Annotated in this window: 55 protein-coding genes and 2 pseudogenes (2 of these 57 only partly in view); 33 read left to right on the top strand and 24 right to left on the bottom strand. The window is 68.1% G+C overall.

Going from position 1 to position 55,472, the window contains the following annotated elements:
• The 4 genes from glpX to OC159_RS00565 all read left to right on the top strand — a co-directional run.
• Window positions 1–567, top strand: the 3' portion of a protein-coding gene (glpX, locus tag OC159_RS00580) for a class II fructose-bisphosphatase (protein WP_265499207.1). 399 nt of this gene lie to the left of the window's left edge; only the last 567 of its 966 coding nucleotides appear in the window; the start codon falls outside the window, past its left edge; it ends in the stop codon at window positions 565–567.
• A 74-nt stretch (window positions 568–641) separates the two neighbouring features.
• The gene (recJ, locus tag OC159_RS00575; RefSeq protein WP_265499206.1) at window positions 642–2,378 is read left to right on the top strand and encodes a single-stranded-DNA-specific exonuclease RecJ; all 1,737 of its coding nucleotides are present in this window, start codon (window positions 642–644) and stop codon (window positions 2,376–2,378) included.
• A gap of 77 nt (window positions 2,379–2,455) precedes the next feature.
• Window positions 2,456–3,148, top strand: a complete 693-nt coding sequence (locus OC159_RS00570) for a metal-dependent hydrolase (RefSeq protein ID WP_265499205.1) — start codon at window positions 2,456–2,458, stop codon at window positions 3,146–3,148.
• Complete coding sequence (locus OC159_RS00565; RefSeq protein WP_265499204.1) at window positions 3,145–4,944, top strand: aminopeptidase P family protein; 1,800 nt, start codon at window positions 3,145–3,147, stop codon at window positions 4,942–4,944. Before OC159_RS00570 ends, OC159_RS00565 begins: the two co-directional genes overlap by 4 nt.
• A gap of 75 nt (window positions 4,945–5,019) precedes the next feature.
• Here the strand turns inward: OC159_RS00565 and OC159_RS00560 are convergent, their stop codons facing one another.
• From OC159_RS00560 to gltX, 3 genes are all read right to left on the bottom strand, one after another.
• Window positions 5,020–5,685 (bottom strand): SDR family NAD(P)-dependent oxidoreductase, encoded by a 666-nt coding sequence (locus tag OC159_RS00560; RefSeq protein WP_265499203.1) that lies wholly within the window; start codon window positions 5,683–5,685, stop codon window positions 5,020–5,022.
• Window positions 5,686–5,897: 212 nt separating this feature from the next.
• Window positions 5,898–7,187, bottom strand: a complete 1,290-nt coding sequence (locus OC159_RS00555) for a citrate synthase (RefSeq protein WP_265499202.1) — start codon at window positions 7,185–7,187, stop codon at window positions 5,898–5,900.
• Window positions 7,188–7,260: 73 nt separating this feature from the next.
• Window positions 7,261–8,655 carry a glutamate--tRNA ligase gene (gltX, locus tag OC159_RS00550; RefSeq protein WP_265499201.1) on the bottom strand — a complete coding sequence of 465 codons (1,395 nt, stop codon included), beginning with the start codon at window positions 8,653–8,655 and terminating at the stop codon, window positions 7,261–7,263.
• 115 nt (window positions 8,656–8,770) lie between these two features.
• On the opposite strand from gltX, the gene OC159_RS00545 reads away from it, so the two are divergent.
• The gene (locus OC159_RS00545) at window positions 8,771–10,909 is read left to right on the top strand and encodes a ComEC/Rec2 family competence protein (RefSeq protein WP_265499200.1); all 2,139 of its coding nucleotides are present in this window, start codon (window positions 8,771–8,773) and stop codon (window positions 10,907–10,909) included.
• A gap of 504 nt (window positions 10,910–11,413) precedes the next feature.
• Here OC159_RS00545 and OC159_RS00540 read toward each other — a convergent pair.
• Entirely contained in the window at window positions 11,414–12,775 is a 1,362-nt protein-coding gene (locus tag OC159_RS00540; protein WP_265499199.1) for an aminotransferase, read from the bottom strand.
• Window positions 12,776–13,046: 271 nt separating this feature from the next.
• On the opposite strand from OC159_RS00540, the gene OC159_RS00535 reads away from it, so the two are divergent.
• Window positions 13,047–14,201, top strand: a complete 1,155-nt coding sequence (locus OC159_RS00535; protein ID WP_265499198.1) for a Hint domain-containing protein — start codon at window positions 13,047–13,049, stop codon at window positions 14,199–14,201.
• Window positions 14,202–14,260: 59 nt separating this feature from the next.
• A complete protein-coding gene (gene miaB, locus OC159_RS00530; protein ID WP_265499197.1) occupies window positions 14,261–15,592 on the top strand; it encodes a tRNA (N6-isopentenyl adenosine(37)-C2)-methylthiotransferase MiaB in 1,332 nt (443 codons plus the stop codon).
• Between the two features lie 193 nt (window positions 15,593–15,785).
• On the opposite strand, the gene ccoP is transcribed toward miaB, so the two are convergent.
• From ccoP to ccoN, 4 genes are read right to left on the bottom strand one after another with little or no spacing between them, the layout of a single operon-like run.
• Window positions 15,786–16,802 (bottom strand): cytochrome-c oxidase, cbb3-type subunit III, encoded by a 1,017-nt coding sequence (gene ccoP / locus OC159_RS00525; protein WP_265499196.1) that lies wholly within the window; start codon window positions 16,800–16,802, stop codon window positions 15,786–15,788.
• Window positions 16,802–16,990: a cbb3-type cytochrome c oxidase subunit 3 gene (locus OC159_RS00520; protein WP_265499195.1), complete on the bottom strand. Its 189-nt coding sequence runs from the start codon at window positions 16,988–16,990 to the stop codon at window positions 16,802–16,804. Before OC159_RS00520 ends, ccoP begins: the two co-directional genes overlap by 1 nt.
• 7 nt (window positions 16,991–16,997) lie before the next feature.
• Window positions 16,998–17,720 (bottom strand): cytochrome-c oxidase, cbb3-type subunit II, encoded by a 723-nt coding sequence (gene ccoO, locus OC159_RS00515; RefSeq protein ID WP_265499194.1) that lies wholly within the window; start codon window positions 17,718–17,720, stop codon window positions 16,998–17,000.
• Window positions 17,721–17,730: 10 nt separating this feature from the next.
• A complete protein-coding gene (gene ccoN / locus OC159_RS00510) occupies window positions 17,731–19,335 on the bottom strand; it encodes a cytochrome-c oxidase, cbb3-type subunit I (protein ID WP_265499193.1) in 1,605 nt (534 codons plus the stop codon).
• A 201-nt stretch (window positions 19,336–19,536) separates the two neighbouring features.
• Here ccoN and OC159_RS00505 point away from each other — a divergent pair, with 201 nt between their 5' ends.
• Window positions 19,537–20,376 carry a universal stress protein gene (locus tag OC159_RS00505; RefSeq protein ID WP_265499192.1) on the top strand — a complete coding sequence of 280 codons (840 nt, stop codon included), beginning with the start codon at window positions 19,537–19,539 and terminating at the stop codon, window positions 20,374–20,376.
• 65 nt (window positions 20,377–20,441) lie between these two features.
• Here the strand turns inward: OC159_RS00505 and queE are convergent, their stop codons facing one another.
• The 4 genes from queE to fnrL all read right to left on the bottom strand — a co-directional run bounded on the left by queE (window position 20,442) and on the right by fnrL (window position 23,050).
• Window positions 20,442–21,146, bottom strand: a complete 705-nt coding sequence (gene queE / locus OC159_RS00500; protein ID WP_265499191.1) for a 7-carboxy-7-deazaguanine synthase QueE — start codon at window positions 21,144–21,146, stop codon at window positions 20,442–20,444.
• Entirely contained in the window at window positions 21,143–21,496 is a 354-nt protein-coding gene (locus tag OC159_RS00495; protein ID WP_265499190.1) for a 6-pyruvoyl trahydropterin synthase family protein, read from the bottom strand. The genes queE and OC159_RS00495 overlap by 4 nt, the downstream gene beginning before the upstream one ends.
• The gene (gene queC / locus OC159_RS00490) at window positions 21,496–22,203 is read right to left on the bottom strand and encodes a 7-cyano-7-deazaguanine synthase QueC (RefSeq protein ID WP_265499189.1); all 708 of its coding nucleotides are present in this window, start codon (window positions 22,201–22,203) and stop codon (window positions 21,496–21,498) included. The genes OC159_RS00495 and queC overlap by 1 nt, the downstream gene beginning before the upstream one ends.
• 82 nt (window positions 22,204–22,285) lie before the next feature.
• Entirely contained in the window at window positions 22,286–23,050 is a 765-nt protein-coding gene (fnrL, locus tag OC159_RS00485) for a transcriptional regulator FnrL (RefSeq protein WP_407674031.1), read from the bottom strand.
• A 35-nt stretch (window positions 23,051–23,085) separates the two neighbouring features.
• Between fnrL and hemN the strand changes: the two genes are divergently transcribed.
• Window positions 23,086–24,438 carry an oxygen-independent coproporphyrinogen III oxidase gene (hemN, locus tag OC159_RS00480; protein WP_265499188.1) on the top strand — a complete coding sequence of 451 codons (1,353 nt, stop codon included), beginning with the start codon at window positions 23,086–23,088 and terminating at the stop codon, window positions 24,436–24,438.
• Window positions 24,439–24,460: 22 nt separating this feature from the next.
• On the opposite strand, the gene polA is transcribed toward hemN, so the two are convergent.
• Window positions 24,461–27,259, bottom strand: a complete 2,799-nt coding sequence (polA, locus tag OC159_RS00475; RefSeq protein ID WP_265499187.1) for a DNA polymerase I — start codon at window positions 27,257–27,259, stop codon at window positions 24,461–24,463.
• A 71-nt stretch (window positions 27,260–27,330) separates the two neighbouring features.
• Between polA and OC159_RS20050 the strand changes: the two are divergent.
• A pseudogene (locus OC159_RS20050) lies at window positions 27,331–27,413 on the top strand (DUF2256 domain-containing protein); the annotation flags it as partial.
• A gap of 153 nt (window positions 27,414–27,566) precedes the next feature.
• On the opposite strand, the gene OC159_RS00465 reads toward OC159_RS20050, so the two are convergent.
• Window positions 27,567–27,755: a zinc-finger domain-containing protein gene (locus OC159_RS00465; protein WP_265499417.1), complete on the bottom strand. Its 189-nt coding sequence runs from the start codon at window positions 27,753–27,755 to the stop codon at window positions 27,567–27,569.
• A 147-nt stretch (window positions 27,756–27,902) separates the two neighbouring features.
• Between OC159_RS00465 and OC159_RS00460 the strand changes: the two genes are divergently transcribed.
• Window positions 27,903–28,826, top strand: coding sequence for an ABC transporter ATP-binding protein (locus OC159_RS00460; protein WP_265499186.1), 924 nt, complete (start codon window positions 27,903–27,905; stop codon window positions 28,824–28,826).
• 13 nt (window positions 28,827–28,839) lie between these two features.
• Here OC159_RS00460 and OC159_RS00455 read toward each other — a convergent pair whose 3' ends face one another.
• Together OC159_RS00455 and OC159_RS00450 are read right to left on the bottom strand one after the other, a co-directional pair.
• Window positions 28,840–29,220 (bottom strand): HIT domain-containing protein, encoded by a 381-nt coding sequence (locus OC159_RS00455; protein ID WP_265499185.1) that lies wholly within the window; start codon window positions 29,218–29,220, stop codon window positions 28,840–28,842.
• Window positions 29,221–29,233: 13 nt separating this feature from the next.
• Window positions 29,234–30,811 (bottom strand): DUF5928 domain-containing protein, encoded by a 1,578-nt coding sequence (locus OC159_RS00450; RefSeq protein WP_265499184.1) that lies wholly within the window; start codon window positions 30,809–30,811, stop codon window positions 29,234–29,236.
• A 153-nt stretch (window positions 30,812–30,964) separates the two neighbouring features.
• On the opposite strand from OC159_RS00450, the gene OC159_RS00445 reads away from it, so the two are divergent.
• On the top strand, window positions 30,965–31,783 hold the full coding sequence (locus OC159_RS00445) for a sulfotransferase family protein (protein WP_265499183.1): 819 nt from the start codon (window positions 30,965–30,967) through the stop codon (window positions 31,781–31,783).
• Between the two features lie 52 nt (window positions 31,784–31,835).
• Here the strand turns inward: OC159_RS00445 and dps are convergent, their stop codons facing one another.
• The 5 genes from dps to ndk all read right to left on the bottom strand — a co-directional run bounded on the left by dps (window position 31,836) and on the right by ndk (window position 35,166).
• Window positions 31,836–32,384 (bottom strand): DNA starvation/stationary phase protection protein Dps, encoded by a 549-nt coding sequence (dps, locus tag OC159_RS00440; RefSeq protein ID WP_265499182.1) that lies wholly within the window; start codon window positions 32,382–32,384, stop codon window positions 31,836–31,838.
• An 89-nt stretch (window positions 32,385–32,473) separates the two neighbouring features.
• Entirely contained in the window at window positions 32,474–32,707 is a 234-nt protein-coding gene (locus OC159_RS00435) for an acyl carrier protein (RefSeq protein WP_111299847.1), read from the bottom strand.
• Between the two features lie 171 nt (window positions 32,708–32,878).
• On the bottom strand, window positions 32,879–33,616 hold the full coding sequence (gene fabG, locus OC159_RS00430; RefSeq protein WP_265499181.1) for a 3-oxoacyl-ACP reductase FabG: 738 nt from the start codon (window positions 33,614–33,616) through the stop codon (window positions 32,879–32,881).
• A 55-nt stretch (window positions 33,617–33,671) separates the two neighbouring features.
• The gene (fabD, locus tag OC159_RS00425) at window positions 33,672–34,598 is read right to left on the bottom strand and encodes an ACP S-malonyltransferase (protein WP_265499180.1); all 927 of its coding nucleotides are present in this window, start codon (window positions 34,596–34,598) and stop codon (window positions 33,672–33,674) included.
• Between the two features lie 145 nt (window positions 34,599–34,743).
• Window positions 34,744–35,166, bottom strand: a complete 423-nt coding sequence (gene ndk, locus OC159_RS00420; RefSeq protein ID WP_265499179.1) for a nucleoside-diphosphate kinase — start codon at window positions 35,164–35,166, stop codon at window positions 34,744–34,746.
• A 144-nt stretch (window positions 35,167–35,310) separates the two neighbouring features.
• Between ndk and OC159_RS00415 the strand changes: the two genes are divergently transcribed.
• From OC159_RS00415 to OC159_RS00335, 17 genes and pseudogenes are all read left to right on the top strand, one after another.
• Window positions 35,311–36,402 (top strand): AI-2E family transporter, encoded by a 1,092-nt coding sequence (locus tag OC159_RS00415; RefSeq protein ID WP_265499178.1) that lies wholly within the window; start codon window positions 35,311–35,313, stop codon window positions 36,400–36,402.
• A 75-nt stretch (window positions 36,403–36,477) separates the two neighbouring features.
• On the top strand, window positions 36,478–37,242 hold the full coding sequence (locus OC159_RS00410; RefSeq protein ID WP_265499177.1) for a GNAT family N-acetyltransferase: 765 nt from the start codon (window positions 36,478–36,480) through the stop codon (window positions 37,240–37,242).
• Window positions 37,243–37,370: 128 nt separating this feature from the next.
• Window positions 37,371–38,183 carry an urease accessory protein UreD gene (locus OC159_RS00405; protein ID WP_265499176.1) on the top strand — a complete coding sequence of 271 codons (813 nt, stop codon included), beginning with the start codon at window positions 37,371–37,373 and terminating at the stop codon, window positions 38,181–38,183.
• Between the two features lie 2 nt (window positions 38,184–38,185).
• Entirely contained in the window at window positions 38,186–38,500 is a 315-nt protein-coding gene (locus tag OC159_RS00400; RefSeq protein ID WP_265499175.1) for an urease subunit gamma, read from the top strand.
• The gene (locus tag OC159_RS00395; protein ID WP_265499174.1) at window positions 38,497–39,063 is read left to right on the top strand and encodes a HupE/UreJ family protein; all 567 of its coding nucleotides are present in this window, start codon (window positions 38,497–38,499) and stop codon (window positions 39,061–39,063) included. Before OC159_RS00400 ends, OC159_RS00395 begins: the two co-directional genes overlap by 4 nt.
• 1 nt (window position 39,064) lies before the next feature.
• Window positions 39,065–39,370 (top strand): urease subunit beta, encoded by a 306-nt coding sequence (locus tag OC159_RS00390; protein ID WP_265499173.1) that lies wholly within the window; start codon window positions 39,065–39,067, stop codon window positions 39,368–39,370.
• Window positions 39,367–41,052 carry an urease subunit alpha gene (gene ureC, locus OC159_RS00385; protein WP_265499172.1) on the top strand — a complete coding sequence of 562 codons (1,686 nt, stop codon included), beginning with the start codon at window positions 39,367–39,369 and terminating at the stop codon, window positions 41,050–41,052. The genes OC159_RS00390 and ureC overlap by 4 nt, the downstream gene beginning before the upstream one ends.
• 15 nt (window positions 41,053–41,067) lie before the next feature.
• The gene (locus OC159_RS00380; RefSeq protein ID WP_265499171.1) at window positions 41,068–41,565 is read left to right on the top strand and encodes an urease accessory protein UreE; all 498 of its coding nucleotides are present in this window, start codon (window positions 41,068–41,070) and stop codon (window positions 41,563–41,565) included.
• Complete coding sequence (locus tag OC159_RS00375) at window positions 41,552–42,193, top strand: urease accessory protein UreF (RefSeq protein WP_322626700.1); 642 nt, start codon at window positions 41,552–41,554, stop codon at window positions 42,191–42,193. Before OC159_RS00380 ends, OC159_RS00375 begins: the two co-directional genes overlap by 14 nt.
• Window positions 42,190–42,813, top strand: coding sequence for an urease accessory protein UreG (gene ureG, locus OC159_RS00370; protein WP_265499169.1), 624 nt, complete (start codon window positions 42,190–42,192; stop codon window positions 42,811–42,813). The genes OC159_RS00375 and ureG overlap by 4 nt, the downstream gene beginning before the upstream one ends.
• Window positions 42,814–42,867: 54 nt before the next feature.
• Window positions 42,868–44,159: pseudogene (urtB, locus tag OC159_RS00365) on the top strand (urea ABC transporter permease subunit UrtB); the annotation flags it as partial.
• 1 nt (window position 44,160) lies between these two features.
• Window positions 44,161–45,354: an ABC transporter permease subunit gene (locus OC159_RS00360; protein WP_265499168.1), complete on the top strand. Its 1,194-nt coding sequence runs from the start codon at window positions 44,161–44,163 to the stop codon at window positions 45,352–45,354.
• A complete protein-coding gene (urtD, locus tag OC159_RS00355) occupies window positions 45,351–46,091 on the top strand; it encodes an urea ABC transporter ATP-binding protein UrtD (RefSeq protein WP_265499167.1) in 741 nt (246 codons plus the stop codon). The genes OC159_RS00360 and urtD overlap by 4 nt, the downstream gene beginning before the upstream one ends.
• 1 nt (window position 46,092) lies before the next feature.
• A complete protein-coding gene (gene urtE / locus OC159_RS00350; RefSeq protein ID WP_265499166.1) occupies window positions 46,093–46,800 on the top strand; it encodes an urea ABC transporter ATP-binding subunit UrtE in 708 nt (235 codons plus the stop codon).
• 513 nt (window positions 46,801–47,313) lie between these two features.
• On the top strand, window positions 47,314–47,598 hold the full coding sequence (locus tag OC159_RS00345) for a hypothetical protein (protein ID WP_265499165.1): 285 nt from the start codon (window positions 47,314–47,316) through the stop codon (window positions 47,596–47,598).
• A gap of 7 nt (window positions 47,599–47,605) precedes the next feature.
• Complete coding sequence (locus tag OC159_RS00340) at window positions 47,606–47,764, top strand: hypothetical protein (protein ID WP_322626699.1); 159 nt, start codon at window positions 47,606–47,608, stop codon at window positions 47,762–47,764.
• Window positions 47,765–47,814: 50 nt separating this feature from the next.
• Window positions 47,815–48,015, top strand: coding sequence for a transposase (locus tag OC159_RS00335; protein WP_265499164.1), 201 nt, complete (start codon window positions 47,815–47,817; stop codon window positions 48,013–48,015).
• A 95-nt stretch (window positions 48,016–48,110) separates the two neighbouring features.
• On the opposite strand, the gene OC159_RS00330 is transcribed toward OC159_RS00335, so the two are convergent.
• The 3 genes from OC159_RS00330 to OC159_RS00320 form a co-directional block, all read right to left on the bottom strand.
• On the bottom strand, window positions 48,111–48,515 hold the full coding sequence (locus OC159_RS00330) for a hypothetical protein (RefSeq protein WP_265499163.1): 405 nt from the start codon (window positions 48,513–48,515) through the stop codon (window positions 48,111–48,113).
• A gap of 101 nt (window positions 48,516–48,616) precedes the next feature.
• Entirely contained in the window at window positions 48,617–49,066 is a 450-nt protein-coding gene (locus OC159_RS00325) for a DNA polymerase III subunit chi (RefSeq protein WP_265499415.1), read from the bottom strand.
• 139 nt (window positions 49,067–49,205) lie between these two features.
• The gene (locus OC159_RS00320) at window positions 49,206–50,678 is read right to left on the bottom strand and encodes a leucyl aminopeptidase (RefSeq protein ID WP_265499162.1); all 1,473 of its coding nucleotides are present in this window, start codon (window positions 50,676–50,678) and stop codon (window positions 49,206–49,208) included.
• A 113-nt stretch (window positions 50,679–50,791) separates the two neighbouring features.
• Here OC159_RS00320 and lptF point away from each other — a divergent pair, with 113 nt between their 5' ends.
• The 4 genes in view from lptF to OC159_RS00300 are tightly spaced (at most 32 nt apart) and all read left to right on the top strand, a layout consistent with a single transcriptional unit that may run on beyond the window.
• Window positions 50,792–51,910 (top strand): LPS export ABC transporter permease LptF, encoded by a 1,119-nt coding sequence (lptF, locus tag OC159_RS00315; protein ID WP_265499161.1) that lies wholly within the window; start codon window positions 50,792–50,794, stop codon window positions 51,908–51,910.
• Window positions 51,907–53,016 (top strand): LPS export ABC transporter permease LptG, encoded by a 1,110-nt coding sequence (lptG, locus tag OC159_RS00310; protein ID WP_265499160.1) that lies wholly within the window; start codon window positions 51,907–51,909, stop codon window positions 53,014–53,016. The genes lptF and lptG overlap by 4 nt, the downstream gene beginning before the upstream one ends.
• The gene (locus OC159_RS00305) at window positions 53,013–55,397 is read left to right on the top strand and encodes an LPS-assembly protein LptD (RefSeq protein WP_265499159.1); all 2,385 of its coding nucleotides are present in this window, start codon (window positions 53,013–53,015) and stop codon (window positions 55,395–55,397) included. Before lptG ends, OC159_RS00305 begins: the two co-directional genes overlap by 4 nt.
• Window positions 55,398–55,429: 32 nt before the next feature.
• Window positions 55,430–55,472: the start of a peptidylprolyl isomerase gene (locus tag OC159_RS00300; protein WP_265499158.1), read on the top strand. 1,229 nt of this gene lie beyond the right edge of the window; only the first 43 of its 1,272 coding nucleotides appear in the window; it begins with the start codon at window positions 55,430–55,432; the stop codon falls past the right edge of the window.

Raw genomic sequence — 55,472 nt, 5'->3', positions numbered from 1 at the left:
CCGGGCTATCCGACGGACGTCGTCAGCCTCGACATGACCCCGGCCGAGCGTGTCCGCGCCCTGGCCAAGGCGCGCGGCGTGGAGGCAGGCGACATCACCGTCTGCATCCTGGAGCGTCCGCGCCACGAGGACATGATCGCCGAGGTCCGCGACACGGGCGCGGCGATCCGCCTGATCACCGACGGCGACGTCGCCGGCGTGATCCACACGGCCGAGGCCGAACTGACCGGCATTGACATGTACATGGGTTCGGGCGGCGCACCCGAGGGCGTGCTGGCGGCGTCGGCGCTGAAATGCATGGGCGGGCAGATGTGGGGCCGGCTGATGTTCCGCAACGACGACGAGAAGGGCCGCGCCCGCAAGGCCGGGATCACCGACCTGGACCGCATCTATGCGCGCGACGACCTTGTCACGGCCGACGTGATCTTCGCGGCGACGGGGGTGACGAACGGGTCCATCGTTGCAGGCGTCAAGCGGGAACCGGGGCACCTGACCACCGAGACGATCCTGATGCGGTCGAAGACCGGGTCGGTGCGGCGGATGATCTATCGCAACCCGATCAAGTAAGGTATGGGGGCGCGGCCCCCCATCCCGTTCCGGGACCTCCCTGGGGGTGCTTGGGGCAAGGAAGAAGAGGCAGCGTGGCGTTTCTGGGAATCGACAGCTCGCTGACGGGTCGGCGCTGGATCGGCCCCGAGGCGGAGCTTGAGCGGCGGGCCGAAGGGCTGGCGCAGCAGGCCGCCCTGCCCCTGCCCGTGGCGCGGGTGCTGGCCGAACGCGCGGTGGAACCCGCCGAGGCCTCGGGCTTCCTGACCCCGAAGCTGCGCGACCTGCTGCCCGACCCGCTGCTGCTGCGCGACATGGATGTCGCGGCCGACCGGCTGGTCGAGGCGGCCGTGACCGGCCAGCGGATCGCCATCTTCGCCGACTACGACGTCGATGGGGGGGCCTCGGCCGCGCTGCTGATCGACTGGCTGCACCAGCAGGGGCGGCAGGCGACCCTCTATATCCCCGACCGCATCGACGAGGGCTATGGCCCGAACGTCCCCGCCATGGAGGCGCTGGCGCGGGACCACGACCTGATCGTCTGCGTCGATTGCGGCACGCTGAGCCACGACGCGCTGGCCGCCGCCAAGGGCTGCGACGTGATCGTGCTGGACCACCACCTGGGCGGCGAGACGCTGCCGCCCGCCCTGGCCGTCGTGAACCCGAACCGCAACGACGAGGACGGAACGCTTGGGCATCTCTGCGCGGCAGGCGTCGTCTTCCTGACGCTGGTGCAGGCAGGACGCGGTCTGCGGGCCCGCGGGCTGCCAGAGCCCGACCTGATGGCGATGATGGACCTTGTGGCGCTGGCGACGGTGGCCGATGTGGCGCCGCTGGTCGGCGTGAACCGCGCCTTCGTCCGCCAGGGCTTGGCGGTGATGGCGCGGCGGCAGCGGACGGGGCTGGTGGCGCTGTCGGATGTCGCGCGGCTGGACGGCCCCCCTGCGGCGTTTCACCTGGGCTTTCTTCTGGGGCCGCGCATCAACGCGGGCGGGCGCGTGGGGCGGGCCGATCTGGGCGCGCTGTGCCTGTCCTGCCGCGATCCGCGCCAGGCCGAAGACCTGGCGCGCCAGCTGGACGAGCTGAACCGCGACCGCCGCAACATCGAGGCCGCCGTGCGGCTGGAGGCGCTGGCGCAGGTCGAGGCGCGGGGCGATCCGCGCCTGTCCTGGGCCGCCGGTCCCGGCTGGCATCCCGGCGTGGTCGGCATCGTCGCCGCCCGCGTGAAAGAGGCGACTGACCTCCCCTCGGTCGTGATCGGGGTCGAGGGCGGCATCGGCAAGGGCAGCGCCCGCTCGGTCCCCGGCATCGATCTGGGGCGGGCGATCCAGCGGCTGGCGCGCGAGGGGCTGCTGCTGAAAGGTGGCGGGCACGAGATGGCCGCCGGGCTGACGGCCGAGGAAGCCAAGATCGCCCCCGCGATGGAACGCCTGGCCGACCTGATCGCCCGCGACCTTGCAGGCCGCACCGGCGGGCGAGAGCTGCGCATCTCGGGCCTGCTGGAATGCGCAGGTGCCACACCGCAGATGTACCGGATGCTTGAAGACGCCGGTCCCTACGGGCAGGCCGCCCCGGCCCCGCGCTTCGCCTTTGCCGATCAGCTGATCGACAGCGCCGCGACGATGGGCGACCGCCACCTGCGGCTCTCGTTCCGCAGCTCCGGCGCGCCCGCTCTGGAGGCCGTCGCCTGGGGTGCGATGGACGGCCCGCTCGGGCCGGGCCTGATCGGCGCCAAGGGCCGGCGCTTTCATCTGGCCGGCAAGCTGGAGCTGTCGACCTGGGGTGGACGCGAGCGCCTGCGCCTGCGCCTGGACGACGCCGCGCCGGTCTGAAGGCAACCCTTGCCCTTTGCTGGGGGTTCTGGTCAGCGCCCGTCGCGGCGGCTAACCTGATCCTCAAGGAGGACCCGATGAACCTGACCTGGCTTGGCCATTCCGCCTTTCGGCTTGAAATCGAACAGGCCGTGATCCTGATCGACCCCTGGATGACCGGCAATCCCGCCTTTCCCGACGGCGCGCGCGACGACGCCGTCCGGGGGGCGACGCATATCTTGCTGACCCACGGCCATGGCGACCACAGCGGCGACACGCTGGCGCTGGCCCGGGACCTGAAGATCCCCGTCGTGGGCATCTTCGACCTGATCAGCCATTGGCAGGACTCCGAAGGCATCGACGGCATCGGCTTCAACAAGGGCGGCACGGTCGACCTGGGCGGCGCGCAGGTCACGATGGTGAACGCAACGCATTCCAGCTCGATCGCGGGGCCGAACGGGCCGGTCTATGCGGGCCACGAATCGGGCTACATGATCGCGGGCGACGGCCACGTGATCTATGTCTCGGGCGACACCGACATCATGGCCGACATGGAATGGATGGGCGACCTGCACAAGCCGGACATCGGCATCCTCTGCGCGGGCGGCCACTTCACCATGGACATGACGCGCGCCGCCTATGCTGCGAAGCGTTATTTCGACTTCAAGACCGTCATCCCCTGCCATTACAAGACCTTCCCTGCACTGGACCAGGATGCCAGCGCCCTGATCGCCGGACTGCCGGGCGTCCAGGTCATCGAACCCGAAGTCATGAAGGCCATCAAATTGTGAGTTTCCAAAGCTTTGAAGATCCCGCCGGCGGCGGCGACCACGCCGCCCGGTTGGAGGCCCTGCGCCAGGTGATGCGCGACCAGGATCTGTCCGCCGTCATCGTGCCCCGCGCCGATGTGCACCAGGGCGAATACGTGGCCGACGCCGATGCGCGGCTGGCCTGGCTGACCGGGTTCACCGGCAGCGCGGGCTTTGCCATTGCGACGTTGGACCGGGCCGGCGTCTTCGTCGACGGCCGTTACCGCGTGCAGGTCAGGGGGCAGATCGATCTGCGCCACTTCACGCCGGTGGATTGGCCCGAGACGCGGCCCTCGGACTGGCTGCGCGAGGCGCTGCCGCAGGGTGGCCGCGTGGGCTTCGACCCCTGGCTGCACACCCGGCGAGAGATCGAGACGATCGACGCCGCGCTGGAAGGCAGCTCCATCGCGCTGATCGCGCTGGACGACAACCCGGTCGACGCCATCTGGCCCGACCGCCCGGCCCCACCGGTCGGCGCCGCGCGCACTCACCCCGAGGATGTCGCCGGCGAAAGCGCCGCCCAGAAGCGGGCGCGCCTGGCCGTCCAGCTGAAGGCCGAGGGTCAGGCGGCGGCGCTGCTGACGCTGCCCGACTCGATCTCGTGGCTGCTGAACATCCGCGGCAGCGACCTGCCCAAGAACCCGGTGGTGCAGTCCTTTGCGGTCCTGTCGGACACGGGCCACGTCGCGCTCTTTGCCGATCCGGCCAAGTTCGACGATGACCTGCGGGCGCATCTGGGCAACCACGTCTCGATCCTGCCGGCCGATGCGCTGGCGGCCGCGCTGACCGACCTGGAAGGACCCGTGCGGCTTGATCCGGCCACCGCGCCCGAGGCCGCATTCCGCATCCTCGACGATGCCGGCACCGACATCGTGCGGGGGGCGGACCTCGCGCTCTTGCCCAAGGCCCGCAAGAACGCGGCCGAACTGGCGGGCATGCAGGCGGCGCACCACCGCGACGGCGTCGCGATGGTGCGGCTTCTGGCCTGGCTCGACGCGCAGGACCCGGCCGCGCTGACCGAGATCGATGTGGTCCGGCGGCTGGAGGATCTGCGCCGCGACGCAGGGATCCTCGACATCAGCTTCGACACGATCATGGGCGCCGGCCCGAACGGCGCCATCGTCCACTACCGCGTGACCGAACGGTCGAACCGCCGCCTTGCCGATGGTGAACTGCTGCTGATCGATTCGGGCGGGCAATATCGCGACGGCACGACGGATATCACCCGCACGGTGACGCTCGGGCAGGTGCGGCAGGACGCGGTTGCCCCCTTCACCGCGGTCCTGCGCGGCATGATCGCCCTGACCCGCGCGCGCTTCCCGAAAGGCGTGGGCGGCGCGCATCTGGATGCACTGGCGCGGCAGTTCCTGTGGCAACAGGGGCTCGACTTCGACCACGGCACCGGCCACGGCGTCGGCGCCGCACTCTGCGTTCACGAGGGCCCCGCGCGGATCAGCCGCGTCAGCGACATGGCGCTGGAGCCCGGCATGATCCTCTCGAACGAGCCTGGATACTACCGCGAAGGCAGCTTCGGCATCCGGATCGAGAACCTGGTCGCGGTGACCGAGGCCGAGGCCGAGCCCGGCCGCCAGATGCTGGGCTTCCAGACGTTGACGCTCTGCCCCATCGACCGGCGGCTGATCGACGTCGCGGCCTTGTCGCGGGACGAGATCGCCTGGCTCGACGCCTATCACGCCCAGGTGCGGGACGCGCTGGTCGACCGGCTCGACCCGGCCGAACAGGATTGGCTCAGGGCCGCGACGGATCCGCTCGGCTGAAACGGGGCGCGACACCCGGGGGGTGCGGGGGGCAGGCAGCCCCCCGCCGTCGCGGGACGTAAGGCTCGGCCGCAGTCAGAGCGCGTTCAGGATCCGTTCGGCTTCGTTCTTGCAGGGCGACAGCGCGCCCCGCTCTTCGCCGGGATAGAACCTGGCGCGTACGGCCGTCGGCATGGGCGCCGGCGCATCGATCACGATGCGCGGCCCGGTCTGCACCGTCTCCGCCCGCCAACTGCGGGCCAGCGCGATCTGCGCCGCCTTGCTGGCCCCATAGGCGCCGAAGAACTTTTGCCCGGCGCGCGGGTCGTCGAAGAACAGCGCCGTGCCGCCCTGCAGGCGCAACAGCGGCTCCAGCAGCGCGATCAGCCCGCGCGTCACCTCGACATTGGTCAGCATCGACTTCGACCAATCCCGCCCCTCGATATGCGGCGCGGGCGCCAGGGGCGCGGCGTGTACGGCGGTATGCGCCCACAGGTCCAGCCCGCCCCAGCGGTCGCGGATCGCCTGCACCATCTGCTGCATGGGCGCGGGGTCGTTGATGTCCATCGGCGCCAGCGTTGCCTGCCCACCGGCGGCCCTGATCCGATCGTCCAGTTCCTCCAGCGCGCCCACCGTCCGGGCCACCGCCAGAACGTGGTATCCCCGCGCCGCCAGCCCCTCGGCCAGCGCCGCGCCCAGACCCCGAGAGGCCCCCGTCACAAGCGCCAGCCTGGGCGCCCCTGCCTGATCAATCTCGCTCATGCCGGCTCCCTTGCCACCGCGACGGCCATCGCGCAAGGCCCTGTCGGTGCCGCCGCCCCCGGACATCGGGACGGCACGCGGCATCCGGCGGATCCGCGGCACCGGCACGATCTCCCGCCCTGCGGCAGCCCCGACAAAGCCAATGCCCCGCCTCCTTGCGGAAACGGGGCATTGCGAAGCCTGACCGGCGGCCGGTGCCGCCGCCTTGGCCCTCAGCGAGCGGACAGGTCGATGTAGTCGCGCTTGCCGCTGCCGACATACAGCTGCCGCGGGCGGCCGATCTTGTTCTGCGGGTCGGCGATCATCTCTTTCCACTGGGCGATCCAGCCAACCGTGCGCGACAGCGCGAAGATCGGTGTGAACATCGAGGTGGGGAAACCCATCGCCTCGAGGATGATGCCCGAATAGAAGTCCACGTTCGGATAGAGCTTCTTCGAGACGAAGTACTCGTCCTCCAGCGCGATCCGCTCAAGCTCTTTGGCGACCTGCAGGGTCGGATTGTCGGCCACACCCAGAAGGTCCAGCACCTCGTCCGCGGACTCCTTCATGACCTTCGCGCGCGGGTCGAAGTTCTTGTAGACACGGTGACCAAAGCCCATCAGGCGGAACGGGTCGTCCTTGTCCTTGGCGCGCGCGATGTATTCCGGGATCCGGTCGACGGTGCCGATCTGGCGCAGCATTTCCAGGCAGGCCTGATTGGCGCCGCCATGGGCGGGGCCCCACAGACAGGCGATGCCGGCCGCGATGCAGGCGAAGGGGTTCGCTCCCGACGACCCGGCCAGGCGCACGGTGGAGGTCGAGGCGTTCTGTTCGTGATCGGCATGCAGCGTGAAGATGCGGTCCATGGCGCGGGCAAGGGCCGGGTCCACGTTGTATTTCTCGGCCGGAACCGAGAAGCACATGTTCAGGAAGTTCGACGCATAATCCAGCTCGTTCTGCGGATAGACGAAGGGCTGGCCGATCGAATACTTGTAGGCCATTGCGGCGATCGTCGGCAGCTTCGCGATCAGGCGGATCGAGGCGACCTCGCGCTGCCACGGGTCGCTGATGTCGGTCGAGTCGTGGTAAAAGGCCGACATGGCCCCCACGACGCCGACCATGGTCGCCATCGGATGCGCGTCGCGACGGAAGCCCCGGAAGAAGTTGTGCATCTGTTCATGCACCATCGTGTGGCGCGTGATGCGGTTCTGGAAGTCGGTCATCTGCTCGGCCGTGGGCAGTTCGCCGTAAAGCAGCAGGAAGCACACTTCCAAGTAGTTCGACTTGGCGGCCAGCTGTTCGATCGGATAGCCGCGATACCACAGTTCTCCCTTGTCGCCGTCGATATAGGTGATCGTCGAATCGCAGCTGGCGGTCGAGGTGAAGCCAGGGTCATAGGTGAACACGTCCGCCTGGCCATAGAGCTTGCGGATGTCCAGAACCTCCGGTCCATGCGTCGGGCTGAGGATCGGCAGCTCGTATTCCTGTTCGTCGATTCGCAGTTTGGCTGTCTTGTCCGCCATCCTGTGCGTCCTTTCCGGCTAAGCCCGCCCCATCGTCACGTCGTGACGGGATCCGGGCATGTTGCGGCAGGCCTCAGCCTGCCAAATCGGTCTGGTCCTGAAGCCGGGCCAGCGTCTCTTCGCGGCCAAGCGCAGTCATCATGTCGAACACGCTGGGGGTTGCGCCGGTCCCGGCCAAGGCCGCCCGCAAAGGTCCCGCGATCTTGCCAAGCCCGACGCCGTTCGCCTCGGCAACCTGCTTGGCCGCACCCTCCAGATCGTCTCGGCTCCAGCTAACATTCTGCACTGCGGCAGTCAACGATCGCAGCATACCACGGGATACCGAATCCAGAGACTTGTTCGCTTTCTCATCCACCTGCACGGGCCGCTCGATCATCGCGAACCGGGCCTGATCCAGCAGCGCCGGCAGGGTTTTCGCCTTGTCCTTCAGCACGGCCATCGCGCCCATGATGCGGTCCCGCTGCAGCGCCGTCAGCGATGCCGCCCCAATTTCCGCAAGGTAGTCCTCCAGCGCGGACATGACGGCCGCATCGCTCATCGTGCGAAGGTGGTGGCCGCTGACATGTTCCAGTTTCTTGAAATCCAGCCGGGCAGGCGCGCGCCCGATGCCCGACAGGTCGAACCATTCGCGCGCCTGCGCGTCGTCGAACAGTTCGTCGTCGCCATGGCTCCAGCCGAGGCGGGCGAGATAGTTGCGCATCGCCGCGGGCGGATAGCCGAGCGCCGCGAATTCGTGCAGGCCCACCGCGCCGTGGCGCTTGGACAGCTTCTTGCCGTCCTCGCCGTGGATCAGCGGGATATGGGCGAAGACCGGGCGGTCCCAGCCCATCGCGTCATAGATCTGGATCTGCCGCGCGGTGTTGGTCAGGTGATCGTCCCCCCGGATCACATGCGTCACGCCCATGTCGTGATCGTCCACCACCACCGCCAGCATGTAGGTCGGCGTACCGTCGCTGCGCAACAGGACCATGTCGTCCAGCTGGTCGTTGGCGACGCGCACCTCGCCCTGCACCTGGTCGTCGATCACCGTCTCGCCCGTCCGCGGGGCCTTGAGGCGAATCGCGAAGGGCGCGTCCGGAAGGTCGATCGCGTCGCGCCATGGGCTTGCGAAGGGCTGGCGCGGGTTCGCCTCGCGCCAGGCAGCGATTTCCTCGGTCGTCGAGAAGCACCGGTAGGCCGTGCCGTTCGCCAGCATCTGCTGGGCGACTTCGGCATGGCGGTCCTTGCGGGCGAACTGGCTGACCGGTTCCCCGTCCCAGTCGAGGCCAAGCCAGGTCAGGCCCTTGAGGATCGCGGCGGTCGCCTCGGGCGTGGACCGGGCGCGGTCGGTATCCTCGATCCGCAGCAGGAACTTGCCCCCGCGTCCGCGGGCGAACAGCCAGTTGAACAGTGCCGTCCGGGCGCCTCCGATATGCAGAAAGCCGGTGGGCGAGGGGGCGAAGCGGGTGACGGGAGGGGTCTGGGACATGCGGGCCTTCGGCAGAGAGGTGACGTGGCGGGGCGGTCTGGCGTTAACACTTCGGTAAGCATCGCCGTGCCATCTTCGCGGCAATTGATAGTCAACGGTCCCCGAAAGGACAAGGATGTTGCCCCAGTCGGGCACGGCGCCCCTGCCCCATGCCCGGCCCCGGATCGTCCCCGTGCCGCGCGTCCGACCTGCGGCGGCGGTGCGCGCGGGTCTGTTCCCCTGGGTGCCGGTCTGCCTGTCGGCCGGGATCGGGCTGTGGTTCCTGCGGCCCGCGCTGCTGGGCTGGCCGGAATGGGCCGCGATCGCGGCGGTCCTGCTGTCTGCCCTTGTCGTTGCCCGATTTGCACCGACCTGGGCCGAGCGCGGGCGGATCGGCTGGCCGGCCGCCGACGCCCTGCACCTGGGGGCGCTTGTGATCTGCCTGGTCGCCGGCGGCACGGGGCTGGCCGGCGTTCGTGCCGCCCATGTCGCGGCCCCCGTGCTGGAATGGCGCTACTATGGCCCGGTCGAGGGGCGAGTGATCGAGATCGACCGCTCCAGCCGCGACCGCATGCGCCTGACGCTGGACCGCGTGGTGCTGCGCGACCTGCCCCCCGACCGGACCCCGGCGCGGGTGCGCCTGTCGCTGATGGGCGATGGTGCGCTGCCGCCCCTGGGCCAGCGCGTGATGCTGACCGGCCATCTGGGTCCGCCCCCTGCCCCGGCCTCGCCCGGCAGCTTCGACTTCCGCCTCCATGCGTGGTTCGAGGGGCTTGGCGCCGTCGGGTACACCCGCACGCCGATCATGTCCGTCGCCCCGGTCGAGGGCGGCATCTGGTGGATGCACCGCGCCCGCATGGCGATCAGCGCCGCGATCCAGGACCGCATCGGCGGCCAGGCGGGCGCGGTGGCATCGGCGCTGATGACGGGCGACCGGTCGGGCATTTCGGAACAGACGAACGAGGTGATGCGGGCATCGAACCTCTACCACATCATCTCGATTTCCGGGTTGCACATGGGGATGCTGGCGGGCTTCGTCTATGGCGGACTGCGGCTGGCGACGGTCCTGGTCCAGGCTGGCGGCATGGGCCTTGGCCGGCCGCTGCACAAGGTCGCGGCGGGCGGCGCGCTGGCGGCGGCGGCGGGCTATCTGTGGCTGTCGGGCGGCGGCGTCGCGACCGAGCGGGCCTTCATCATGGTTGCCGTCATGCTGGGTGCGATCATGGTCGACCGGCGGGCGATTTCGTTGCGCACGGTCGCCGTGGCCGCGACCGTGATCCTGATCTACAGCCCCGAGGCGGTAACCGGCGCCGGCTTCCAGATGAGCTTTGCCGCCACCATCGCGCTGATCCTGTCCTATGGGCCCTGGTCGCGCATCGGCCCGCGCCTGCCCTGGTGGCTGCGCCCGGGCGCGATGCTGATCGTGTCGTCCCTGGTCGCCGCGGTCGCGACTTCCCCCATCGCGGCGGCGCATTTCAACCGCATGGCCCAGTACGGGCTGCTGGCGAACCTGCTGGCGGTTCCCGTCATGGGAACGCTCGTCATGCCAGCGGGCGTCATCGGTGCGATCCTGGCGCTGGTCGGTCTGGAGGGTCCCGCCCTCTGGATCATGGGCATCGGCACCAAGTGGATGCTGCTGGTCGCAGAGCAGGTCGCGAACCTCGGTGGGGCGGTCACGGCGCTTCCGCTGCCCCCCGGCCCGGTGGTCCCGATGATGGAGTTCGGCGCGGCGCTGGCTATCCTCTGCTGGCGCGGCGGTTGGCGCCGCAGCGTGGCGACGGCGGGCCTGGGCCTTGGCATCGCATTGATGGCCGCGGCGGCGGCCGCATGGATCACGGCCAGCCGGCCGCTGCTGCTGATCGCGCCCGAAGGCGAGGCCGTGGGCGTGATGACGCCGCAGGGGCGGGCGATCTCGAAACCTTCGGGCGGATCGTTCGTGGTGTCCACGTGGCTTCAGGAAGACGGCGACATGTCGACGCAAGAGCACGCTGCCAACCGGCCGGCATGGTCGGGCGACCGCCGCAACCGGGTGGCCGACCTGCCCGAGGAGTGGCAGCTGTGGCACCTGACCGGCAAGGGCTCGGGCGAACGCGCGGCCGAGGCCTGTCGCCCCCTGCGGATCGTCGTGGCCTCGGAACCGGTCGACCTTGCAGACCCCACACCCTGCCTGCTGCTGGACCCCGGGCGGCTTGCCGCCACCGGCGCCGTGTCCATCGGCTTCTCCAACGGCCGGCCGACCGTCCACCACGCCGCGCCCCTCCGTCTTGGGCGATGACGTCAGTATCCTTGTAGAGGAGACTATGCGGGCGACTTCGAAACCGGGCGCTGTCAAGCATAGCGCCACCCGTCGTCCTCTTGGATTTGGCCGAGCGCCCGTCACATCCGTTGATCCGACTATATCGAGTCTGCCTTCAGGCGAGTCCCGCCGGCGGGTCCCCGTTGCCGATACCAGCCAGCGGTGACAGCAGCACGACTGCACCCGCCGCAGCTCCTGAACGACCGCGGGGCCCGCAAGGGTCCCGCCACCGCCGGGCCCCTTGAGGCCGGCAAATCCCCCCGTCGCCACGCAATCCCCGATCATGGGCGCGGAAGCTTCTGATACGCGCGTCAAATAGGGGTAAACCCCCTGACCGGCCCACTCCCCATGCGGAAAAGACGCTGCATGCCTTCACCGGCGAGGGACGGAAACGGCCGTCGAACCAACTTCCTGCCGCCGTAGGGATCGGAACGAACGCAGGCCGGGGACGCCCTGCCTGCGTTCGGATCAATTCGGATCACGTCATGCCAGTTCGGCGAAGACCTTCCCGAGCGCCTTGTCTAGCTTCTCGAACATCTCGTCCATCTGCGCGGTCGTCAGGATGAAGGGCGGGCAGAGGACGATGGACTGACCCAGCGGGCGGCAGATCAGGCCCATGTCGGTGCAGGTGTTGGCGATGCGTTCGCTGACCGACAGGTGCCCCTCGAACGGGGTCTTGGTGGCCTTGTCGCGCACCGCCTCCAGCGCCCACATGAAGCCCACGCCGCGGTATTCGCCGATGTTCGGGTTCTGGGCCAGCTGGCGCAGCCCGTCCTCGAAGCGAGGGGCGAGGTCGACGACGTTCTGGGCCAGCCCCTCGTTCATCACGACGTCGATGGCCTTCAGCGCGACCGCGCAGCCGACCGGGTGCCCGGATGCGGTGAAGCCGTGCGGGAACTCCTCTATCTTGTCGATCGCGGCCTGCAGGCGGTCCGTCAGTTCCGGCCCCAGGATCACCGCGCCCATCGGGAAGAGGCCCGCCGTCAGGTTCTTGGAGCTGATGATGGCGTCGGGCACGAAGTCATAGGTCTGGCTGCCCCAGGTGTTCCCGGTGCGGCCGAAGCCCGTGATCACCTCGTCCGCAATCATGGGGATGCCGTGCTTCTTCAGCACCGGCATGATCGCCTGGAAGTAACCGGCGGACGGCGGGATCACGCCCCCTGCCCCCTGCACGGGTTCGGCGAAGAAGCCCGCGATGGTGTCGGCGCCCTCGGCTTCGATCGTCTCGTCCAGCTCGCGTGCCAGGCGTTGCGTGAACTGCTCCTCGGTCTCGCCCTCCTGGCCGAAGCGCCAGTAATGCGGGCAGGTCAGGTGGATGAAGCCCGGCAGCGGCAGGCCGAACACCTCGTTATAGGGCTTGCCGGTCATGGAGGCCGAGACCGCCGTCACGCCGTGATAGGCGTTCCAGCGCGTCAGGATCTTGCGCTTTTGCGGGTTCCCTTCGCTGGCGTGCATGAACCACAGCATCTTGACCATGGTGTCGTTCGCCTCGGACCCCGAGTTTGTATAGAACACCTTGCCGCGCGCGAACGGCGACACCTCGACCAGCTTTTCCGACAGCATCACCGTCTGGTCGGACATCCGGCCGAAGAACGCGTGATAGCCGGGAAAGCGGTCGTACTGCGCCTTGGCGGCCTCGGCCAGACCCTTGTGGTCGAAGCCCGCGACCATGTTCCACAGGCCCGAATTGGCGTCCAGGTAGCGGTTGCCGTTCACGTCGACGACATAGGGTCCCTCGCCATGCGTCAGCACGACGGCGCCGCGCTTGTGCACGCTTGGCAGGTCGGTAAAGCCGTAGAGCGAATATTCGTCGGCGCGGGCTTCCCAGCTTTGCGGGGTCGTCATCGTGATGCTCCTGTGACCGGTTCGGTCACAGGCTATCCGCCCGGAACCGCACGTTCAATGGCCGCACACGCAAGGCCGCATGCGACGCATTTGATGGACTTTGGGTTTGGCGGAACGCCCTCAGCAGGGTTACCTTTCACCCGTCACGGCCCTGATCGGGGGCCACAATGTCACCGGGTTCGCGAAGAACCCGGCCGCACCAGAACGGCGCACCTCACCATCATGCAGATCAGCCCGGACCTTCGGCACCGGCAGCAGAGGCGTCGTCAAGATGAACTATTCGGGACCGCTGGTCTTCACGGGCAATCACCTGGCGCGGACCGCCAGCCAGCCGACCAACTTCCGCAACCCCGGCGATCCGGGCTTCGGGATGGAGGTAAGGGACGCTTCGGCCGTCGGCGGGTCGACCGACTACTACCGGCTGGTCTGGGTGGGAAACACCAACGGCACCGACACGACCTTCAGGAACGGCCAGTTCTGGGACATCCAGAAATACGATCCGGCGCAGGACCCCGGGGGCGACCCCTATGCGAACGGCGCGGGCTGGCCCAAGCCCGGCAGCAGCCCGACATTCGCGCGGCTGGTTCCCAAAGACGATCTGGTCGCAGGCATGGGCGGCGGCGAAAATCACATCGTGCTGGAAAACCAGGGCAGCGGCGGGCATCTGGTCCTCGATCTGTCGCGCAGCTTTCCGACTGACAAGACCAACCTCTTCTATCCGGGACCCGGAACAGGGCAGCTCACCTTCGACCGCTTCGCGCCGCCCCCGGCCGAAAGCCCGAGGTCCGCGACCTGCTTCACCCCCGGCACGATGATCGCGACGCCGCACGGTCCCTGCGCGATCGAGGGCCTGGCGGTGGGCGATCTGGTCCTGACGGTCGACAGCGGTGCGCAGCCGATCCTCTGGATCGGGACCCGCGAGGTGCATCTGGATGCCGACGCCGCCCATCTGCGGCCCATCCGCCTTTCGGCGGGTGCATTGGGGCCGGGGATGCCGGACCGCGACCTCCTCGTGTCGCCCCAGCATCGGATGCTGATCCGCTCGGCCACGGCCGAGGCACGGTTCGGATCGGCCGAAATCCTTGTCGCCGCCAAGCAGCTGGTCGCGGTCAGGGGGATCGACGTCGTGGAGGACCTGGCGACGGTCACCTACATCCACATCCTGCTGCCCCGGCACGAGTTGGTCCATGCCAACGGCGCCGTGACCGAATCGATGTATGCCGGGCCGGAAGCCCTGAAGACCCACGATCCGGACACCCGCGCCACCATCATGCGGCTTGCCGGAATGACGGGGCCCGACGTCGAACTGCCCAAGGCGCGCCTGACCCCCTTGGGCGGCCAGGCGCGCCGGCTGGCGCAGCATCACGCCCGCCGCGGGACACCGCTTGTCCTGCCGCTGCGGCAGCAGGTGCCGGCCATGGCCTGAGCGCTTTCCAAGACCAGTGCTTTCCTGTATCAGCACGCGGATCCCAAGGACCGCATGTCATGACCCAGCACGCCCCCTCGAAGGCCGTCAAGAAGCTTTTCATCAAGACCTATGGCTGCCAGATGAACGTCTATGACAGCCAGCGCATGGCCGAGGCGATGGGCGCCGAAGGCTATGTCCTGACCGAGGATCAGGGCGATGCCGACATGGTCCTGCTGAACACCTGCCACATCCGCGAGAAGGCGGCCGAGAAGCTTTATAGCGATCTCGGCCGGCTGAAGCCGCTGAAGGCAGAGAAGCCGGACCTGAAGATCGGCGTCGCCGGCTGCGTGGCCCAGGCCGAGGGCCAGGAGATCGTCCGCCGCATGCCGCTGGTCGACCTGGTGGTGGGGCCGCAGACCTATCACCGCCTGCCCGCGATGGTGCGCGGAGAGGCGCCCGCGATCGTCACCGACTTCCCCGAGGAAGACAAGTTCGACCACCTGCCCGAACGCCGCGCCACCCGCCGCGCGCCCGCGGCCTTCCTGACGGTGCAAGAGGGCTGCGACAAGTTCTGCGCCTTCTGCGTCGTCCCCTACACCCGCGGGGCCGAGGTCAGCCGACCCGTGGACCGCATCATGCGAGAGGCCCGCGATCTCGTGGAACGCGGCGTGCGCGAGGTCACCCTGCTGGGCCAGAACGTCAACGGCTGGCACGGGGCGGGCAGCGACGGCGAATGGGGCTTTGGCCGGCTGATCCGCGCCCTTGGCGAGGTGCCGGGGCTGGACCGCATCCGCTATACGACCAGCCATCCCAACGACATGGCCGACGACCTGATTTCGGCGCATCGCGACATCCCGCAGCTGATGCCCTATCTGCACCTGCCGGTGCAGTCGGGCAGCGACCGCATCCTGAAGGCGATGAACCGCAAGCACACCGCCGACCAGTACCTGCGCCTGATCGACCGCATCCGCGAGGCGCGGCCCGACATCCTGCTGACCAGCGACTTCATCGTGGGCTTTCCCGGAGAGACCGACGAGGACCACCGGGACACGCTGCGGCTGGTCGAACAGGTCGGCTTCGGCACGGCCTTCAGCTTCAAGTATTCGCCCCGCCCCGGCACCCCCGCCTATGACCGCCCCGAGGTCGACGGCGCCGTGGCCGATGCCCGCCTGCAGGAACTGCAGGCCCTGCTGACCCGCCAGCAGAAGGCGGCGCAGCAATCGATGGTCGGCCGCACGCTTGGCGTGCTGTTCGAGAAGGCGGGCCGCGAGGCGGGCCAGATGGTCGGCAAGTCCGACTACCTGCATTCGGTCTTCGTCGAGGCGCCGCAGGCGCAGGTCGGCGATCTGGTGCGGGTCAGGATCGTGGAAAGCGCCCCGAATTCGCTGCGCGGAGAGCTGGTGGCCTGAGGGTAATCGGCCCCCGATCGGACGCGCAAGAGATCGGGGGTCGGATTTCCACGCGGTCGGGCCGGCGCGAAAGCTGGTCTCGCGGTCTTGGGCCGCGAAGAAGGTGCCGGTCCCCCGAGGAACGCGCGAACAGGACGGGGGACCGGTCTTTTCCGTGCCGAAGCGCGGGCACGGAAACCGGTGAACCGGGCGGCTATTCGCCGCCGCCCAGCCCGTGGACATAGACGGCAAGGGCACGGATCTCGGCCTCGGTCAGGCGGCTGGACCAGGCCGGCATCACGCCATAGGGACCTTGGCTGATGATGCGGTCCAGCGTGTCGCGGTCGCTGCCATAGAGCCAGACCTGGTCGTTCAGCGCGGGCGCGCCCTGGTCGCGGCTGCCGCTGCCGTCCTCCATGTGACAGGCCGCGCAGTTGTCGGCGAAGATCGCCGCGCCTTCGGCCGCGCGGGCGGCGTCATGCGGCAGGCCCGACAGCGACAGGACGTGGTCGGTGACCTGCACGATCTGCGCCCGGTCCAGCAACCCGTCGGTGCCGAAGCGCGGCATCTCGGAATAGCGCGTCTCGGGGTCCAGCGGGTCGCGGATGCCGTGCTGCAGGGTCTGGTGGATGTCGGCCAGGCTGCCGCCCCAGAGCCAGCTGTCGTCCAGCAGGTTCGGATAGCCCGCGCCCCCGGCCGCACCCGCGCCGTGGCACTGCGCGCACCATGTCCGGTAAAGCGCCGCGCCCGCATTCGTGGCATAGCCGGTCAGTTGCGGATCGGCGGGTATCTGCTCCAGCGGTGCTGCGACAAGGGCGGCCTGGACCGGCGCGTTCGCTGCGGCAAAGCGGTCGATCTCGGCTGCGACCTCCTCTCGGGTGTCGGTCTGCAGCAGGCCCTGGGTCGCCTGCGTCACCAGGGGAATGGCCGGATAGGCGACGACATAGCCGATCGCCCAGGCAATCGTGGCATAGAAGGTCCACAGCCACCAGCGCGGCATCGGGTTGTCGTATTCGGTGATCCCGTCCCATTCGTGGCCGGTCGAGGGCGTTTCCTGCAGCGCCACCCCATGACGCCCCTTGCGGCGGGTCTTGGGCGCGACCGGCTGGTCGGGGGCGGGACGCGGCGGGATGTCGCCCGCCAACTTGGCGGCATGTTCGACATCGGCGGCGGCACGGCGCAGGCCGATCCTCTCGGCGTCATCCGCCGGTTTCCGGGGCTCGTCGGACATCAGCGGTCCTCCTTGGTCTTGTCCTCGGCCGGACGGGTTTCGTTGCGGAAGATGCTTTCGGCGGCGTCCTTCTGGGCGCGGCGCGCTCCGGGGCGGAACACGAACCCGATCACGCACAGGAAAATCAGCGTCAGCGCCAGCAGGACCCAGCTGTCGGCCAGCGTGCGAAGGAAGCTATAGGTTTCCATGGCGGCCTCAGCGGTTCGGGTCGGGTTCGAAGGTCGAGAAGTCGACCATCGTGCCCAGGATCTGCAGATAGGCGATCAGGGCGTCCATCTCGGTCAACTGGGGCTGGCGGTCGAAGTTGCGCATCTGCGCGCCGGGATACCGGTCCTGCAGGGCCGGGTCGCCGAACGGATCGGCCTGGGCGCGGAAATCGGCCACGGCGTTCTGAAGCATGTCGTCGGTATAGGGCACGCCGACGGTTTCATCCGTGCGCAGACGGTCGCGGATGTGGTCGGGCGTGATTACCCGGTCCAGCAGGAACCCATAGGAGGGCATGATCGATTCCGGCACGACCGAACGCGGATTGCGCAGGTGGTCGATGTGCCACTCGTCGGAATAGCGGCTGCCGACGCGCGCCAGGTCGGGGCCGGTGCGCTTGGAGCCCCATTGGAACGGGTGGTCGTACATCGATTCGGCCGCTAGGCTGTAATGGCCATAGCGTTCGACCTCGTCCCGCATGGGGCGGATCATCTGGCTGTGGCAGACATAGCAGCCCTCGCGGACATAGATGTCGCGGCCGGTCAGCTCCAGCGGGGTGTAGGGGCGGACGCCCTCCACCTTCTCGATGGTATTTTCCAGATAGAACAGCGGGGTGATCTGGACGATGCCGCCGATGGTGACGACCAGGAAGGAAAAGATCAGCAGCAGCGTCGCGTTCTTTTCCAGGATCTTGTGCTTTTCCAGGATGGCCATGATCTGCCCCTTATTCGGCCGGAACGGCGATAGTGGCGGCGGCGGCCCGAGGCTGCCGGGCGACGGTCGCCCACAGGTTCCAGGCCATGATGATGCCGCCCGCCAGATACAGGACTCCACCCAGCCCGCGCACCACGTACATCGGGAACTTGGCGGCGACGGTGTCGGCGAAGGCGTTGACAAGGAAGCCGTTCTGGTCGACCTCGCGCCACATCAGCCCCTCCATGATGCCGGTCACCCACATCGAACTGGCGTAGAGGACGATCCCGATCGTCGCCAACCAGAAGTGCCAGCTGACCAGCGACAGGCTGTAGAGCCGCTCGCGCCCCCAGAGCCGCGGCGTCAGGTAATAGAGCGCGCCGAAGGTGATCATCCCGTTCCAGCCCAAGGCGCCGGAATGGACATGCCCGATGGTCCAGTCGGTATAGTGCGACAGGCTGTTCACGGACTTGATCGACATCATCGGCCCTTCAAAGGTCGCCATGCCGTAAAAGCCCACCGCGACGACCATCATGCGGATGATCGGGTCGGTGCGCAGCTTGTCCCAAGCGCCCGACAGCGTCATCAGGCCGTTGATCATGCCGCCCCAGCTGGGCATCCACAGCATGATCGAGAACACCATCCCAAGCGTCGCGGCCCATTCGGGCAGTGCGGTGTAGTGCAGGTGGTGCGGACCCGCCCATATATAGAGGAAGATCAGCGCCCAGAAGTGGATGATCGACAGCTTATAGGAATAGACCGGGCGCTCGGCCTGCTTGGGGATGAAGTAGTACATCATCCCCAGAAAGCCCGCCGTCAGGAAGAAGCCGACGGCGTTGTGGCCGTACCACCACTGCACCATCGCGTCCTGCACGCCGCTGAACACCTGCACGGACTTGCTGCCCCAGATGCTGACCGGGACCGACAGGTTGTTCACCACATGCAGCATCGCGATGGTCACGATGAAGGCCAGGTAGAACCAGTTGGCGACATAGATATGCGGCTCGCGACGCTTGATGATCGTGCCCAGGAAGACGGCAAGGTAGACCAGCCAGACGATGGTCAGCCACAGGTCGACATACCATTCCGGCTCGGCATATTCCTTGGACTGCGTCGCCCCCAGGATATATCCGGTCGCGGCCAGCACGATGAACAGGTTGTAGCCCCAGAACACGAACCACGCCGCGTTGCCGCCCCAGAGCCGCGCCGCCGATGTCCGCTGAACGACATAGAAGCTGGTCGCGATCAGCGCGTTGCCGCCGAAGGCGAAGATCACCGCGCTGGTGTGCAGCGGACGCAGCTTTCCGAAGTTCAGGTAGCCCTGCGTCAGGTCCGACAGGTTCAGCGACGGAAAGGCCAGCTGGAAGGCGATGAAGGTGCCCACCAGAAAGCCCACGACTCCCCAGAGAACGGTCGCCACGACGCCGAAGCGCACGGGACCGTCGAGGTATTGGTTCGCATTGACGACCGGCACCGGCTCATCGATGCGGCGCAGCGTCCACAGGAACAGGCCGCCCGCCACCAGCATGACCGTCAGCGCGTTGACCATGTAGGCCGGGTCGCGGGCCAGGTTGGCCCCGATCGCGGCGAACAGGGCCACGCCGCCCAGTCCGATAAGTTTCACGTAATTCCACATGGCGTCCCCGTGCCCAAAAGCCTCGCGTTCCGGTTTCAGCCTATCGGCCGGCGAATCGGCGTCAGGGGCTGTCGATGGGCCGGAAATAGGCGCCGGGCGCGGCACGAGCCTTGATCTGCGTCAAGGTCCGGTTGATCCTGATCAAGGCGTGTCGTCACGCGCAGACGCAGCATCGGCCCATCAGACACCACGGAGGCGACCATGGCCTACAAGACGATCCTGACCGTTATCAGCCACCCCGGCCAGATGGCGCAGCTGGAGGCAGCCGCCGCGCTGGCGGCATCGCAGGATGCGCATCTGGATATTCTCTGCCTGGGGGTCGACCACAGCCAGCCCGGCTACTACTTCCCCGGCGGCGCGGCCTATGGCCTGCAAGAAGCGATCGACACCGCGATGACGGATGCCGAAACGCTTCAGGCTCGGGTGCGTCAGCACATGGCCAGCGCCTCCGACCTCTGCTGGGCCACCGAATCGGCGGTCGCGCAATCGGGCAGCATCGCGGGGCTTGTCGGGCTGCGCGCGCGGTTCTCGGACCTGACGGTCCTGGCCAGCCCCTATGCCGACGGACAGCCGGGCGACGCGGAAACCATTACCGAGGCCGCGCTCTTCGAGGGGTCCTGCCCGATCCTCGTCCTTCCCAAGGCAGAGACACCGGCACTGCCGCCGCAGCGCGTCCTCGTGGCCTGGAACCAGTCGTCCGAGGCACTGGCCGCCATACGCCGCGCCCTGCCCCTTCTGCAGGCGGCACGAGCGGTCGAGGTGACCTGCATCGACCCCGGCAGCAGCGGGCCCGAACGCTCGGATCCCGGCGGTGCGCTGACGCAGATGCTGACCCGCCACGGGGTGCGGGCCGAGATCGCGATCCTCGCCCGCACCGCGCCGACCATCAGCGCCGAGATCAACCGCCGCGCAACCGAGATCGGCGCCGATCTGGTGGTGATGGGCGCCTACGGTCACTCGCGGCTGCGGCAGGCGATCCTCGGCGGCGCCACGCGCAACATGCTGGGACAGGCCCGCGTGCCGGTGTTCATGGCCCGCTGAAGGCCGGCGCGACGCGCAGGGGGGTGCGGGGGGACCGCCAGTCCCCCCGGCGTCGCGGGACGCAATCACACCCCGCGCTTGTTGCCCCACAGCATCACGTGCAGCTGGGGCAGGACGTGTGCGGCGAACCAGCCGTCGGCGCAGACCTTGCCTACCAGCCAGAGGACCCGGTCCGCGACGTCCTGCGCCGCCACCGGCACCTCGGGATCGACCTCCGGGTTGCCGGGCTGCAGATACAGCGGCAGGTCGGGATAGCGTCCCGCCACCTCCTGCGCCCAGGCATAGTCTTGGTCGTCGAAGATCACGATCTTCAGCGCCGTCTGCCTCGCCCCCGCCGCGACGCAGGCCTCAAACGCCGCCCAGTCCGCACGCTCGCCGCTGGACGGCGGCTTCGGGCTCAGGACCAGCATCTCCAGCCCGACGAACCAGTCTCGGGCGATCGAGCCCTGGGTTTCCAGCGCGAACCTGTACCCCTCGATCCGCCCCAGTTCGATCAACGGCCCGAAGTCCTGAATCGCCGGGTTGCCGCCCGAGATCGACACGGTCAGCGGCCGCCCGGCCGACAGCTCGCGCACCCGCGCCCAGACCTCTGGCGCCTCCATCGGGGCCCAGCTGTCGCGGAAGCGGCTGTCCACAGCGTGCAGCGAATCGCACCACGCGCAGCGATAGTCGCAGCCGCCCGCGCGGACGAAGACCGTGGGCTGGCCAATCAGCGCGCCCTCGCCCTGGATCGTGGGGCCAAAGATCTCCGCGATGCGCAGCCGGCTCATGGCCGGAACTCCGCCCAGGTCTTCGGCGTCTCGCTGACCCTGACGGCGCTGACCTCTGGCCAGCGCGCGCGGCTCCACTGGAAGAAATGCCGCGCCAGGTTCTCGGCCGTGGTGGGCCCGTCCAGCACGTCGTTCAGGTGCCGGTGGTCGAACGTGCCGTCGATGTGGTCCTTCAGCGGCGCCAGCTCGTGATAATCGCGCACGAAGCCGTCGGAATTCAGGCCGGCCGCCGCCAGTTCGACCACGACGATATAGTTATGGCCGTGCAGCCGCGCGCATTGATGGTCCGGCGCCAGATGGTCCAGCCGGTGCGAAGCGCTGAAGTGGAACTCTTTGGTGATCCGAAACATCACGCGCCCCCTGCCACATGGGCGGCCACGGCGGCACACCAGAAAACCCGGTCCTCGTAATCCGTGGGGTCGGCGACGCCCGCCAGGTGAAACGCCTCGCGCCGCTCGACGCAGGTGCCGCAGCGTCCGCAGTGCAGATCCCCGCCCTTGTAGCAGGACCAGGTCTCTGCGAAGGGCGCGCCGGCCGCGGCCCCCGCCGTCACGATATCGGCCTTGGTGGCGCGCACGAAGGGCACGTGCAGTGCCACATCGGCATAGCCGTCCAGCGCCGCCCGCTGCATGGCGCCGAAGGCATCGGTGAAGGCGGGCCGGCAGTCGGGATAGATGAAGTGATCGCCCCCATGCACCGCCGCCGCGACGGCCGTGTCTCCATTGGCGGCGGCGATGCCGAAGGCGATCGTCAGCATGATCGCGTTGCGATTGGGCACCACCGTGACGCGCATGGTGTCTTCGGCATAGTGGCCGTCAGGCACCGCGACATCGTCGGTCAGCGCCGACCCCGACAGCGCCGCGCCCAGACCCGACAGGTCGACCAGGTGGAAGGGCACCCCCAGGCGCCCGGCGCAGGCGGCGGCGAATTCCAGCTCCTTCCGGTGGCGCTGGCCGTAATCGAAGCTGACGATGCGCGAGAGCCGCCCTTCCGCTGCCAGCACTTGGGCAAGCGAGACGGAATCGAGCCCGCCCGAGCAGACGAGAGTGGTTTTCATTCTGTGACCCTTGTTTTTGTGACCCGGGTAGGCTGCGACCGGGAAGCGCCCGGTTAGCAGCCGTGACGCGGGATGGAAAGGGTCAGGCGGGCAGGCCGCCGTCGGAATCGTCACCCGATTCCTCGACCAGGCGGGCGAAGTCCGGCAGGATCACGCCGCGCTTCCCCTGCAATTCGATCACCCCGTCGCGCTTCAGCGCCGTCATCTGGCGGCTGACGGTTTCGATCGTCAGGCCCAGATAGTCCGACATCGCCTCTCGCGTCAGCGGCAGGTCCAGCACCATGCGGCCGCCGGGCTGCCGCTTGTGCAGCGCCGCCTGACGACGCGCGATGATGGAGATGAAGGACGCTATCTTTTCCCGCGCTGTCTTGCGTCCCAGAAGCAGCATCCATTCGCGAGCCGCGTCCAACTCGTCCAGGGTCATTTCCAGCAGGCGATGGGCCAGGTGCGGCGTCTGGCGCATCATCTGGTCGAACGGCTTGCGCCGGAAACAGCACAGCACGACCTTGGTCGCCGCCGTGGCGTTATAGGCCGCCTCGTGGCGGCCCGGGCGGCCCAGGAAATCGCTTGGCAGCAGCAGGCCCACCATCTGCGTGCGCCCGTCCTCCAGCGTCTGGGTCAGCGACGCCACCCCGGTCACGACCGATGCGACAAAGTCCATCCGATCGCCCTCCCAGACGATCGCCTGGCCGGACTCGTAGCTGCGATAGAACTTGATCTGTTCCAGATTCGTCAGCTCTTCGCCTTCGCAATGCGCGCACACTGCCCGATAGCGAATCGGACAGTCCGTGCAGCGCATGTCCTCATGCGTTGCCGTGCCCGTCTGTCCGGGCTTGATCTGGGTCAAGGAAGGCGGTCGCATCTTGCTTCAAGGATAGGCGCATGGAGCATATTTCGCAACTCAGGCGTGCCGGTCTGTTTCAGGCCTGTGCGCCGCGCTATACCAGCTATCCGCCGGCGACGCAGTTCAAGGCCATGGGCGCCGACCTTGTCGGCGGATGGATGATGGCCGTGCCCGAGGGGGCGAAGATCTCGCTGTATATCCACATCCCGTTCTGCCGGCGGCTGTGCTGGTTCTGCGCCTGCCGCACCCAGGGCACCCAGAGCATGGACCCGGTGCGCGCCTATGTCGCGACCCTGCGGTCGGAGTTGCTGGCCCTGCGCCACCGCCTGGCGCCACGCATCGGGTTGTCGCGCCTGCACTGGGGTGGCGGCACGCCGACGCTGCTGACGCCCGATCTGATCTGCCAGCTGGCCGGCGCGGTCTTCAACCTGTTCCCGCTGGAGGAAGGCGGCGAGTTCTCGGTCGAGATCGACCCGTCCGAGATCGACGCACCCCGCATGGCCGCGCTGGCGGCGGCGGGAATGACCCGCGCCTCGATCGGCATCCAGGACTTCGACCCGCAGATTCAGGAGACGATCGGCCGCCCGCAAAGCTTCGAGATGACGGCAGAGGCGGTGGACCTGATTCGCGGTCACGGCATCGCCGGGCTGAACGCCGACATCCTCTATGGCCTGCCCCACCAGACCCTGCCACGCATCGCGGACACGGTGCAGAAGGTGCTGGCACTGTCGCCAGATCGCATCGCCCTTTACGGCTATGCCCATGTCCCGTGGATGTCCAAGCGGCAGGTGATGATCCCCGGCGACGCGCTGCCCGAGGGAGAGGCGCGGCTGTCGCTGTTCGATGCCGCGTCCGACCTGTTCCGGGGCGACGGCTTCCAAGCGATCGGGATCGACCATTTCGCACGACCGCAGGACGGACTGGCCCGCGCGGCGGCCGAGGGTCGGCTGCGGCGGAATTTCCAGGGCTATACCGACGATCCGGCCGAGGTGCTGATCGGGCTGGGGGCTTCGTCGATCTCTCGCTATCCGCAGGGCTATGCGCAGAACGCCCCCGCGACGGGCGTCTATACGGCAGCGGTGCGCGACGGGCGCATCCCGGTGACGCGCGGCCATGCCTTCACTGCCGAGGACGCCTGTCGCGGCCGGATGATCGAGGCGCTGATGTGCGATTTCCGCATCGACATGGCCGAGATCACCCGCCGTTTCGACCTGTCGCCCGACGCGCAGTCGGCGCTGTTCCGGCCCGTCCTGCAGCGCTTCGGCCCTGCCCTGCGGCAAAGCAACGAGGCGCTGCAGATCACGCCCGAGGGTCGCCCCCTGACGCGGCTGATCGCACAGGCGCTGGATGCCTATGCCGCGCCCCAGGGCGGACATTCGGTGGCGGTCTGAAGCGCGCCGGGGCCGTTTCGGCTCAGTGCGCCTCGGCCCAGTTGGCGCCTTGGCCCGCGTCCACGACCAACGGGACCGAAAGGCGCAGCGAGGGTTCGGCAGCGCCCTCCATGACGGCACGCGCGCGGTCGATCAGCGCGTCCACCGCATCCTCCTGCACCTCGAAGACCAGTTCGTCATGCACCTGCAGCAGCATCCGCGCGGGCAGGTCGGCGATGGCGTCGGGCATGCGGATCATCGCGCGGCGGATGATGTCGGCCGCCGCGCCCTGGATCGGCGCGTTGATCGCGGCACGGCGGGCACCGCCGGCGGCAGGTCCGGACTGGTTGATGCCCGGCGTGTTGATCCGCCGGCCGAACAGGGTCGTCACGAAGCCGTCGCGCTTTGCATCCGTGACGGTCTTGTCCATATAGGCGCGGATTTCCGGAAAACGTTCGAAATAGGTGTCGATGAAGCTCTGCGCCTCGGCCCGCGGGATGCGCAGGTTGCGCGAGAGGCCGAACCCCGAGATGCCGTAGATGACGCCGAAGTTGATCGCCTTGGCCTGGCGGCGGATCATCGGGTCCATCCCCTCGACCGGGACGCCGAACATCTGGCTGGCGGTCATGGCGTGGATGTCGATCCCTTCGCGGAACGCCTGTTTCAGCGCCGGAATGTCGGCCACATGGGCCAGGATGCGCAGCTCGATCTGGCTGTAGTCCAGGCTGACCATGCGGTAGCCTTCGGGCGCGATGAAGGCCTGCCGGATGCGGCGGCCCTCCTCGGTCCGGATTGGAATGTTCTGCAGGTTCGGATCGGTCGATGACAACCGCCCGGTCTGCGCCCCGGTGATCGAATAGCAGGTGTGCACGCGGCCGGTCTCTGCGTTCAGATAGGTCGGCAGCGCGTCCGTATAGGTCGATTTCAGCTTGCTGATCTGGCGCCAGTCCAGCACCCGGGCCGGCAGGTCGTGGCCTTCGGCGGCCAGGTCCTCAAGCACGTCCGCGCTGGTGGAAAAGGCGCCGGTCTTGCCCTGCTTACCGCCGGCAAGGCCCATCTTGTCGAACAGGATTTCCCCCAGCTGCTTGGGGCTGCCGATGTTGAAGCTCTGGCCCGCAAGGCCATAGATCTCGTCCTCCAACCCCGCCATCTTCTGCGAGAACGCGTTCGACATGCGCTTCAGAACGTCCGTGTCGATCCGCACGCCCGCCATCTCCATCTGCGCCAGCACGGGGATCATCGGCCGTTCCAGCGTGTGATAGGTGGTCGAGACCTTTTCGACCGGCAGCATCGGCGCAAAATGCCGGTAAAGGCGCAGCGTGACGTCCGCATCCTCGGCCGCGTAGGGGGCAGCGTTGTCGATGGCGACCTGCCCGAAGTGGATCTGGCTTTTGCCAGACCCGATCAGGTCCTTGATCGGGATGCACTTGTGGCCGAGGTAGCGTTCGGCCAGCTCGTCCATGCCGTGGTTGTGGGTGCCCGCGTTCAGCGCATAGGACATCAGCATCGTGTCGACCAGGGCGGCCATGCGGACGCCGTGGCGGGCCAGCACCTTCCAGTCGTATTTCAGGTTCTGGCCGATCTTCAGGATCGACCTGTCCTCCAGAAGCGGCTTCAGCGCCGCCAGCACCACCGGCAGGTCCAGCTGTCCGTCCACGCGCGCCGATTGCCCGAAAAGATCGTCGCCGCCTGCCACGTGGCCCACCGGGATATAACAGGCCCGCCCCGGGGCCACCGCAAGCGACAGGCCGACAAGATCCGCCTGCATCTCGTCCAGGCCCGTTGTTTCGGTGTCGATGGCGACCTCGCCGGCCTCTCGGATGGCCGCGATCCAGGCGTCCAGAGCCTCGGCCGTGGTCACGGTCTCGTACGCGGCGGTATCGATGGCCGGCAGTTCGGGCGCGGCGGGCGCGTCGCTGACGGGCGCGGCCTGAATCACCGGGGCCTCGGCGCCCAGGGTCGCGGCCACACGGTTCGTCAGGGTGCGGAACTCCATCTCGGACAGGAAGGCCAGCAGGCGCTCGGGCTGGGGCGCCTTCACCGACAGGCTCTCCAGCGTGAAGTCCAGCGGCGTGTTGCAGTCCAGCTCGACCAGCCGCTTCGAGACGCGGATCTGCTCGGCGTTCTCGATCAGCGTCTGGCGGCGCTTGGGCTGCTTGATCTCGGACGCGCTGGCCAGCAGCGTCTCCAGGTCGCCGTATTCCTGGATCAGCAGGGCCGCGGTCTTGATGCCGATGCCCGGCGCGCCCGGCACGTTGTCGACCGCGTCGCCGGCCAGCGCCTGCACGTCCACGACACGGTCCGGCCCGACGCCGAACTTCTCGAACACCTCGTCCGGGCCGATCAGCTTGTTCTTGATCGGGTCCAGCATGTCCACGCCGTCGCCGATCAGCTGCATCAGGTCCTTGTCGCTGCTGATGATCGTGGCGCTGCCGCCGGCCTCGCGCGCACGGCAGGCAAGCGCTGCTATGATGTCGTCGGCCTCGAAACCCTCGGTCTCGATGCAGGCGATGTTGAAGGCGCGGGTCGCCTCGCGCGTCAACGGGAACTGGGGGCGCAGGTCCTCGGGCGGCTCGGGGCGATGGGCCTTGTAGGCCGAGTAGATCTCGTTCCGGAAGGTCTTCGACGAATGGTCGAAGATCACCGCCGCATGGGTCGGCGCGGTGTGACCGTCATCGGTCTGCACGTAACGCCACAGCATGTTGCAGAACCCCGCGACCGCACCCACCGGCAGGCCGTCGGACTTGCGCGTCAGCGGCGGCAGTGCGTGATAGGCACGGAAGATGAAGGCCGATCCGTCGATCAGATGCAGATGACAGCCGTTGCCGAATGCGTCGTCCATGATCACCTGTTCCCTGCTGCTGTCATGCGTCTTTTGCCACGCCCGCCCCGGATCTTCCAGCCGCCGAAAGGATGCCCATGCCGCCGATGCGCCGCAAGTCGGACCTGCCGCAGAAGACATGCGCCGCCTGCAGTCGGCCGTTCAGCTGGCGACGGAAATGGCGCGGGATTGGGAAAGCGTGCGCTACTGCTCGGACCGCTGCCGGTTCACGCGGGCTGGCGGGTCGGGCAAGGGTGGCAAGGCCACCCCGGGTTGAGGGCCCCCTCGATGGGGGCGCTCGACCCGCGCCCTGCGGACAGGCGGGCGATCAGTGGTCGTCGTGGGCGTGGTCGCGGTCGATGACGAAGCGCTTGTCGCAGTATCCGCAGTCGACGAACCCGGCCTCGGGCGCGATGGCCAGCCACACGCGCGGATGCCCCAGCCCTGCCGCGTCGTCGCCGTCGCAGCTGACGCGCCAGCGGGTCACGACCTCGGTCACCGGGGCCGGTCGGGTCAGCGCCTCCATCCCCGTTTCGGTCGACAGAGGCGTCTCGGGCGTCACGTGCTGCGTCATGGCTGGCCTTCTTGTGGCGGCTTGCATCATCTGGTCTAACCCCCATTAGCGCAGCGCCGCCTGCCTTCGCAAGCTCCGCAAGGAAATCCCATGTCCGACGCCATCCAGATCACCGGCCTTCGCAAGACCTATGCCGCGCAGGGCAATGCCCCCGCCAAGGACGCGCTGAAGGGCGTGGACCTGACGATCCGCGCGGGCAGCATCTTCGGCCTTCTGGGTCCGAACGGCGCAGGCAAGTCGACGCTGATCAACATTCTGGCGGGGCTGGTGAACAAGACGGCCGGCCAGGTCACCATCTGGGGCTTCGACCAGGACCGCAACCCGCGCCAGTCGCGCGCCGCCATCGGGGTCATGCCGCAGGAGCTGAACATGGACCCCTTCTTCACCCCCCGCGCCAGCCTCGAGGTTCAGGCGGGCCTCTACGGCGTCCCGAAATCCGAACGCTGGACGGACGAGTTGCTGGCGCTGGTCGGCCTGACCGACCAGGCCAACGCTTATGCCAGGAACCTGTCGGGGGGCATGAAGCGGCGGCTGCTGCTGGCCAAGGCGCTGGTCCACCGCCCGCAGATCCTGGTGCTGGACGAACCGACGGCCGGCGTCGACATCACCCTGCGGGAGATGCTCTGGGCCAACGTTCGCCGCCTGAACGACCAGGGCATGACCATCATCCTGACGACGCATTACCTCGAAGAGGCCGAGCAGATGTGCGACGAAATCGCCATCATCAACCACGGAGAGGTGGTCATCCGCCAGAACACCCGCGACCTCCTGTCGCGCACCGACGGCAAGACGCTCGTGCTGGACACGGGCGGCCCCGTCACGCTGCCCCCGCTGCCCGAAGGCGTGCGGCACGAGCGCCGCCCCGACGGGCGGGTGGCCATCACCTATCCGCCCTCGCGCTTGCGCGCCGACCAGATCCTCGACGCGGTGCGCGGGGCCGGCATCCCCATCCTCGACGTGGCGACCGAGCAGCCGGACCTCGAGGACGTCTTCGTGGAACTCACCCGCGGCTGACCCGCCGCGCGGGTCAGCCGCGCGCGCCGATCATCGGACCCATCACCGCACCACCCATGATGTGCAGGTGGAAATGCGGCACCTCCTGCACCCCATGCGCACCGGCGTTGCTGATCACCCGGAACCCCTGCCCCTGCTCCAGCCCGACGCCTTCGGCCGCGCAGACCTCGGCGCAGAGCCGCATGAAGCCCGCGATCTCGCCCTCGCCGGCGTTGGCCGCGAAGTCGTCGAAGCTGACATAGTTGCCCTTGGGGATCACCAGCACGTGGACGGGCACCTTCGGCGCGATGTCCCGGAAGGCCAGCGCGTGGTCGTTCTCGGCCACACGGTCGCAGGGGATCTCGCCGCGCAGGATGCGGGCGAAGATGTTGCTGTCGTCATAGGTGAAGGGCATGGGACGTCCTCTTTCAGTCCGTGAACAGGTGCAGGGTGTTGGCGATTTCCTCCGCCGCGTCCCGGTCCAGGTCCAGGAATGCGGCGATCGCCGTGGCATTGCGGTCCGCCGGTGCCGCGTCCGAGACGATCGACAGCTGGGCAAAGCCCGCCTCCTTCAGGCGGTCGGCCTCGTGCTCCAGGTCGCTGCGCATGATCGGCAGCAGCCGGGCCACGTCATCGGCGGAGGCATTGCCGCCGACCAGGCCGATCCGGCCCATGTGGCCGCGGACATAGTCGTCGTCGAACCGGCTTTCGACGAACAGCACCCGCGTCTCGGCCCGGTCCCGCTCGAAGTCCGAGATCAGGCTCAGCGCCGAGGGGTCAACGCAGAAGACCAGCCGGTCGGTCCCGAACTGATCGAAGAGCAGCTTGACCAGCGCGCGCCTGTGCCGCTCGCGCTTGCTCAGCGACGACGCGACGCGGCCCATCTCGGGCAGGTTGGCATCCAGTTCGTTGAAGACATAGTCCACTGCCGGAACCGACGTGTGCTGACGGATCGCGGCCGTCAGCCGCTTGGCGACATGCCATTTCTTGGCGACGATCATGTGGACGACACGCTCGGCGCCCAGACTGCCGTCGGCTTCCCAGAACCGGGGGGCAAAGCGACGGCCGATGCGCCCGCGCCCGGTCAGGAATGTGAACAGCCGCCGCCCCTCGGCGGCAATCGGGAAGCCCAGGCCGGCGCTTTGCCATAGCGCGCCCAGCCTTTCGCGCAGTTCCAGCGCTTCGGGGCTGATCTTGCGCGCGAACAGGTAATCCTGGCGCAGCAGCAGGTCGTAGTGGTCGTTGTAGAAGACCACCGGCATCCCGTAGTCGGTGAAGATCAGAAAGGTCAGCGTCCGCGTGCGGATCTGCTTGCGCGGCACCAGATGGGCAACCAGCGTCTGGAAGAACGTCTCGTCCGGGATCCAGGTCGTGCGGAAGAACCGCACGATCTCGGGGCGCTCGCGGATCAGGTCGAGGATCGCCTCGACCGTCTGGCGGCGCAGGCACCACCACTGCGATCCGATCATCACCTGAAGGTCGCGCGGAACCTCTCGGGACAGCCCGAATCGCTGCTGCAGGTTGACCCAGGTGTAGAACAGCCACTTCTGGTTGCGCTCGTTGAACCAGTGGCGATAGATCAGACGCCCTTCCTTCAGGCCGGTCTTGATCCAGTCGCTGTCGAAAAAGTCGAGACTTTCGATGAAGTCGCAATCCTCGGCATCGAGGGATGCCCGCGCGAACTCGGCCGACTTGATGGGCATGCAGTCGCCCGACAACATGTAGAAATGCGTGGCCTGGGGGAACGCCGCCTCGGCCGCGCGCAGCGCCTCCAGCGTGGCGGCAACCAGCGACCATTCGCCCCAGCCGCACTTGTGCCGGCGCGGGGCGAAGACGACGCCCGGATGGTCGCCAAGCGCATCCTTGATCTGCTGGAACATCGCCATGGGCGCGCGCTTGTCGAAATGGATCGACACGTAATCGCCCGTCGCCGTCAGCCGCCTTGCCTGGTCGATGACCCCCTGCGGGTCCTTGTGGGTCAGCAGGATGAAGGCGATCCGTGCCATGAGCCTCGCGTTGTCCGGTCATCGAATCCACGCAATTGGTCACAAGGCGTTGAATTCGTCGCTGCGTTTTGCTTTGTGTGTAGCTGATTTCAGCGTCGGGACAAGCGAGACGACCCCGACTTCCTCGCAGGCCGCGGTATCGGAGAATGCAACATGGGGTTTCCCGGCGTCTGGATGACCGAAAGCGAGAGCATGATTTATCGGGTGGTGCCGAAATGCGCCTGTTCGACCATCGGCCAGATCATGTTCTATTCCGACCACGGCCGGTTCTTCGACGGCGACATCCATGATGCAAGCAAGGGCCTGCACAAATGGGCGCTGGATCACAGCCAGGGCCCGATCGAGCGTGCGGTCCAGTCGCGCGACGCGCTGACCTTCACCTGCGTCCGCAACCCCTATGCGCGCATCCTGTCGTCCTTCTTCGACAAGATCGCCGGCATCCAGCGCAACGGCCGCCGCTATCGCGGCAACCTGGTGCCGCAGCTGGTTCAGCGCTACGGGATCGACGTCGGCACCCCGGAAAACGGCTTCGACTTCGACCAGGTCGCCAGCTTTCGCCGTTTCCTGCTGTTCGCCCGGGACACCATCCGCTTTCGCAAGCCGATGGACCCCGACATCCACTGGTCGGCCATGTCGGGTCACATCTCGACCTTCATCGTGAACGGCGGCCGCTACGACCGCATCTTCTTCACCGAGGCATTCAACGACGGGATGGCGCAGGTCCTGTCAGCGGCCGACACCCCCGTGGCGCTGGACCTGGCCGAGGTGCCCCGGTTCAACGAATCGGAAGGTCACGGGCCCAAGCGCGCCCACAAGGTCAGCGATTACTTCGACGACCTGTCGCGCCACCTGATCTGGGATATCTACAAGGACGACTTCCAGCTGTTCCGCTACGACTTCGACGATCCCGACAACAAGATGCCCCTGGCCGAGGTCGACCTGGACGAGGTTCACGCCAAGCTGGGCCGCTGAAACGGAAACGGGCGCCCGAAGGCGCCCGTCGTGGCGGCGTGTCGGGCGCCGGTTACTCCAGGTGGCTCTCCAGGAACCACAGGTCCTTGTCCAGTTCACGAGAAACGCCGGTCAGCAGATCGGCGGTATCGGCATCCCCGGCATCGTCGGTGCTGTCGATGGCGTTTCGCACTTTCTCTCCATGGTCGCGGATGCGGGCGCACAGCTCGGTCAGGTGGTCCTGCACCTTGGTCACGTCCGTCGGATAGGGCTTCAGGGTCACCGAATCCTTCACGACCTCGACCGTTCCCATCGCGCGGCCGTCCAGGATCTGCACGCGCTCGGCCATGACGTCGGTATGGGCCAGAACGCGTGCATGGACGGCATCCAGGAACTCGTGAACGGCGATGAAGTTCGGCCCCTTCATGTTCCAGTGCGCCTGCTTGACAGCCAGCCCCAACGCGATGCTGTCGGACACGCGGGCGTTCAGCGTCTCGATGGAAGTCTTGCGGGCGTTGTCTTCAAGACCCTTCACGTTCACGGCCATGAAAGCCTCCTTTTTGCGGATGTTTCGCCGCCACAACAAGGTGCCTGGCCTTCGGGTTCCACGGACCCGGCGCATGGGACAACTTCCATGAAAAACGGCGCCTCCCGAGCTGGGGGCGCCGTCTGGCCATCGTGCAAAGCGCGCGCGGCCGAAAAGGCTTCGGGTCAGACCGCGCCCTTGATGAAGTTCACCGCGTCGCCGACGGTCTGGATGGTTTCGGCGGCGTCGTCGGGGATCTCGATCCCGAACTCTTCCTCGAAAGCCATGACCAGCTCGACGGTGTCGAGGCTGTCGGCGCCCAGATCGTCGATGAACGAAGCGGATTCGACCACCTTGTCCTCATCGACACCCAGATGCTCGACCACGATCTTCTTCACGCGATCAGCGATATCGCTCATGTCATATCCTCATTCTCGCGGGCATCCGCCCAAGTTTTGCGCGGACACGCGGTCCGGTTCAGCACAGGGCGGTTCCCCTGCTGCTAAAGCGGGGGATATAGCACCCACGAACCCTCATGCAACCGCTTTCGGAACGATTCCTGCCGGGCGTTGCCGCCGCGACAGCGCCCGTCAGATCATCGCCATCCCGCCATTGACATGCAAGGTGGCACCGGTGACGTAACCCGCCTCGGGGCTGGAAAGATAGAGAACGGCGGCGGCGATCTCCTCGGGGCTGCCCATCCGGCCGGCGGGGATCTGGCCCAGGATCTTGCCCTTCTGGTCGTCGTTCAGCTTGTCGGTCATGGCCGTCGCGATGAAGCCCGGTGCCACGCAGTTCACCGTGATCCCGCGGCTTGCCACCTCGTAGGCCAGCGATTTCGACATGCCGACAAGCCCCGCCTTGGCGGCGGCATAGTTGCCCTGCCCCGGATTGCCCGTGGCCCCCACGACCGAGGTGATGTTGACGATCCGCCCCCAGCGCGCCTTCATCATGCCTCGAAGGACGCTGCGCGACAGCTTGAAGACGCTGGACAGGTTCACATCCAGCACCTGCGCCCATTCCTCGTCCGACATGCGCATGAACAGGTTGTCGCGGGTGATCCCGGCGTTGTTCACCAGGATGTCCAGCGATCCCATCGCCTCGGTCGCCGCCTTGGGCAGCGCGGCCAGCGACTCGGCCTCGCCCAGGTTGGCGGTCACGACATGCGCGCGGTCGCCCAGTTTCTCGGCCAGCTCGCGCAGCGGCGCCTCGCGCGTGCCCGACAGCGTCACGGTCGCCCCCGCCCCATGCAGCGCCTCGGCGATCGCGCCGCCGATCCCACCCGAGGCGCCAGTCACCAGCGCCGTCTTTCCCGTCAGATCGAACATCCCAGCCTCTTCTTTTTCATGTATCCCGGAACTCGGGACAGCGCCCCGACCCGCGTTAACCCCTGAGCGCCGCGACATCCGCCGGAATGCCGACATTGCGCACGGTCGCATCCTTCGTGATCCGCTTGATCATACCGGACAGTGCCTTGCCCGCGCCGATCTCCCAGAACTCGGTCACACCGGCCTCGGCCATATTGGCGACGGATTCGCGCCAGCGCACGGTTCCGGTCACCTGCTCGACCAGCAGGCGCCGGATCGCGCCCGGCTCGATCACCGCCTCGGCGCGGACATTGGCGATCAGCGGCACGGCGGGCGGCTGGATGTCGACCCCGGCCAGCGCATCGGCCATGACCGCCGCCGCCGGCTGCATCAGCACGGAATGGAAAGGCGCCGACACCGGCAGCATCAGCGCCCGCTTGGCGCCGGCGACCTTCATCGCCTCGGCCGCGGCCTCGACCGCATCCTTGTGCCCCGAGATCACGACCTGCGCCGGATCGTTGTCGTTGGCGGCCTGCACGACCTCGTCGCCGCCGATCTCTCGGGCGATGCGGTCCACGGTTTCGAAATCGAGGCCCAGGATCGCCGCCATCGCGCCGACGCCCACCGGCACGGCCTCTTGCATGGCCTGCCCGCGCAGGCGCAGCAGGCGCGCGGTGTCGGACAGGGTCAGCGCCCCCGCCGCGCAGAGCGCCGAATATTCGCCCAGCGAATGACCCGCGACAAAGTCGGCATCGTGGATGTTGATCCCTTCGGCTTCCATCGCGCGGAAGGCCGCGATGGACGTCGCCATCAGCGCCGGCTGCGCGTTCCGCGTCAGCGTCAGCGTGTCGGCATCCCCTTCCCAGATCAGCTTGGACAGGTTTTCGCCCAGCGCCTCGTCCACCTCGTCGAAGACGTCGCGCGCGGCAGGCCAGGCTTCGGCCAGTTCGCGGCCCATGCCGACCGTTTGCGCCCCCTGCCCCGGAAACACGAATGCCCGCATGGCACTTCCCCCAAAAAAATCGTTGCGTCGCAACTGGGCATAGCCGTTGCGCGACGCTGCCGCAACCGATGCCATCTGCCAGCCGCGCCAGAAGAAAGGGGCCGCGAAGGGCCCCTTTTGGTCAGTCCGCATCGTCCTGGCGGCTTCAGCCGACCAGTTCGAGGCCCGAGAAGAAGAATGCGATCTCTTCCTTGGCGGTCTCGGGGGCGTCGGAGCCGTGCACCGAGTTCTCGCCCATGGACAGCGCGAACTCCTTGCGGATCGTGCCTTCGTCTGCATTGGCCGGGTTGGTGGCGCCCATGACTTCACGGTTCTTCGCGATGGCGTTCTCGCCCTCCAGGACCTGCACGACGACCGGTTCCGAGGCCATGAACTCGACCAGTTCTCCGTAGAAGGGGCGGTCCTTGTGAACTTCGTAGAACTTGCCCGCCTGCTCGGCCGACAGCTTGATGCGCTTCTGCGCGACGATGCGCAGGCCCGCATCCTCGAACTTGGCGTTGATCTTGCCGGTCAGGTTGCGGCGGGTGGCATCGGGCTTGATGATGGAAAGCGTGCGTTCGGTGGCCATGGTCTTACCTTGTCTGATCGGCGGGCCGCGCCCGCGCTTCACGGAAATCCGCGTCCGGTTAGCAGGCTTGGCCGCCCCGGGCAAGAAGGTGCGGCGGAACCCCCACGCCGCGCTGCGGATTGATCCGCCAGCACAGGAGCATCCATGACAGACTGGCGCCCGACCCCGCCCGCACGGCACGAACCTTCCGGCGCGGGCACCGACCGCGCGCTGACCACCGGCACGCTGGTCAGGACGGCGGCGCTGGTCCTGCTTCTGGGCGCGGCGTGGGCGTGGTCCCATGTCCTCTTGCTGGTCTTCGGCGCCATCCTTGTCGCCATCGCGTTGCGGGCCGGGGGCAACGGGCTGCACCGGCTGATCGCCCTCAACGTCAAGCTGGGGGTGCTGATCGTCGTTCTGGCGGTGATCGGCGCTCTGGCCGGGGGCTTCTGGCTGGCCGGGTCCTCCGTTGCCGCGCAGTTCCGGGACCTTCTGGATGCGCTGCCCGAATCCTGGGATGCGCTGACCGGCTGGATGCCGGGCGATCTTCTGGGCGAGGCGGTCGAGGACAAGCTGCCCGAGGACATCGAGGCCGGGGCCGAGCGCCTGGCCGAGCGTCTGCCCGACATGATGGGCATGCTGACCGGCATCGTGAACACCCTTCTGGGCAGCGTCTCGTCGGTCCTGCTGATGCTGATCACCGCCGTCTATCTGGCGATCGAGGCGCCGCTTTATCGCAGGGGAGCGATCCGACTGGTGCCGCTGCGTCGCCGCGAGCGCGCCTCGGGCATCCTGGATGAGCTGGGCACGCAGCTGGCGCGATGGATGGCGGGGCAGGCGCTGGACATGGTCGTGGTGGCGATCCTGGCCGGGCTGGGCCTGTGGCTGCTGGGCGTGCCGCTGACGCTGATCCTGGCGCTGATTGCAGGTGTGACCAACATCGTGCCGATCGTCGGGCCCGTCTTCTCGGGCGGCATCGCGGTCCTGGTGGCGCTGCCGCAGGGGGTCGACACCGCCCTTTACGTCGCCCTGCTGTTCCTGGCGATCCAGACGTTCGAGGGCGACGTCCTGATGCCGCTGATCCAGCGCTATGCCGTGCAGCTGCCGCCGGCGCTGACGATCGTGGCCATCGTGGCGTTCGGCGGGCTCTTCGGGTTCGTCGGCGTCATCCTTGCAACGCCGCTGCTGATCGTCGCGATGCTGCTGATCCGCCGGCTTTACGTGCAGGACACGCTTGGCGATCCCGAGATCGACTGACGGGGCCGAATGCCTTCGTGATTTCGACACAGGAGGCGCTTATACTGGCACCGCGTCCATCAGGGGTTGGTCACGATGAAACCGCTGTCCAAGGGTCGGTACCGCGCGCGCTTGGCCGACACCGACCAGGACCTCTGCGATTGCCAGCGGCTGCGCTGGCAGTGCTTCCTGGCCCGGACCGGAGAGATCGACGACGGCCACGGCCTTGACGCCGACGCCCTGGACGCCGATTGCCAGCACATGCTGGTCGAGGACGCGGCCTCGGGGCGCCTGGTCTGCACCTTCCGCTTCCTGCCGCTGGCCGACGGATCGCAGATCGCGCGCAGCTATTCGGCGCAGCACTATGACCTGGCAGCCCTGGGCCGCTTCGACGGTCCCATGGTCGAGATGGGGCGCTTCTGCATCCATCCCGACCACCGCGATCCCGACATCCTGCGAATCGCTTGGGCCGCCCTGACGCGCCATGTAGACGAAGCCGGGGTCGAGATGCTGTTCGGCTGCTCCAGCTTCGTCGGCTGCGATCCTGACACGCATGCCGAGGCCTTCGCCATGCTCAAGGACCGCCACCTGGCGCCGCGCCGCTGGTGGCCGCGCGTCAAGGCGCCCCGCGTCTTCCGCTTTGCCCGCGTGCTGCGCCTGCGCCAGCCGGACCCCCGCCGCGCGATGGCCGCGATGCCGCCGCTGCTGCGCAGCTACCTGGCGATGGGCGGCTGGGTCAGCGACCACGCCGTCGTCGACCCAGCGCTGAAGACGATGCATGTCTTTACCGGGGTCGAGATCCGCGCCATCCCCCCGTCCCGCAGGCGGCTGCTGGACGCAATAGCCTACCGGATCGCCTGAATCTTCTGCCCGGTTTGCGGGCAGGTTGCCCATTTGCGGTGCGGCCTGCATGTTGATGCCCACGCGGCAAGCAATTGCGGCGTACCCGGTCGTTGACGCTGCGGCGTGCTTTGGCAACCCATGCCCGTATGTTCAACAGCACCACCCCCACGATCCGCATGCAGCGCAGCCACGGCGCGGCGCAGGTCGTCATCGGCCCGCGCGGGCTGATCGACTTGGCGCAGCGGGGCTCGGCCAAAACGATGCTGCCGCGCATGACGGCGGGCCTGCCAGAGATCGTGTTCCTGAACACATCCGGCGGACTCGCCTCGGGCGATCGGCTGTTCTTCGGCGTCGCGCTGCGCCCATGCACCCGTGCGGTGGCGACGACCCAGACGGCCGAGCGTGCCTATCGCGCCAACGGCACCGCAACGGCGCAGGTGTCGCTGTCGGTGGGCGACGGCGGGTGGCTGGACTGGCTGCCGCAGGAAACGATCCTCTATGACGGCGCGCGCCTGCAGCGGGAAACAACGGTGGATCTTGCCCCAGATGCCGGCTGCCTGCTGCTGGAGATGCTGGTCCTCGGCCGCCTCGCCATGGGCGAGCGTCCGGCCCGCCTGCACCTGCGCGACCGCCGCATCGTGCGCCGCGCGGGCCGCATCCTGCTTCACGACGCGCTGGCGCTGGACGATGCCACGCTGCCGCGGCTGGACAGCCCGGCGATGCTGGGCGGCGCCCGCGCGCTGGCCACGCTGGCCATGGTCGCGCCCCATGCGCCGGACCTTCTGCCGCAGGCCCGCGCGGCGCTGGACGAACCCGGCGTCAGTGCCGCCGCCAGCGCGCCACCGGGCCGCCTGTTGATCCGCATGCTGGCCGATGACGGCTGGCCGCTGCGCCGGCAGATCAACCGACTTCTGGGGGCGCTGCGCCCCGATCCCCTTCCCCGCATCTGGCAGGTCTGACGATGAACCTTTCCCCCCGCGAACGCGAGAAGCTGCTGGTCTCGGTCGCCGCCATGGTGGCGCGCAGCCGCCTGTCGCGCGGCGTCAAGCTGAACCACCCCGAGGCGATTGCAATGATCACGGATTTCGTGGTCGAGGGCGCGCGCGACGGCCGCAGCGTGGCCGACCTGATGCAGGCGGGCGGGCATGTCATCACCGCCGACCAGTGCATGCCCGGCATCCCCGACATGATCGAATCCGTCCAGGTCGAGGCGACCTTCCCCGACGGCACCAAGCTGGTCACCGTCCATCACCCCATCCGCGAGGCCTCCGAATGAAACGCCTGATCCTTGCCTCCATGCTGCTGCCCGCAGTTTTTCCGGGGACCGCGCTGGCCCATCCCGGCCACGTTCATGACGCCCAGTTCATCCACGGCCTGGCCCATCCGGTGGGCGGTGTCGATCACCTGCTGGCGATGGTCACGCTTGGCCTTCTGGCCGCACAGCTGGGCGGGCGGGCAATTTGGGCGCTGCCGGCGACCTTCGTCGGCGCGATGTTGGCGGGGGGCGCGATGGGCGCGGGTGGCATGGGCCTGCCAGCGGTCGAGCCGATGATCCTGGCCTCGGTCGTGGTGCTGGGCGTGCTGGTCGCCATGGCCGTGCGCCTGCCCTTGGAGGCGCTGGTCCCGGTGGTGGTCATCTTCGGCGCGGCCCATGGCTGGGCGCATGGGGCCGAGGGGCCGGCGACGGGGCTTGGGCTCTACGCGGCGGGCTTCGCGCTGGCGACCATGGCGCTGCACCTGGGCGGCATCGCCTTTGGCCGCCTGCTGTCGCGGGGGCTGGAGCTGCGCGTTCTGGGCGGCGGCACCGCGCTGGCGGGCCTGGCGCTGGCGGTCGGCTGACATGATCCCCGGAGAGATCCTTCCCGCCGATGGCGAGATCGCGCTGAACGACGGGCGCGCGACGATCACGCTGATGATCGCCAATACCGGCGACCGGCCGATCCAGGTCGGCAGCCATTACCATTTCGCCGAAACCAACCCGGCGCTGTATTTCGACCGCGCCGCCGCGCGCGGCATGCGCCTGGCCATCCCCGCCGGCACCGCCGTGCGGTTCGAGCCCGGCCAGTCGCGTCAGGTCACCTTGGTGGGCTATGCGGGCGACCGGATCGTGCACGGCTTTCGCGGCCAGATCGGGGGTGCGCTGTGACGACGCTGTCCCGCGCCGATTATGCCGCGCTCTATGGTCCCACCACCGGCGACCGCATCCGCCTGGCCGATACCGAGATCCTCATCGAGGTCGAGCGCGACCTGACCATCGCGGGAGAGGAGGTCAAGTTCGGCGGCGGCAAGGTCGTGCGCGACGGCATGGGCCAGTCCCAAGTCACCCGCGCGGACGGCGCCATGGACACGGTGATCACCGGCGTCGTGGTGTTCGACCACCAGGGCATCATCAAGGCCGATGTGGGCCTGAAGGACGGGCGCATCGCCGGGATCGGCAAGGCCGGCAACCCCGACACCCAGCCGGGCGTGACCCTGATCATCGGCCCCGGAACCGAGATCATCGCCGGAGAGGGCCGCATCCTGACCCCCGGCGGTTTCGACTGCCACATCCACTATATCTGCCCGCAGCAGGTGGACCACGCGCTGCATTCCGGGGTCACAACGCTTCTTGGCGGCGGCACCGGCCCCGCGCATGGCACGCTGGCCACGACCTGCACCCCCGGCCCTTGGCACATCGCCCGCATGCTGGAGGCCTGCGCCGACCTGCCCGTCAACATCGGCATCGCGGGCAAGGGCAACGCCAGCGTCGCGGCCCCGCTGGAGGAACAGGTCCGCGCCGGCGCCTGCGCGCTGAAGCTGCACGAGGATTGGGGCACCACCCCCGCCGCCATCGACTGCTGCCTGACCGTCGCCGACGTTATGGACGTGCAGGTGATGATTCACACCGACACGCTGAACGAATCGGGCTTTGTCGAGGATACGATGGCCGCCATCGCGGGCCGCGCCATCCACGCCTATCACACCGAGGGCGCGGGCGGCGGGCACGCCCCCGACATCATCCGCATGGTCGGCATGGCGAACGTGCTGCCGTCGTCGACCAACCCGACGCGGCCCTATACCGGCAACACGATCGAGGAACACCTCGACATGCTGATGGTCTGCCACCACCTTGACCGCCGCGTCCCCGAGGATGTCGCCTTCGCCGAATCCCGCATCCGGCGCGAGACCATCGCGGCCGAGGACATCCTGCACGACCTTGGTGCGTTCAGCGTGATCTCGTCGGACAGCCAAGCCATGGGCCGGATCGGAGAGGTGATCATCCGCACCTGGCAGACCGCCGACAAGATGCGCCGCCAGCGCGGCCGCCTGCCCGGCGAGCAGGGGCAGAATGACAACCTGCGCGCCCGCCGCTATATCGCGAAATACACGATCAACCCCGCCATCGCCCATGGGGTCAGCCGGCATATCGGGTCGATCGCGCCGGGCAAGCGCGCGGACCTGGTCCTGTGGTCGCCCGCCTTCTTTGCCGCCAAGCCCGAGATGGTGCTGGTCGGCGGTCAGATCAGCGTGGCGCAGATGGGCGATCCGAACGGCTCGATCCCCGTGCAGCCGATGTTTTCGCGGCCCATGTGGGGGCACAACCGCCGCGCCTCGGCCCTCTTCGTCAGCCAGGCGGGGCTGGAGGCCGGGGCCGGATCGGCGCTGCAAAAGACCCTGATCGCGGTGGAACACACCCGCGACATCGGCAAGGCCGACATGGTCCTGAACAACGCCATGCCCGACATCGAGGTCGACCCGGAAACCTACGAGGTCCGCGCCGACGGCGTTCTTCTGACCTGCGAGCCCGCGACCGAGCTGCCGCTGGCGCAACGCTATTTCCTCTATTGAGGGAAGGATCATCCCATGACCGCCACCGCCCATGCCATCATCCGCAACGCGCCCGCGCCTTTCGCCGGCGAGATCAGCCTGGATTACGAAGGCCGCCTGCTGCGGCGCAAGCGCCTGACCTTCGACGGGGGCGACTTCATGGTCGACCTGCCCGAGGTGACCAGCCTGGACGACGGCGACGCCTTCGAGCTGTCGGACGGCCGTCAGATCGTCGTGCGCGCCGCGCCCGAGCCGGTGCTGGTCATCCGGGGCAACCTGCCGCGCCTGGCTTGGCATATCGGCAACCGCCACACCCCCTGCCGCATCGAGGCCGATCGCCTGATCATCCGCCAGGATCACGTCCTGGAGGCGATGCTGCGCAAGCTGGGGGCCGAGATCAGCCACAAGGACATCCCCTTCCGCCCGGAAGGCGGCGCCTATGGTCATGGCCGCACCTTCGGGCATGACCATGGCCACCCGCACGGCGCGGGCGAGGATCACCACACCCATGCCCCGGGCCATGTGCACGGCTGACGCGGCGCGCCTGCGGCTGTGGCAGATGCTGTCGCCCGCCTTTCCGGTGGGCGGGTTCGCCTGGTCGCAGGGGCTGGAATGGGCGATGGATGCGGGGCTGGTGACGCGCGCAACGCTGCCGCAATGGCTGGCGGACTGGCTGGATCACGGCGCGGGCTGGACCGATGCAGTGCTGGTCGCTTTGTCCCTGCGGCCGGGCGCGGATCACCGGGCGCTGGACGATCTGGCCCGCGCCGCCTGCCTGTCCCGCCAGCGGCTGGCCGAGACGGTGGAACAGGGCACCGCCTTTGCGGCCAATGTCGCGGCGCTGACGGGAACCGCGCAACCCCCTGCCGTTCTGCCCGTGGCCTTCGGCCGCGCCTGCGCCGCCATGCCCCTGCCGGCTTCCGAGATCATCGCCGCCTTTGGGCAATCGCAGGCGGCCAGCCTGATCAGCGCGGCCGTCCGTTTCCTGCCCCTCGGCCCCGTCGAGGGGCAAGGGATGCTGGCCGATCTGCAGCCCCGCATCACCGCCCGCGCCAAGGTGGCCCAGGACGCCTCCGAGGCCGATCTGGCCAGCACCGCCTGGGGGGCCGAGATGGCCGCCATGCGCCACGAAACCATGACAACAAGGATCTTCCGCTCATGAGCCTTCACGGACCTCTGCGCGTCGGCATCGGCGGCCCCGTCGGCGCGGGCAAGACCACGCTGACCGAACAACTGGCCCGCGCGCTGGCACCGCGCCTGTCCATGGCCGTCGTCACCAACGACATCTATACCCGCGAGGATGCCGAGGCGCTGATGCGCGCCCAGGTCCTGCCCGTCGACCGGATCAGGGGCGTCGAGACCGGCGGCTGCCCCCATACCGCCATCCGCGAGGATGCCAGCATCAACCTGGCCGCCATTGCCGACCTGAACGCGGCTTTCCCGGACCTGGAGCTGATCCTGATCGAATCGGGCGGCGACAACCTGGCCGCGACCTTCAGCCCGGAACTGGCCGACCTGACGATCTATGTGATCGACACGGCGGCGGGGCAGGACATTCCCCGCAAGCGCGGGCCGGGGCTGGCGAGGTCTGACCTGCTGGTCGTGAACAAGACCGACCTGGCCCCGCATGTCGGCGTCGACGTGGCGCTGCTAGAAAAGGATGCACATGAGGCACGCGGCCCCCGCCCCGTCGTCATGGCCCAGCTGCGCCACGGCGGCGGCGTCGGGCAGGTCGTCGAGTTCCTCGTCACCGAAGGCGGTCTGACCTTGCAGCCGACCTGACGCTGCCTGCGCAGCGGGCACCCGACCTGCCCGCTGCCCATTGGTGCGCCAGTCACCGCCCCGACCGAGCCGCCGGAAGGCACCAATGTCGCCCACGAACTGACGCCCGGCGACAATGACCTTTCGCGCGACGCCGCCCTGGTGCAGCTGGTGCAGCAGGACCTGCTGCAGCCGCCGCTGACGCGCGACGGGCTGCGCGCGCTTCTGGCCCAGCACATCGACGACGGCCATGTCGGCGGCGTTCCGGTGGCCGACCTGCCCTCGCCCGAGGCCCGCGACCGCGCCCATGAGGCCCTGGAGGCCGCCGGCACAGTCCCCCCCGCCGCGACCGAGGCCGAGGCCGCGGCCGCGCTGGAGGCCAGCCGCTTCTTCCAGCTTTACGCCGAAGCCGACCCCGCCGTGACGGATGCCGCCAAGGCCGCCCGGACCCGCGCGCAGGTCCGGCTTGGCGCGATGAAGGGCATCGACCTGGGGCTGGACGCGCTGTCCCTGGCCTCGATCTATTTCCTGGCCGCCATCGGGCTGGCCGTGACCTTCGGCGTGATGCGCGTCATCAACATGGCGCATGGCGAATTCATCATGATGGGCGCCTATACCGGATACACCGTGCAGACGCTGATCTCCGACCGCACGCTGTCGCTGATCGTGGCGCTGCCCCTGGCATTTGCGGTGACCTTCGGGGCGGGGGTGGTCCTTTATCGGCTGGTGATCCGCCACCTGACCCATCGCCCGCTGGAAACGCTGCTGGCGACATTCGGCGTGTCCATCGCTCTGCAGCAGCTGGCCAAGAACATCTTTGGCACGCAGGCCCGGCCCCTGACCTCGCCGCCTGGCTGGAGGGGTCGATCAAGGTCAACGACGTGATCGGGATCAGTTCGATCCGCGTGGCGATCTTCGTTTTGGCGCTGATTTTCCTGAGCCTCTTCCTCTTCATCGTGAAGCGCACCCGCCTGGGGCTGGAGGTCCGCGCCGTCACCCAGAACCCCGGCATGGCCGCCAGCATGGGCATCAACCCCGACCGCATTGCCATGCTGACATTCGGCCTCGGCTCGGGCATCGCCGGCATCGCGGGCATCGCCATCGGTCTTTTCGCCCAGGTCACGTCGGAGCTGGGCCAGGGCTATATCGTGCAAAGCTTCATGACCGTGGTCGTGGGTGGTGTGGGCAACATCTGGGGCACGCTGGCCGGGGCCACGCTGATCGGCGGGCTGTCGAAGGTCATCGAATCGCTGAACCCCGCCAACACGCTGGCGGCGCAGACCTTCATGATCCTGTTCATCATCATCTTCATTCAGTTCAGGCCCCGCGGCATCATCCTGCAGCGCGGCCGCGCAGCCGAGGCGTGACATGACCCGCAAGCCGTTCATTTTGCAGAACCCCCCCGTCCTGGTCGTGCTGGCGGTGCTGGCGGTCTTCACCGCCACGGTCACGACGCTCAGCCACGCCTACGGGTCGGGCGTCACCCCGACATCGGCGGTCAAGGTCTTCGGCATGACGCTGTGCCTGGCGCTGGCCGCCATAGCCATGGACCTGGTCTGGGGCTATCTCGGCATCCTGTCACTGGGGCAGATGGCGTTCTTCGCGCTTGGCGGCTACATGATTGGCCAATGGCTGATGTATGCCCGGACGGAAGGCATCGTCGCCGTCCAGCTGGCCCAGAACCCGATCCCCCCCACCGTGCTGGAGCTGCAACAGGCCACCGCCAACCAGATCTTCGGCGTCGTCGGCAGCGCCGACCTTCCCTCGGTCTGGAGCTTTGCACATTCCCTGCCGCTGCAGATGCTTCTGGTCGCCTTGGTGCCCGGGCTGCTGGCGCTGGTCTTCGGCTGGCTCGCGTTCCGCAGCCGGGTGAACGGCGTCTATCTGTCGATCCTGACACAGGCGATGACGCTGGCGCTTTGGCTGTTTCAGAACGACAGCGGCTTTCGCGGCAACAACGGGCTGTCGGGCCTGCAAAACCTGCCGGGTCTGGAGGGGGTCGACCAAGCGACGCTGTCGGTCTGGCTCCTCTGGACCTCCGCCGGGGCCTTGGCGATTTTTTACCTGCTGGCGGCCTGGCTGGTCAGCGGCAAGTTCGGCAGCGTGATCCGTGCCATTCGCGACGATCAGACCCGCGTGCGGTTCCTGGGCTACCCGGTCGAGGGGTTCAAGCTGGTCGTCTTCACCCTGGCCGCAATGATCACCGCCGTGGCGGGGGCGCTCTATTACCCGCAGGCGGGCATCATCAACCCGGCAGAGCTGATGCCCATCGCCTCGATCCATCTGGCAGTCTGGGTGGCCATCGGCGGTCGCGGGCGGCTTTACGGAGCAGTTATCGGGGCCGTTGTCGTGTCGCTGCTGTCCAGCTGGTTCACCGGCGGGCGGGCACCCGACCTGAACCTGGGCGTCTATGTGGTGAACTGGGTGGACTGGTGGCAGGTGGCGCTTGGCCTGTCCTTCGTGCTGGTCACGCTGTTCGCGCCCAACGGCATCGCCGGCATCTTTGACCGCCGCATGGGCCCGCCGCGCAAGGCCCGCCACCACAAGGAGGCCGAGGCATGAGCGCGCTTCTGGAAGTCAGCGGCATCAGCAAGTCCTTCGACGGGTTCAAGGCGATCAACAACCTGTCGTTCTCCATCAACGCGGCCGAATTGCGGGCCGTCATCGGCCCCAACGGCGCGGGCAAGACAACCTTCATGGACATCGTGACCGGCAAGACCACGCCGGACGAGGGCGACGTGCATTTCGGCGAAGGCAGCCGCTCGCTTCTGAAGATGAACGAGGCGCAGATCGCCCGCGCCGGCATCGGCCGCAAGTTCCAGCGCCCTACCGTCTTCGAGGACCAGACCGTCGCCGAGAACCTGACCATGGCGCTGAAGGCCCCTCGCGGACCGTTCGCGGTCCTGCGCTGGCGGCCGTCCCGCGCCTCGCAGGTCCGCGTCGAGGCGCTGGCCGAAGAGGTCGGCCTGTCGTCACAGCTGACCCGCCGCGCAGGCGAGCTGAGCCACGGCCAGAAGCAGTGGCTGGAGATCGGCATGCTGCTGGCCTCGGCCCCCCGCCTGCTGCTGGTCGACGAACCTGCCGCCGGAATGACCCTGGCGGAACGGGAACAGACGACGACGCTGCTTTGCAAGCTGGCGGAAACGCGGGCGGTGGTGGTCGTGGAACACGACATGGACTTCGTGCGCCGCCTGAACTGCAAGGTGACCGTGCTGCACCAGGGGTCGGTCCTGGCCGAGGGCAGCTTGGATCACGTGACCCGCAATCCCGACGTCATCGACGTCTATTTGGGGCGATAGGATGTTGAACGCGACGAACCTGACCCTGCATTACGGCGGCAGCCAGATCCTGCACGGCATCGACATCAATGCCCGCCCCGGCGCCGTCACCTGCGTGATGGGCAACAATGGGGTCGGCAAGACCTCGCTGATGAACCTGCTGGCAGGCCGGCATCCCCGGTCTGGCCGAGAGATGACGCTGGACGGCAAGCCGCTTGGCCGTCTGACCGCCCAAAAGATGGCTCGGCTTGGTGTGGGCTATGTCCCGCAAGGGCGGGCGATCTTTCCGATGCTGACGGTGCGAGAGAACATGGAGACCGGGCTCGCCTGCCTGCCCCGCGCCGACCGCCGCATCGCCGACGAGATCTTCGACAGCTTCCCGATCCTGGCCGACATGTTCCACCGGCGCGGCGGCGACCTGTCCGGTGGCCAGCAGCAGCAGCTGGCCATCGCCCGCGCGCTGATCACCAAACCCCGCATCCTGCTGCTGGACGAGCCGACCGAGGGCATCCAGCCCAACATCATCGCCCAGATCGGCCGCGTCATCGCCGCGCTTCGCGACCGCGGTGACATGGCGATCGTTCTGGTCGAGCAGTTCTTCGACTTCGCCTGGAGCCTCGGCGACGATTTCCTGGTGATGGAGCGTGGCCGTGCGGTCGTTCAGGGCCCGAAGACTTCGCTGCGGCGCGAGGATCTGCACGCCCGCTTGGCCGGACACGCCGCCGCATGATCGGCCCGCGACAGTCGCGCCCGGCCCTGCCGAATGGCGTGCACTCGCACGGCCCGCGCAGCGTGCCAGGCGCATCGGCAGCAACAGCTTTCGCCGCCGGGCACTGCACCCGTTCTTTACCGCACCGCCCCTCCGCATGTCTTGCGCAGGGTCGAACCGCAACGCTTGCAGGCATCAGGATCAACGATGACCGTCCCCCCCCCCCCGAGCCGGAACGCGCAGATGTCGCAAGAACCTTTTGGCGGCGTTGTGCAGGCGCGGAGTCGCGAGATTTCGGCGAAACATCTTGGTCCGGACGCTCAAGGCTTGTCTTATGCCGATCCCGGCTCTTACGCGAAGAAGAGCCACTGCACGCCACGCCATGCATGCGTGCATTGGCGGTGGCTGGATCGTCAAACGCCTGGTCGTGAGGGACCGTTTTAAAGTCTGATCAGCCATCGTCTTCGCCTGGGGCCTGGAAGGATACAGAGCGGCGCTAAGCCCTCTACGGCAAGCATAAGACACGCGAAGACGATGAAGGATACCATCGGAATAGACATCTCGAAAGCCACGCTCGATGCTTGCCGCCTGAGCACCGATAAGGCGGCGCAGTTTCCCAATTCTGCGGGCGGCCTGCGCGCGCTGCGCCGTTGGATCGGCAAGCAGATGCCAGAGCTTGTTGTTTTTGCGGCGACTGGTGCAAATCACGCTGCGCTTGAACGTCATTTTGCCGAAATCTTGCCTCTGGTGAAGGTAAACTCGTTGCAACCGCCGCTTTGCCCAAGCCCGCGGAACACGAGCCAAGACCGACGCCGTTGATGCGCGGATACTGGCCATGATGGGCGCGGCACTGGAACTTGTGCCGGACGCTCCAGAAGACAAAGAACAGTCTGATCTCAAGGAGTTGCAGGTCGCCCGCATGGCGCTGATCAAGGAGCGGACACGCCTGCTCAACCGGTCCAAAACACAGACCCCACCCTCTTGAAGCGTCAATCCAAGGCGCGCCTTGAGCAAGTAAAGCGCCAATTCCTCGAGATGGAAGAGGCGCTGCTGGACCTCTTGCTCCGGTGCCCGAAACGCGCCCGCGCCTTCGCGGTTCTCTTCTCGATCCCGGTGTTGGGACGGATCACCGCTATAGCCATGCTTGTCGAGTGTCCCGAGATCGGCACCATGAACCGAAAGCAGATCGCCAGCCTTGCTGGCTTGGCACCATTGGCACGGCAACCTGGCCAGTGACGCGGCAAGGCATTCATCCAAGGCGGGCGCAAGTTCCTACGCGACGCGCTCTAGATGCCCGCGCTTGTCGCCGCCCGCCATAACCCGGATCTCCGTCAAAGATACCAGACCATGATCAAGGCAGGAAAACCCGCAAAGGCCGCCCTTACCGCCCTCATGCGAAAACTGATCGAGCTGGCAAACGCACTCGTCCAGCAAGACTGCAATTGGACACCAAAAACGGCTTGATCAAAGGGGTACTTAACGAAGCGAGCGCCAAGCGACTCGCGCTGAAGCTGCTGGTCCTGATGCAGTATGGCAAGCGGATGCCAAGGGTTCCGGATCAGCCACGGCACTCGGATCTGCTCGAGTGATGTCTGGATCTCGACTCTCCGTGTCCCATCTGGACGTCGATGCGGGATCATATGCAGATGGTCATTCATGTGGCCACCGCGCCGAGCCGACTGTCGCGAGAACGTGTCGATTAGGGTCATGGAGAAGGCGTCCACGGCATCACGCATAGCAAGCTGTGCGGCAAATCTGCTGATTTGCGCCGCGCCGTCGTGAACCGAGACCCCTTGCGCCCGCGACAGCTGGCGTTGGCGGTCTCAGGCCGCCGGATTCAGCGCTTGCGTTCCCAGCGGCCCGATTCCTCGGACCAGTACTCGGCCTCGACAGCCGCGGCGGTCAGGGCGCGCCATTGGTCGCGGGCGCGGTCGACGGCGGCGCTATCGCCGCCGTCGAAGATGATGCAGGTGCGGTTCAGCGCGGTCGTCTCGGGCGGGGCGACCTCCACGCCGTCGATCGCCATGAGGCAGGACGGCGCGTTCTGAGCCAATTGCCCCGGCACCGTCAGAAGCACCGGCTGGCGCGCATCGTGCGGCCCGCCGGCCCGGCCGTGCGGCAGGAACCCCTCGGCTTGCCAGAGCTGCTGGTCCAGGCGGTCCAGCCGCCCGGCGTCCGGCCCGCGCAGCTCGACCCGCCACCCTGCCGCCAGCGCCTTGGTCAGGAGGACCGGCAGCAAGACCTCGGCCGGCGAACGGGTGAGGTGATAGAACAGCGCCTTGCCCATCAGCCGGTTCCAGCCGCGACGGCGGCTTTCATGTCGCACTCCCCAGCGGCGCAGGGCCGCAGGACGCCCGCCGGCGTGGCGCGGCGGCGCGCCGCACGGGGGTGCCGAAGTCCCGCGGGCATCGCGGCCGGCAGAGCGGTCACCGGCCCTCGTACTCGTCGCGCACCAGGCGGTCGAGCGTCATGACGCCCCAGCCCGTCGCCCCCTTCGGCGCAAGATCAGTGGCCTGCGGCGGCAGCGTCACGCCCGCGATGTCGATATGCGCCCAGGGCTGGCCGTCCTTGATGAAGCGCTGCAGGAACTGCGCTGCCGTGATCGACCCCGCCGCGCGCCCGCCCGAGTTCTTCATGTCCGCCAGCCGCGACTTGATCAGCGTATCATAGGCCGGGGCCAGCGGCAGGCGCCACGCGCCCTCGCCCTCGGCGCGGGCGGCCGACAGGATCTCGTCGGCCAGCGCATCGTCGTTCGAGAAGACGCCGGCATGTTCATGGCCGAGGGCGACGATCACGGCCCCGGTCAGCGTGGCCAGGTTGATGACCGCCTTGGGCTGGAAACGGTCCTGCGCGTACCAGAGCACGTCCGCCAGCACGAGCCGCCCCTCGGCGTCCGTGTTCACGACCTCGATCGTGTCGCCCTTCATCGACTTCAGGACGTCGCCGGGGCGATAGGCGCCGCCGTCCGGCATGTTCTCGACTAGGCCCACGAGGCCCACGACGTTGGCCTTGGCACGGCGCAGCGCCAGCGTGCGCATCGTGCCCGCGACGACACCGGCGCCACCCATGTCCATCGTCATCTCCTCCATGCCCGCACCGGGCTTGATGGAGATCCCGCCGGTGTCGAAGACGACGCCCTTGCCGACCAGCGCCAGGGGCGCCTCGTCACCGCCGCCGTTCCAGCGCATGACGACGACCTTCGAGGGGCTTTCGCTGCCCTGCCCCACGGCCAGCAGCGCGCGCATGCCCAATTCCCGCAGCTGGTCCTCTTCCAGAACCTCGACCTCAAGCCCGATCTCCTCCATCGCCTTCAGGCGGTCGGCGAAATCGGTGGTGGTCAGGACGTTGGCGGGTTCGTTCACCAGGTCGCGGGTGAAGAACACGCCTTCGGCGAGGGCAGCCGAGTCGCCGGCGCTGCGGGCCAGCGCCTCGGGGTCCTTGACCATGAAGGTCACGCGGGGACGGCCGGCGGGTTTCTCGCCCTCGGGTTTCGTTTTGTAGGCATCGAAGTCATAGCCGCGCAGCGCCAGCCCCAAGGCCACCTCGCCCGCGAGCTTATGCCCGCCGGCCAGGACCAGCGTGTGCCCGTCGCCCAGCTTGGCGCCGATGGCGGCACCGGCGCGGCGCGCCTCGGCCTGGGTGGCGCTATTGGGCAGCATGACCAGCATCAGCGCGTCGGCGGCCATGCCGGCGGGGAAGGCCAGCTCCAGCGTCTGGCCCGGCTTCAGCGCCTGCCCCGCCTTTGAGTCGAGCGCCCGCGTCGCCGCCTCGCGCAGGCCGCGCGGCAGCTTGCCGGGCAGCTTTCCCCCCGCTGCCAGAACCAGCGCGACGCGCCCCTGATGGTCGGCCAGCTTTTCGGGCGCGGCTTCGGTGAAACTGATTTCGACAGGCTGGGTCATCTGGAGCGGTCCTCTCGTCTGGTTCGGCCGACCCTAGCCCCCCGTCCGGCCCTTTTCCAGAGCCGCCCTTGCGGCTAAGCAAGGCGAAACGTTTCGCGCGAAGAAGGCCGCCCATGCCCCGGATCGACCGCTATATCCTTGGCCAGCTGCTGATGCTGTTCGGATTCTTCGCGCTGGTGCTGGTGTCGGTCTACTGGATCAACCGCGCCGTCAGCCTGTTCGACGACCTGCTGAACGACGGCCAGACGGCGCTGGTGGTGCTGGAATTCACGGCGCTGACGCTGCCCCTGGTCATCTCGGTCGTGCTGCCGGTGGCGGCCTTCGCGGCGACCGCCTATGGAACGAACCGGCTGTCGGGCGAATCCGAGCTGGTGGCCATGCAGTCCGCTGGCTTGTCGCCCTGGCGGCTGGCCCGGCCGGTGCTGGTCTTCGGCCTCTTTGTCGGACTGATGGTCGCGGTGCTGGTTCACGGTCTGGTGCCGATGGCGCGGGCGCGGCTGGCCGACCGCAGCGCCGAGATTGCCGAGAACGTGACCGCGCAGTTCCTGCGTCCGGGGTCGTTCCAGTATCCGACGGACGACGTGACGCTGTTCATCCGCGACGTGGCCGCCGACGGACGGCTGCTGGACCTCTTCATCGAGGACGCGCGTGATCCCCGGGACCGCGTCACCTATACCGCGCAAGAGGCGCTGGTGGTGCGAACCGATACGGGGCCGGTGCTGGTCCTGCTGGAAGGCATGGCCCAGAACCTGCACGCCGGCACCGACGGTCCCCGCCTGTCCGTGACCCGGTTCGAAGAATTCGGCTATGACATCGGCGCGATGTTCGGCGGGCGCGGCAACCGCGGGCGCGACCTGCGCGACTATGGCACCCTGCGGCTTCTGGACCCAGACCCGCAGCTTCTGGACGCCACCGGCGCCACCCCCGCCGACGCCCACCGAGAGGCGCACGAGCGCATTGCCCAGCCCCTGCTGTCGCCGGTCGCCGCAATGATCGGCTTTGCCACGCTGATGATCGGCAGCTTTTCCCGCTTCGGCGTCTGGCGTCAGGTGGGCTGGGCGATCCTCGGCCTGATCCTGGTGCAGTTCCTGTCGAACGCGGCGGCGAACCAGGTCGGCCGGAACCCGGCGCTGTGGCCGCTGCTCTATCTGCCGGCGCTGGTGGGCACGGCGCTTTCGGCGGGGCTTTTGTGGTTCGCGGGCCGCCCGCGCGGGCCGAGGGTGGCGGCATGATCCTGGCCGGCTATGTCGCGAAACGCTTTCTGCGCAGTTTCCTGCTGATCGCGGGGGTCTTCCTGCTGATCCTGTTCCTGATCGACATGATCGAGATGATCCGCCGCTTTTCGGACCGCGGCATCGGCCTTGGCGGCGCGGCGCGGCTGGCGGCGCTGAACATCGCCGGCAGCTTCTATTCCATCCTGCCGCTGATGACCGTGCTGGCAGGCATCGCGCTGTTCCTTGGACTTGCCCGCAGTTCCGAGATGGTGGCGATCCGCGCGTCGGGGCGGTCGGCGCTGCGGGTGATCACCGCGCCGTCGTTGACGGCGGTCGCCGTGGGGGCGCTGACGGTGGGGCTCCTCAATCCGCTGGTGGCGGCAACGGGCGCGCTCTATGACGATGCCGTGGCCGAGATCGACCGCGCGGGCAGCCAGACGGTCAGCGTGGGCGACAGTGCCGTCTGGCTGCGCCAGGCGATGCAAAGCGATGGCGAGGAAGCCGGCCAGATCGTCATCCGGGCCAGCCGGGCCAGCCCGGACGCCGTCACCCTTTATGAGGCAAGCTTCATGGTCTTCGGCGCCGATGCAGGCCCGATCCGCCGGATCGAGGCGCGCAAGGCCCGCCTGATCCCCGGAGCGTGGGAACTGACGGACGTAGCGGATTTTCCGCTGAACAGCGGCAACCCCCAGGCCGAGGTGCTGCGCAGCGAAACACTGCGGCTGGCGTCGGATCTGACGGCGCAGCGCATCCGGGAAGGGTTCGGCCGGCCCGAATCGGTGCCGGTGTGGCAGCTGCCCACCTTCATCGCGGGGCTGGAGCGCGCCGGCTTTTCCGCCGCCCGCCACAGCGTCTGGTTCCAGATGGAGCTGGCGCGCCCGTTCTTGATGGCCGCGATGGTGATGATCGCTGCCGCCTTCACCATGCAGCACGTCCGTGGCCGCAACACCGGCGCGGCGGTGCTGGTGGCATTCGGCGCCGGGATCGCCCTGTTCTTTCTGCGCAATCTGGCGCAGGTTCTTGGGGATAACGGTCAGATTTCACCGGCCATGGCGGCTTGGACCCCGCCGCTGGTCGGCGCCCTGCTGGCCATGGCCCTGATCCTGAAACGGGAGGACGGATGACCCCGCGCGTGCAGAAGACCCAGCCCCGGGCACGGCTGCTGGCCGCGGCGCTGGCCGGCGCCACGGCGCTGGCCTCTCCGGCTGCGGCGCAGACGCTGTTCGACACGCCCGGCGAGGTTTTGCCCGACATGCCGGGCGCGCCGATGGGGGATCGCGGCGTGTCGGCGCTGGCCCCGGCCGCGCCGAGCCTCGGCAGCGACCCGGTGGGCGACCGCACGCCCTCGGTCATGGCGCCGGCCAGCGCCGCGCCCGACACCCGCCTGACGCTGCCGGGCACCGACCTCTCTGGCGGCGAATCCAGTCCGGCCACGGTGCTGGCCGACAACGTGGTGCTGCGGGGCGACCGGACATTGGTCGCGGCAGGCGGCGTGGTGATCTGGCACCAGGGCGCGCGGCTGGTTGCGTCCCGCGTCACCGTGGACGGGGAAACCGGTGCGCTGACCATCGAAGGCCCGATCCACCTGTCCCGCCCCGGCGCCGCCGATCCGGAAGCCGAGGCCGTGCTGATCGCCGATTCGGCGCAACTGGACCAGGACCTGCAGAACGGCATCATCCTCGGCGCCCGCCTGGTGCTGGCGCGGGAACTGCAACTGGCGGCCACCCAGCTGGAACGGCGCGACGACGGCCGCATCAGCGAACTGAGCCAGGTCGTGGCATCGTCCTGTCAGATCTGCGCCAGCGACCCGACGCCCCTGTGGGAGATCCGCGCCCGCCGCATCACCCACGATGCCCAGACACGGCTGATCACCTTCGACCACCCGCAGCTGCGCGCCTTCGGCATCCCCTTGGCCTATGTGCCCTTCCCCGTCACCGCCCCCGACCCCACGGTGGAACGGCGGTCGGGCTTCCTGCGCCCCGAGTTCCGCACGACCTCCGGCCTGGGATTCGGCATCAAGCTGCCCTATTTCCAGACGCTCGGCGACAGCGCCGACCTGACCTTCACGCCCTACCTGTCGCTGGACCGCACCCGCACGCTGGAACTGCGGTACCGCCAGGCCTTCGCCAACGGCGCGACCGAATGGAACGGCGCCATTACCCGCGACGATCTGAGAGAGGGGGACACGCGCGGCTACCTGTTCGGCATCGCGCGCTTCGACCTGCCGCGCGGCTACCGCCTGGGGGTGCAGCTGCAGTCGGCCTCGGACCGGGCCTACCTGCTGGATTACGACGTGACCGACGCCGACCGGCTCTGGAGCGGCGTCACGCTGGAACGGGTGCGCCGCGACAAACTGGTCTGGGGGCGGGTCGGCAACTACGAATCGCTGCGCGAGGACGAAGATGGCGCGACCTCGCCCGCGCAGGTCGCCGACGTCGTGTGGATGCGCCGCTTCTCTCCGGGGCTGGTCGGAGGCCAGGCGGTGCTGGAATGGTCGGCCCATGCACACCGCCGCCCGTCGGACCGCGACCGGATCGGGCGGGACATGGCGCGCGCCTCGGTCGGGCTGGACTGGCGGCGCAGCCAGATCCTGCCGGGTGGCGTCGTCGCGGCCGCGCTGGCCGGGCTGGACGCCGACATCTACCGCGTCGCGCAGGACGACCGCTACGACGACATCGTGACGCGCGTCGACCCGCAGGTGGGGGTGGAGCTTCGCTGGCCCCTGGCGACCAGCCGCGGCGGCGCGACCCACATGGTCGAGCCGGTCGTCCAGGTCCTCTATACCCCGCGCGGACAGGACGACGACATCCCGAACGAGGACAGCCGCCTGATCGAGTTCGACGAGGGGAACCTGTTCTCCGACAACCGCTACCCCGGCTGGGACGTGCGGGAAACCGGGCTGCGCGCCAACATCGGCCTCACCTGGACGCGCATCGACCCTACCGGCTGGACGATCGGCCTGACGGGCGGCCGCGTCGTGCGAAGCCGTGAGGCCGACAACTTCGCACCCGGATCGCCGCTCGGCGGCCGCAGCTCTGACTGGCTGGTCGCGGCGCATTACGACAGCGGAGCCGGGCTCGCGGTCGCCAACCGCGCGCTCTTCGACGACAGCTTCGCGATTTCGCGCAACGAGTTGCGGGTTGGTTGGCTGCGCCCCGACCTTCAGGTCTCGGCCGGCTATCTGTGGATCGACCGCGACGAGGAAGAGGGCCGGGAGGTCGATGCAAGCGAGCTGATCGGAAATGTCGGCTGGCAGATCGCCGACGGCTGGTGGGGAGAGGCCGAGACGCGCTACGACTTTTCGGCCGACCGGGCGCAGCGGGCATCGCTGCAGGTCGCCTATCGCAACGAATGCATCACGGTGGAAACCGGACTGTCGCGGCGCTTCACGACGTCCGACCTGGTCAGGCCGGAAACCAGCTTCGACCTGTCGATCCGGCTGGAAGGGTTCGGACAGCGACAAGACGCGCCGGGCACGGTGGCGCGCCGATCCTGCATGCGCTAGTCTGCGGGCCAAGAACCAAGATGAGGGCAGCAATGCGGCACTTCCTATCGGGTATCGCCCTGGCGGCGGTGATGG

The sequence above is a fragment of the Paracoccus beibuensis genome, assembly GCF_026162625.1.
In the GTDB taxonomy this organism is placed as follows: Bacteria; Pseudomonadota; Alphaproteobacteria; order Rhodobacterales; family Rhodobacteraceae; genus Paracoccus; species Paracoccus beibuensis.
Note: the sequence above shows the minus strand (reverse complement) of the source record. Positions and strands in the feature narration are given on the sequence as shown.

Bases quoted from the DNA above. Each gene is read 5' to 3' on its own strand.
- OC159_RS00570 (WP_265499205.1), top strand. From the start codon at position 2,456: ATGAACCTGACCTGGCTTGGCCATTCCGCCTTTCGGCTTGAAATCGAA.
- OC159_RS00560 (WP_265499203.1), bottom strand. From the start codon at position 5,685: ATGAGCGAGATTGATCAGGCAGGGGCGCCCAGGCTGGCGCTTGTGACG.
- OC159_RS00555 (WP_265499202.1), bottom strand. From the start codon at position 7,187: ATGGCGGACAAGACAGCCAAACTGCGAATCGACGAACAGGAATACGAG.
- gltX (WP_265499201.1), bottom strand. From the start codon at position 8,655: ATGTCCCAGACCCCTCCCGTCACCCGCTTCGCCCCCTCGCCCACCGGC.
- OC159_RS00545 (WP_265499200.1), top strand. From the start codon at position 8,771: ATGTTGCCCCAGTCGGGCACGGCGCCCCTGCCCCATGCCCGGCCCCGG.
- OC159_RS00540 (WP_265499199.1), bottom strand. From the start codon at position 12,775: ATGACGACCCCGCAAAGCTGGGAAGCCCGCGCCGACGAATATTCGCTC.
- OC159_RS00535 (WP_265499198.1), top strand. From the start codon at position 13,047: ATGAACTATTCGGGACCGCTGGTCTTCACGGGCAATCACCTGGCGCGG.
- miaB (WP_265499197.1), top strand. From the start codon at position 14,261: ATGACCCAGCACGCCCCCTCGAAGGCCGTCAAGAAGCTTTTCATCAAG.
- ccoP (WP_265499196.1), bottom strand. From the start codon at position 16,802: ATGTCCGACGAGCCCCGGAAACCGGCGGATGACGCCGAGAGGATCGGC.
- OC159_RS00520 (WP_265499195.1), bottom strand. From the start codon at position 16,990: ATGGAAACCTATAGCTTCCTTCGCACGCTGGCCGACAGCTGGGTCCTG.
- ccoO (WP_265499194.1), bottom strand. From the start codon at position 17,720: ATGGCCATCCTGGAAAAGCACAAGATCCTGGAAAAGAACGCGACGCTG.
- ccoN (WP_265499193.1), bottom strand. From the start codon at position 19,335: ATGTGGAATTACGTGAAACTTATCGGACTGGGCGGCGTGGCCCTGTTC.
- OC159_RS00505 (WP_265499192.1), top strand. From the start codon at position 19,537: ATGGCCTACAAGACGATCCTGACCGTTATCAGCCACCCCGGCCAGATG.
- queE (WP_265499191.1), bottom strand. From the start codon at position 21,146: ATGAGCCGGCTGCGCATCGCGGAGATCTTTGGCCCCACGATCCAGGGC.
- OC159_RS00495 (WP_265499190.1), bottom strand. From the start codon at position 21,496: ATGTTTCGGATCACCAAAGAGTTCCACTTCAGCGCTTCGCACCGGCTG.
- queC (WP_265499189.1), bottom strand. From the start codon at position 22,203: ATGAAAACCACTCTCGTCTGCTCGGGCGGGCTCGATTCCGTCTCGCTT.
- hemN (WP_265499188.1), top strand. From the start codon at position 23,086: ATGGAGCATATTTCGCAACTCAGGCGTGCCGGTCTGTTTCAGGCCTGT.
- polA (WP_265499187.1), bottom strand. From the start codon at position 27,259: ATGGACGACGCATTCGGCAACGGCTGTCATCTGCATCTGATCGACGGA.
- OC159_RS00460 (WP_265499186.1), top strand. From the start codon at position 27,903: ATGTCCGACGCCATCCAGATCACCGGCCTTCGCAAGACCTATGCCGCG.
- OC159_RS00455 (WP_265499185.1), bottom strand. From the start codon at position 29,220: ATGCCCTTCACCTATGACGACAGCAACATCTTCGCCCGCATCCTGCGC.
- OC159_RS00450 (WP_265499184.1), bottom strand. From the start codon at position 30,811: ATGGCACGGATCGCCTTCATCCTGCTGACCCACAAGGACCCGCAGGGG.
- OC159_RS00445 (WP_265499183.1), top strand. From the start codon at position 30,965: ATGGGGTTTCCCGGCGTCTGGATGACCGAAAGCGAGAGCATGATTTAT.
- dps (WP_265499182.1), bottom strand. From the start codon at position 32,384: ATGCGCCGGGTCCGTGGAACCCGAAGGCCAGGCACCTTGTTGTGGCGG.
- OC159_RS00435 (WP_111299847.1), bottom strand. From the start codon at position 32,707: ATGAGCGATATCGCTGATCGCGTGAAGAAGATCGTGGTCGAGCATCTG.
- fabG (WP_265499181.1), bottom strand. From the start codon at position 33,616: ATGTTCGATCTGACGGGAAAGACGGCGCTGGTGACTGGCGCCTCGGGT.
- fabD (WP_265499180.1), bottom strand. From the start codon at position 34,598: ATGCGGGCATTCGTGTTTCCGGGGCAGGGGGCGCAAACGGTCGGCATG.
- ndk (WP_265499179.1), bottom strand. From the start codon at position 35,166: ATGGCCACCGAACGCACGCTTTCCATCATCAAGCCCGATGCCACCCGC.
- OC159_RS00415 (WP_265499178.1), top strand. From the start codon at position 35,311: ATGACAGACTGGCGCCCGACCCCGCCCGCACGGCACGAACCTTCCGGC.
- OC159_RS00410 (WP_265499177.1), top strand. From the start codon at position 36,478: ATGAAACCGCTGTCCAAGGGTCGGTACCGCGCGCGCTTGGCCGACACC.
- OC159_RS00405 (WP_265499176.1), top strand. From the start codon at position 37,371: ATGTTCAACAGCACCACCCCCACGATCCGCATGCAGCGCAGCCACGGC.
- OC159_RS00400 (WP_265499175.1), top strand. From the start codon at position 38,186: ATGAACCTTTCCCCCCGCGAACGCGAGAAGCTGCTGGTCTCGGTCGCC.
- OC159_RS00395 (WP_265499174.1), top strand. From the start codon at position 38,497: ATGAAACGCCTGATCCTTGCCTCCATGCTGCTGCCCGCAGTTTTTCCG.
- OC159_RS00390 (WP_265499173.1), top strand. From the start codon at position 39,065: ATGATCCCCGGAGAGATCCTTCCCGCCGATGGCGAGATCGCGCTGAAC.
- OC159_RS00380 (WP_265499171.1), top strand. From the start codon at position 41,068: ATGACCGCCACCGCCCATGCCATCATCCGCAACGCGCCCGCGCCTTTC.
- OC159_RS00375 (WP_322626700.1), top strand. From the start codon at position 41,552: ATGTGCACGGCTGACGCGGCGCGCCTGCGGCTGTGGCAGATGCTGTCG.
- ureG (WP_265499169.1), top strand. From the start codon at position 42,190: ATGAGCCTTCACGGACCTCTGCGCGTCGGCATCGGCGGCCCCGTCGGC.
- OC159_RS00360 (WP_265499168.1), top strand. From the start codon at position 44,161: ATGACCCGCAAGCCGTTCATTTTGCAGAACCCCCCCGTCCTGGTCGTG.
- urtD (WP_265499167.1), top strand. From the start codon at position 45,351: ATGAGCGCGCTTCTGGAAGTCAGCGGCATCAGCAAGTCCTTCGACGGG.
- urtE (WP_265499166.1), top strand. From the start codon at position 46,093: ATGTTGAACGCGACGAACCTGACCCTGCATTACGGCGGCAGCCAGATC.
- OC159_RS00345 (WP_265499165.1), top strand. From the start codon at position 47,314: ATGAAGGATACCATCGGAATAGACATCTCGAAAGCCACGCTCGATGCT.
- OC159_RS00335 (WP_265499164.1), top strand. From the start codon at position 47,815: ATGGAAGAGGCGCTGCTGGACCTCTTGCTCCGGTGCCCGAAACGCGCC.
- OC159_RS00330 (WP_265499163.1), bottom strand. From the start codon at position 48,515: ATGCGTGATGCCGTGGACGCCTTCTCCATGACCCTAATCGACACGTTC.
- OC159_RS00325 (WP_265499415.1), bottom strand. From the start codon at position 49,066: ATGGGCAAGGCGCTGTTCTATCACCTCACCCGTTCGCCGGCCGAGGTC.
- OC159_RS00320 (WP_265499162.1), bottom strand. From the start codon at position 50,678: ATGACCCAGCCTGTCGAAATCAGTTTCACCGAAGCCGCGCCCGAAAAG.
- lptF (WP_265499161.1), top strand. From the start codon at position 50,792: ATGCCCCGGATCGACCGCTATATCCTTGGCCAGCTGCTGATGCTGTTC.
- lptG (WP_265499160.1), top strand. From the start codon at position 51,907: ATGATCCTGGCCGGCTATGTCGCGAAACGCTTTCTGCGCAGTTTCCTG.
- OC159_RS00305 (WP_265499159.1), top strand. From the start codon at position 53,013: ATGACCCCGCGCGTGCAGAAGACCCAGCCCCGGGCACGGCTGCTGGCC.